Genomic DNA, 47,522 nt, shown 5'->3' on the forward strand with positions numbered 1-47,522 from the left:
ATAATTTCAGTTAAGTATGGATACAGACGATTACTATATAGGATTGTAGATAACAACTTTGCCAAATTCCTAACTTTCATAGGACTTTTATAGGTGAGTTCATATAAATTTGCTTCAGCGGTTAAAGATTTTGCGAGTAATTGCATATCTGCAATTAATCCTGCACAAGCTATTGCCAAGTTATTTGTAATTTTAAATACTTTTTTCCCCATTTTACTTAAAATGGTATATCCATAGGCTACTCTTTTCTCAGAAGCAAGTACAACACCGTCCTTACATACTAAGCCAACAGTAGTTGCACCTAAAGCCTCCATTATATACACCCTTTCTATGTTAAATGATTTCGTTAAATACTAGTAGACTTCAAAGTATATTAATTTATCCAAGATAATACAAACATAATATCAGGTATTGAGTAAATGACAAGAGAACTTATGAGCGACTTAAGGATAAAAGCGTTAATAGCGAAAATATCTATGCAAGGAGTACAAATTAGTCCTGAATTTTTAAATGTGTTATTGAAAAATAAAGATGAAGCATCGAAAATATTGGAAGAGATTTTAAAGAAGCTGTCAACAATGGAAAATAAACCCCTAATTATTACACCAGAATTCATCTCTGATTCATCAAAACAGTATGAGGAAGAGATTGACGTAAAAGACCTAGCTGAAGAAATAGAGGTGATCTTTGAACCCACGGAATATATCTTACAAACTCCTCTTTCAAAGGATTTTAGGAATTATTTTATGAGCAGATACATGAAACTTAGAAAAATTATGATTTCAGAAAGATATGATGCCAGGGGAGCAATAGATATACGAGATCTATCAAATAAGAAGATAATAGGAGCTACAGAAAATAAGGTTAAAATAATCTGTATAGTGAGCGATAAGAAGGTCAGTAAGAGTATGATAACATTCGATGCTGAAGATTTAACTGGGGAAGTAACAGTACTGGTTACTATGAAAAATTCAGACTTACTGCAAAAAGCACAGAACATTATTCCAAATGAAGTTATATGCGTGGAAGGTATACCAATTGGTGAAGGAAAAATTCTTGCAACAGATATATTGCAACCAGAAATCCCAAGGCAAATAAACAATGTTTGTGAAAAAAGAGGTGGCCCTGACATTTATGCTGTTTTAATCTCTGATCTGCATATTGGAAGTAGATTTTTCATGAGACATGCATTTAATAAATTTCTGTTATGGTTAAACGGTGTCTTCGGAGATGCGAAATTAAAAGGCTTTGCAAAGCGTACTAAATATGTAGTGATTGCAGGAGATATAGTAGATGGAATAGGGATCTATCCAGGACAAGAAAAAGAGTTAGCTATAAAAGATTTGAAAAGACAATACGAGGTTGCAGCTTACTACTTATCACAGATTCCACAACACGTAAAGATAATAATAGTACCTGGAAATCATGATGCAACGAGACAAGCATTACCATCGCCAACACTATACAAAGAATACGCAGCTCCTCTTTACAAACTAAGTAACGTGATAATTCTGGGCGACCCCGCATACATAAAATTGCATAAATCATTGTTTCTAATAACGCATGGGAAAAGTTTGGATGACATTATGGTTAACATCGCCAACTTAAAATACGAGACACCAGCAAAAGCCATGATAGAATTATTAAAGAGGAGACACATAGCCCCCGTATATGGTGGAAGAACACTAATAGCACCGGAAGAAGAGGATTTGATGGTTATAGAGAAAATTCCTAACGTATTTCATGCAGGACATATCCACACCTTTGAATACACAAATTACAAAGGAGTTACTGTTGTAAACTCTGGAACTTGGCAAGAACAAACAGAATATATGAAGAATATGGGAATTTATCCTAATAAAGCAAAAGCCGCCCTAATAAACTTAAATAATAATTCTGTTCAGGCTATAATTGACTTTGAGGAGGAATTGGAAAGTGAGGGAGACCAAGATATCTGATATAGGTGAAGAAAAGGTTATTGAAATCATATTTAGCATTATAGATAAAGAAACGAAAAAGATAACGCTACCATACGGAGATGATGCCGTTGCAATAAAACTTCCAGGGGGAAAAAACCTTGTTATAAATGTAGATATGCTAGTGGGGAAAACGGACATACCGCCTGGTATGAGTAATGTACAGATTGGGAAAAAAGTAGTTACAATGTGTGTAAGCGATTTAGCTGCAAAGGGTGCAAAACCTATAGGGTTTTTAACGTCAATAGGATTGAAGAGAGATATGAATGTAAAGGATTTAAGAGAAATTTATGAAGGGATAGACATTGCTGCAAGAAAGTATGGTATGAAAGTTCTGGGTGGAGATACGAATGAGGCAGATGATATAATAATCGATGGAATAGCTCTTGGAATAGCTAAGAAGGTCGTACCAAGAAGTGGAGCTAAAATTGGAGACATTATTGCAACAACCGGACTTTTCGGCAACACTGCTGCTGGATTAAAAATTTTACTGGAATCATTATCGGTGGAGGAGAAATTGAGAAGGAGGATATTAAGGGATGTTTATGAGCCACGAGCATATATCAAGGAGGGATGTATTCTGGCAAAAAGAGGTTTGGTTAACGCATCAATAGATAGCAGTGACGGTTTAGCTATTTCACTCCATGAAATTGCTAAAATGAGTAATGTTGGGATCGAAATAGATAATTTACCAATAACTGAAGAAGCAAGAATATTCGCTGAAAAAAACAGGATAGATCCATTTGACCTCGTTTTTTATGGTGGAGAAGAATATGCATTGATATTAACCATAAGCAAAGAGAATTGGGAAGAAGCCTTAAATGAAGTGAGAAAGGTTGGTGGAACATTAATTAAAATAGGTAAAGTGACTAATGAAAGCGGAAAGATAATATATAAACATGAAGAAGAAGAAAGAATAATTGAGAAAAAGGGATGGCAACATTTTATAACTTAAGGGTTATGTGAAATGCGTACAAATGATTTAAAGAGAGTAATTATATTGGATGGATATAATGATGAACCTGCTGGATTAGGTGTTCCTCCTTATCTTGATGTATACGCAAGATATGCTGCTGGAACCATATGGAAGTATAATAGTCAAGTAAATGTAAAGTATTATACCATTGATATGGTGCGTGGGAATTTTTCAGAGTACTTAAAAATAATGAATAAAGCAGATATGCTAATAGTTCTTGGAGGGATAAGTGTACCTGGAAATTATATTGGAGGTAAACCAATAACTGAAGAGGAAGTTCTGAAAATTGGTACTCTAGTGATGAAACCATTAAAAATTCTAGGAGGACCAATTGCTCGTTATGGTTTCTGCAAAGAGGGAGGGAAGAAAGCTAAGAAAATCGAGTATATAAAAGATCTTTATGATCTAGTGGTAAGTGGGGATATAGAAATCGTATTATCAGATTTACTAGTAAATGATTTGAAGAGCGATAAGGTAAATCCGGCTTCTAAGAGAAGAGATTATTCAATTGTAAGGGAAGTTTCCATAAGGGGGGCGAAAATAGTTCAAGATCATCCTAACTATGGATTAAACTTGATTTGTGAAATAGAAACATATAGAGGATGCCCAAGATATATTACTGGTGGTTGCTCCTTTTGCGTTGAACCGTTATGGGGGCATCCAATATTCAGAGCAGTTGAAGATGTATTAATGGAAATTGCATCTTTATACAATTATGGAGTGAGACATTTTAGAATTGGAAGACAACCAGATCTCTATTGTTACCTTTCAAGTGAAGTTGGAGAAAAGGAGTTCCCCCGCCCAAATCCAGAAGCGTTAAGAAGACTTTTTGAAGGAATAAGGAAAGTGGCACCAGATTTAGAGACATTACATATTGATAATGTAAATCCTGGAACTATAGTAAATTACCCTAATGAAAGTAGAGAAATAACAAAAATAATAGTAAAATATCACACCTCCGGCGACGTAGCTGCAATGGGAATAGAGTCAGCAGATCCAAAAGTCATAAAGGCAAATAATCTAAAAGTTGAACCAGAAGATGCATTAAAAGCGATAGAAATAATAAATGAAATTGGTGCTATCAGAGGAGAGAATGGTCTTCCTGAATTGTTGCCTGGAATAAATTTCGTTCATGGCTTAATCGCTGAAAGTGAAGAAACGTACAAGTTAAACTTCGAATTCATGAAAAATGTGCTGAATAAGGGATTGCTTGTAAGAAGGATAAACATAAGGCAATGCATTCCATTGCCTGGGACTAGAATGTGGGAAATTGGTGAAAGAATAATAAGGAAGCATAAAAGGTATTTTAGGATTTATAAAGAGAAAATGAGAAAGGAAGTCGACCGACCGATGCTCAAAAAAATAATTCCAAGATATAACGTCTTGAAAAAGGTATTTGTGGAAATAAGAAGTGGAAGGATGACGTATGGTAGACAAGTAGGTAGCTATCCACTGCTTGTAGCAATACCATTTGAATATCAGCTAAAAAAATTTACAGACATAATAGTTGTTGGTTATGGTTATAGGTCCATATTAGGGATACCCATACCAATAGAGATTAACACATGGAACAGGGGGCAGCTGAGCAAGATACCATTTTTCAGGGAGCCTTATGCGTCTAAAGTGATAACTCATAGACCCATAAGAAATATTGATGAATTGAAAGAAATTATTGGTGACATTAAGAAGTTGGATTATATAAGTAAATATATTAGTTTCCGTGAATAATTCAACAAATTTAAAAGAGTATAATTCAAAATAATATTGAGGGGGCCCGTAGCTCAGCATGGATAGAGCAGCGGCCTCCTAAGCCGTTGGTCGTGGGTTCAAATCCCACCGGGCCCGCCATTAATTAGAAAAAAATGCAAATGCATCCACTTTAAATAAAGTTAGTAAATGCTTTTCAAATTAAATGTAAGCATTTGAATAATGTCAGATTAAAGTATATTTCAATTGGATCTTGACATTATTTCTTTCATTTCTTCAAGGCATTTTGCCCCGTAACCACTACTAAAATGCTTCCTAGCAGGTTCTAATATTTCTATTAATTTGTTGGCTACGTATAGCTTTAAATCCAATGGATGTATTTCTCCATTTATATATGCATGTTCTAATTCTTCGTAATTTCCATATTTTTTACGCTCATTCGTCTTTTGATTTAAAATTTCTATGCATTCATCTTTTAAATGTCGCATAATCACGTATTTAACTAGTTCCATTATGGGGTTGTAAGACACTTCTTTTGGAGGACAAAATGCATTAAGTATTTTTCTTTTAATTTCACTTTCACTATCATGAATAAATATGGCACTGTCTGGTTTCGATTTTGACATTTTCAAATCAACTAATTTATCCTCCATTAACTCATAATTGTTAGATTTCATTGCATTCATTAATGCTAAATAATCCTCCTTTCTTACGTTTAACCCCATAAGTATATGGTGGTGTAGTGCTACTGGCTTATATCCAAAGGTTTCCTCTCCTATTTCAATAGCTATTATATGTGCTTTCCTTTGATCCATACCGCCATGTGCTAAATTTACATTTAATGAAAATATGTCTGCAACTTGCATTGCAGGATAAAGTAGATCAGAGAAATAAAGAGCTTCTTCCTTCTTTCTGCCCATAATTGATATTGATCTCCTCATTCTTGAAAGAGTGGTTTTCATAGCTATTTTTATGACATTTTCTAGGTAAGTTCTACCAATTTTCTCATAAAATTCGGATCCTAAAACAAAATTTGTTTTTTCAGGATCTCCACCAGAAATCAATATAGATGCTTTTAACGCCTCTTTAAAATATCCGCCAGCGACTTTCCGTATAATTTCAAGATTTCCACCCAACTTTCTATTAATCCAAGAATGGAAATCGGCTAGAAAAACCGTGGTTTTTATCCCAGCTTTCTGTAAATCTGCTACTTTTTGCATACAAAGTAAGCCAGTGCCCAGGTGAACATAGCCGGATATCTCGAGACCTATATAATGATTCAATGGAATGCCGAGCATTAAGTAATTGTTTAATCTTTCTTCAGTCAGTAATTCCTCGGTTGGGGGCAATTTTACGTAATGGAGCACCATTTCTACATCCATATGGGCACCTCATTTAAAGTATGTCTAGCATAAATAAAAATAAAAATTTGGTGGAAAAGAGGAGTACCACTTATGTATTATAATAATATTAAAAATTTTACTTTTATGATAGAGTTGATAAGTTTCATAAAGGATACAAGCCTTCTATCTAAGTCGCATGCTGCTTTATTGGCACGTATTAATAATGTTCTTGGACATATATAACTACTCTTTCTTATAACTATACTGGTAGGATCGCTTAGAATTAGATTTGGATCTCCGTAACCAATAACCTCGTCTTTGATACCATTACATTCTATAATCACTTTTACTGCAACATTGCTTCTTAGGCTTTTCTTGAATAATTCAGAAATGTCTTTGCAAGCTTTATTGGATTTTATACCTATTATGCAGTCGCCCCTTTTAGTTAATGTAGATTCTTTTGTGATCTCAAATGTAGATTTATGCGTTGCACGTATGTTCGGATGACCGTATGCTATCACTTCTTCAATAATTGCCATAATATAGCATTATGCTTAATATATTAAAGGACTATTTAATTTTTACAGATATGACTATCGTCTGAAATAATTTTATTAATGTAAAGAGAACTGTATAATTGTTGGTATGAAGAAGTCTTTCGATGAGGAAAGAAGGAAACTTATAGAAAAATTGATAAGTGAAGGGGTTTTGAAATCACAAAATGTTATAAGAGCAATGTTAACAGTACCAAGAGAGCTTTTTGTACCCCCAAAATATAGAGAGCTAGCATACATAGATGCTCCACTACCAACATTGGAGGGGCAAACAATATCAGCACCACATATGGTGGCAATAATTTGCGAATTGTTGATGCTTGATGTTGGAATGAAAGTGTTAGAGGTTGGTGGAGGTTCTGGTTATCATGCAGCTGTATGTGCTGAAATTGTTGCACCAAAAGATGTCCCACGCGAGAAGTGGGGACATGTATACACCATTGAAAGAATACCAGCTTTAGTTGAATTTGCAAAAACAAATCTGAAAGTATGTGGATATGATGATAGAGTTGATGTAATTTTGGGAGATGGTACCTTAGGGTATGAAGAAGCCGCACCATACGATAGAATATTTGTTACGGCAGCAGCACCTAGCATACCAAAACCGCTAATAGATCAATTAAAGGATGGAGGAAGGATAGTAATACCTATAGGTGGAAGTTTTTACCAAGAGTTAGTAGTTGGTTTAAAGAGGGGGAATGAACTTCTAACATTTAGTGCTGGTGGCTGCGTTTTTGTACCTTTGATTGGTAAATATGGCTGGAAAGAATATTAATTAAACCACTTCTTTAAAGTTGTTTGTTTTGTTTGTGTATCATAAACCTTAAGTATCCTATCAATTGCTTTCTCTACACGTTCCTTTGAAAAATCATAACATTCGCATAAAATTTCGATAACCTTATCTTTGTCAGGTCTCTTCCATTTTAAGACATAATTATTGGTAACTTGAGGATTTAAGAATAGCTCCTTTATTTTAAAAGGGTCAACTGGAAAAGTTGCTTTTTCTCCCAAAGATTTTAGAAGCGAAGAAAAGTCCTTATATTGCTTAACTAACTTCAATGCAGTTTTAGGGCCAATACCTTCAATGCCATCAGGATTATAATCCGTACCTATCAATATTCCGATCTCAATCAATTGATCTCTCGTTATATCTAGTTGTTTTAATAGCTTATCAAGATATATTATTTCAGGTTTAACTTCTACATAGACATCTTTTCTTGGGAGCTTCCTTCTCCCACTTATAGTTAAATTCCTCAAAAGACGCGGTGAACCGAAAAGCAATGAATCATAATCTTGACTTGCAGTAGCCCATGCGTCTCCCTTTTGAACCATAAATGCACTTTGAGCTTCACCCTCAGAGGGGGCTTGAACCCAAGGTACACCTAAAGCATCCAATAAAGATTTAGCTTCACTAACCATATCTTCATTTAATTGTGCAGTTTGCTGAGCGTACATCTTAGCTGCCTTCAGGTCACCTAATTTAATTGCTTCTTCGTATTTTTTAATAGCTTCTTCTTTTCTCTTTTTTCTCATTGAAATTTCCATTTCCTTTAATTCTGGAGGTTTCCCATCAAAAACGTAAACAACCTTAATCTGAGCTTCTAGAAGATTTACAGTTCTATAAAAAAGACCACTTAGATGACTGGTCACTCTACCTTTACTATCTTTTAATGGAGTGCCATCAGGCTGTCTTATTATCGCCAAAAATTGATATAAGGCATTATATCCATCAATTGCTATAACTTTATCTCTTAACGATGGCAAATCAGTTTCTTCTATAGCTTCCGTAGGTATTATATCTCTTAAATCAACGCCCATTTTAATCACACCGCGGTCAAACTTATCATCTTCTGACCTTTCCTGCCAGATGTGACATTTATTTTACCCCATATTTCAAGCTTTATGAGGGCTTTTATGAATAGGTTATATGAAACTTTGTCATACTCTTGTCTTATCTTTTCATAGAGTTCAGTTTCATCAAATGTCTTCTTAGGATTTTTAAGAAGAAGAGAAATTATTAGAGATTCTATAGGTTCAATGAGCCATAAAGAGTCTTTAGCTGATTTACTCATAGATCAACCCTTCTACGTAAAGGTTAATAATCGTGGTCTCGCTTGTATTTGCTTTGATTGCTCAATCCATTTACTGTAGTATTGTATCATATTTTCATTTATTGAAGGCTTTATCTTTTTCAATGCTTCAAGGAAGTGGGCTTTTTCAACTTTGTTAGCTTCAATATTTCTTCGTAATGCTATCATAGCAGCTTCTCTCACAACAGCCTCTAAATCGGAACCAGAGTAACCTTCCGTTATCTTTGCTAACTCATCTAGATCTACATCCTCAGCCAAAGGCATGTTCCTAGTATGAATTTTCAATATCTCCTTTCTAGCCTCTTGGTTTGGAGGAGGAACATATATTATTCTGTCGAACCGTCCAGGACGTAATAGAGCTGGATCTAATATATCTGGCCTATTGGTTGCCGCTAGCACTGTTACATTTTCCAATGTTACTAAGCCATCCATTTCTGTTAATAGTTGGCTTATGATTCTTTCAGTAACTCTTGAATCTCCGTAATCTAAACCTCTCATGGGGGCTATAGCATCTATTTCGTCGAAGAAGATCACTGATGGGGCAGCCATTCTAGCTTTCCTAAATATTTCTCGTACCGCCTTCTCAGATTCCCCAACCCACTTGCTTAACAGTTCAGGCCCTTTAACACTTATAAAATTAGCTTCACTTTCTGTAGCCACAGCCCTTGCAAATAGCGTTTTCCCACATCCAGGAGGCCCCACCAATAATATCCCTCTTGGAGCCCTTATGCCTAAGCGTTTAAATGCATCTGGATACTTAATTGGCCACTCTACAGCTTCCTTTAACTCTTGCTTTACATCTTCATAGTCACCAATATCAGTCCATCTTACATTAGGAGTTTCAACATAGACTTCCCTCATCGCACTAGGAGTTATCTCTTTAAAAGCTTCAAGAAAATCATTCATGGTCACTTGCAATTTCTCTAAAACGTCTTCAGGTATTCTTTCTTGTTGAAGATCTATTTGAGGCAAATATCTTCTGAGCGCTTTCATTGCAGCCTCCCTACAGAGTGCTGCAAGATCAGCGCCGACAAAACCATGAGTTATTTCAGCTAATTTCTTTAGATCTACATCCTCAGCCAAAGGCATGTTCCTAGTATGAATCTGTAATATCTCTAATCTACCTTCCTTGTTTGGAACACCAATTTCTATTTCTCTATCAAATCTTCCTGGACGCCTTAACGCAGGATCTATAGCGTTAGGCCTATTTGTTGCCCCAATAACTATTACATCGCCCCTTGCTTCCAAACCATCCATAAGTGCGAGCAATTGTGAAACAACCCTCTTTTCCACTTCACCAGTTACCTCCTCCCTCTTTGGAGCTATAGCATCTATTTCATCAAAGAAGATTATTGAAGGGGCATTTTGTTTAGCTTCCTCGAAAACTTCCCTCAACCTTTGCTCTGACTCTCCATAAAACTTACTCATAATTTCTGGGCCATTAACAGATATAAAATGGGCATTTGTTTCATTGGCTACAGCCTTTGCAAGTAATGTTTTCCCACATCCTGGAGGCCCATATAATAGAACCCCTTTTGGAGGATCTATTCCAAGTCTCTTGAATAATTCTGGGTGTTTAAGAGGTAATTCAACCATTTCTCTTATTTTTTGTATAGCATCATGCAGACCTCCTATGTCTTCATATGTCACCCTTGGAACTTTCACTTCTTCAGCGGGTTTTTCAAGTATTACTAAATTAGTATCTTCATTAACTACCACAACGCCATTCGGTCTAGTTAAAATAACTTTGAATGGTATTGCCTGGCCAAGTACTGGAATTAAAACAGTGTCCCCCTCCATTATTGGGTAATCGAGGAGCTTTCTTTTAACAAAATTTATGAAGCTTGAGTCTATAGTTATTGAAAATGATGATGGAGCTAATCTTACCATTGATGCAGGTTTCGCTTCCGCTTTCCTTATTGTAACTTTTTCACCAATACTTACCCCAGCGTTTCTACGTATCAAACCATCCATTCTTATGATGGTATCATCATCTTCATCATATGCAGGTAGCACGATGGCAGCTGTCTTCTTTTTACCTTCTATTTCAATTATGTCCCCAGCATTTAGATTCAATTCATTCATAATTTTTGGGCTTATTCTAACCTTTCCTCTACCAACGTCCCTTTGTTTAGCTTCAGCTACTCTCAATTGGATTTCTTTCTTATTCTTAGGACTAGTTCCCATAGGTATCCCTCTAAATTTCAACTAAAAATAGTACGTAAAAGCTTATAGATATTTTGTTTACTTCGCAAAGGGGCAACGCAATTTAGAGCGTTTTGTATCAGTTAAATTCTACTTACATATTCGACTTCTACTTGACTGACATTTGGTATCTTACTTATAGTATCCTCAAGTATGGTTGTTCCACCTTGAGTATCCTCAGGCATTACAACAGCTATTTTCAATACATAAAGTCCAAAAGCAACGGGTTCCTTGGAATAACTGCCAAAGGTTATTCCATGAGGTAATGATGATTTTATTTCATTTGCAAGGGAATCCAAGTCTATATCCACTGAAGATGGGTATACTTTCAATAAAACGTAAACTTTCCCCATAATTTCACCTCATCTTAGGGCCCTTCAAAACCGCAATTTGGACATTTGTAAGAAGTAGCTAGTTTTCTGCATCGTTTATCACGCCACAGCATATATCCACAGTTCGGGCAAGGAAAATTTACGCCCTTCTCAAGTGGTAATATCGGGTATTTACATGAAACACAGATGGGTAACTCCAAAGATCCGCTTTTAGACATAAATTATCACGTTACACAGATTTACAATGATCCAATAAAAATTTTACTACCTAACCTAAAAACAAATAATGCTGATTGAATACAAGTTAAATTTAAGTGTGGCAACATATTGGGGGTTATAACATGTTAAGCGATATAAAACAAGTTATCGTTGTTAGAACTGATTTAAACATGAGCGCTGGAAAAATAGCAGCGGAAGTAGCGCATGCTGCAGTTAGTGCATCTGAAATTGCAAGGAAAAATGCTTATGAATGGTGGAAAATGTGGATTGAAAGTGGTCAAAAGAAGATCGTACTAAAAATTGAGGGGGGAGATAGATTGATGGATCTTTATAAAAGAGCATGCGCTTTAAATTTACCAGCAGCTCTAATTTATGATGCTGGATATACGGAAGTCCCCCCAAATACTCTTACATGTCTAGGCATCGGACCAGCCCCCTCAAATTTAATCGACAAGATAACGGGGCAATTACCATTACTAAAATGAAGGATGTTGCGATATGTTTGATGTCACAAATAGTGAGATTGATCAAGAAATTGGTCTTAAATACTACGCTACCCCTAAAGATTTAAGCATAGAAAATGCGCGCATAAGGGATAGTGTTGATGAATTCATTATTCAAGAAGTTCTTAGAGGAGGGATAATATTACCAAAAGAGGATGTAAGCAACTTTACAATTCCACTATGTGGTGAAGGGGAATATTTAAGAATGATATTAGTAAAAAGAGGAGTTGACACTTTATATGTGATAAGCGAACTATCAAAGAAAATGAATATACCAATTTCTGACATACAGTTTTTAGGATTAAAAGATTCAAAAGGAGTAGCCATTCAAAGTATAAGCATGAAATGCAAAAATGGGGTTCATCTGAATAAAATTAACGAAACAATTAGCGGAATAAAAATTCTGCGTTGGTACAGATCATATGCACCACTAAGTTCTCATGAACTGTGGGGAAATAGGTTTGCAGCGATCATCAAAGTAGACGAAAGAATGGACGAAACGTCCCTTATTACAAAAATGGCAAAAATTCAAAAAATCTTTTCATTATCAAGTATTTTTTCATATTTTGGTTATCAAAGGTTCGGTATGAAACAACCATTTAACCATATTATTGGAAAAAAGATTTTAAATAGAAATTACGAGGAAGCGCTGCAAAAAATGTTTGAAAAAGGAAATTACAATACCTTTAATGGAAATAAGGAAAATTGGGAGGAAAAAGTAAGAAATGTCTTTTCAAGGAATATTGAAGTCATAAGGATTTTCCTACAATCTTATCAATCATTTTTATTTAACAAAATAATTAATAAAAGAATTGAAAAAGGAATTCCATTAGAAGAAGCTATAAATGGAGACATAGTAGGACCTACAGAAACCACACTATATAGAGAGGAAGATATAATTGAAGTAACAGAAAAAAACAGAAACAGAATAAATTACTTAATAAAGAGGGGGAACCTTTCGATATTATACCCTCTCCCAGGATATCTAACAGATGAAAGAAAGATTCCAAGAGGGGAAGCGTACGAACCAATAGCAAAAGTACTAGATGAAGAAAGAGTCACATATAAGGATTTCTTATTCAAAGAATTCCCAGAAATTTCTTTATCAGGATATTACAGACCATTAACATTTAGAGTATACAATTTTATGTGGCATTTAACAAAGGATGGTAATATTTATTGCAATTTTTTATTAAAGAAGGGGAATTATGCAACCATTGTTTTAAGGGAAATCGTTAAACCGAAGAATCCAAATAAAGTTGGATTTTAACATGAAACATGGTTATGGAATTAGTCTCCTTTTATCACGTGGAAACAATGTTACTTCACGTATGTCGTTAGCATTTACTATCATCATAAGCAATCTCTGAAGACCCATACCCCATCCAGCATGTGGAGGCATGCCATAATCATAATAAGTTAAAAATGGTTCAAATTTTTCAGGATTCAATCCGAGTTTATTGAGCCTCTCTATAAGTTGTTCCTTAACATGTATTCTTGTACCACCACTCGCTATTTCCAACCAAGACCAATTGAGATCGAAGGATTCGCTTAATTCAGGATCTTCTCTCTTTGGCTTTATATAAAATGGTTTAAGAGATAGAGGCCAGTCAATTATGAAGTATGGCCCGTTAATCTCATTTCCAATAAGCTTATTTCCAGATACTGGAATATCTTCACCTACCCGTATGTTAAGCCCTTTACTTTTCAATATCTCTATAGCTTCTTTGTAGGTGAGTACCTTGAATGGAGTTGTTGGCATTTTAAATTTAGGATTTAAAAGTTTTAACTCATTTTCATTGTTTATAACGACTTTTTCAAGCGCATAAATTATTAATTGCTCTAAAATATTCATGACATCTTCTCTTTCAGCAAATGCCATTTCTATATCTACGGATATAAATTCGTTTAAGTGATAAGAGGTGTCAAATTCTTCAGCTCTATAGAATTGTGCAATTTCATAAACCTTTTCAAAACTAGATGTAAGCGCCTCTTTATACAATTGTGGGCTTTGTGCAAGGAAAGCAATTCTACCAAAATAATTGACAGAAAAAAGCGCTGCGCCGCCCTCAGTTGCGGTGGCTAATATTTTTGGTGTGAAAACCTCCATAAAACCATGATTCTGCAAGTATTCTCGTATAGCATTTATTAAGGTATTTTTAATTTTGAAGATGCATATTCTCTCCTTCATTCGTAGATCTAACACCCGCATATCAAGTCTCTTTTCAAGGTTCGTGGGAACTTTCCCGGAAGTGTCTATTGGAAGTGGGGTTTTCGCTATGTTCAATATCTTTATGTCTGTAGGTATCACTTCAACTCCACTTTTTGCAATTCCACTTCTCTTAATAATCCCTTTTACACCAATAACAGATTCTCTTGTTAACTTTCGTATTTCACTTATTCTATCTTTATGAAAATCTCGTTTATTTACTGTTATCTGAATCTTTCCTTCTCTATCCTTTAAAATAATGAAAATTAGCCCACCTAAATCCCGAATATCATCAACCCATCCAAATATTGTGACAGATTCACCATCTTTATCTGCCGTAATTTGATTAGAAAAATGTGTTCTCCTCCAATCACCTAATTCGTCGAGTTTCATATCAGTATACCCCTTCAGTTTTGTTATTCTTCAATTATACGAATGTTCTCTTTAATAAATCTAGATAATATTTTTTCTGCAACATCCTTGGAAAACTTAAGTCGAGAAGTATCAGTTTTAGAAATTTTTACGTGATTTTCACAACTGCCATCTGGAAGCCATATGGTGTTAACGCTTTTTACCTTTACGGGAAATAATATTTGCTCTGCGAGTTGTCTAATGCTCATGGTTTTTTCTACTATTTTAACGTTCTTACCTAGTTTATGTTTCATTGTTAATGCAATCTTATTCCATGTGGTTTTTGGTATTTTACCTCCACTTCCTACAAGTAATATTATTGTGTCATCAGCATTTACAGCCTTATAAAAAGTGGAATTACGTAACTCTGGAAATCTATTTTCCAATTCAAGAAAAAGTTTGCTTATTTGAATATCAATGTCCTCTATTTCACCAGAATCTAATTTACTTTGACAACTTTTACATAAAATACCACTTCTCAAACATATTATACAGATGGGTAGATTCAAAGCCCATCCTCCACTTTTAAATACCTAGTTTAAAGAATACCGTTAAGAGAAATATATGTATTTTTGTTTTAATAAGGTTTCCAATAGCGAATACGTTAAGCAAAAATTAAAATATAGCAATATAAAATTATCAAGAAGACGTTTTACATTAATGTCGGTGATGGAAATGAAGATGGATAAGGGAAAAATGTTTCTTACTGAGAAACAATATTCACTTCTATTAAAATTATATGAAAATTCAATAGAAACAACCATAAGGAGTGTTAATAAGTCTCAAAGCGAACTTGCTAACGAACTTGGAATAACAAGACAAGCATTAAGTGTACATTTAAGAAAGTTAAAAGAGAAGAACCTTGTCAGAACGGGTAGAGGGTTTATAGATCTTACTGAAAAAGCACTTAACATTATTGAAGAAAAAGCTAATGAATCATTTGTAATAATTAAAGTTCAGCCACAAAAGAGAAACCAGGTATATGAACAAATAAGCAAAATATCTTGTTTGAAAAGAGCATATAGAGTGACTGGAGAAATTGATTTGATAGCTGTTGTAAATCAGTCGTCACTTGATGAATTCTTAAAAGAAATATCAAAAATAGATGGGATAACATTCACTTCAGCTCATGTAGTCATTACAAAATTAAAATGAGTACAACAAAGTTTTTATTTACCTTTAATAGTTAATTCTAGACTAGGTGCATTGCATGCCTATACAGGATCAAGAAGCCTTAAAAATTGCACAGCAAAAAAGGTTATTTTTCATGATATGCAGAGAATGTGGTGCTCGAAATCCACCTAATGCCACAAAATGTAGACGTTGCAAAAGGAAAAATTTAAGATGGAAGAAACGTGAACGATCAAAATAACATTAAGATATAAGAGAAGATAGCGGTTATTTAGAGGAGAGATACACCATTATTATTTAACATTCAAAAATTAAATAAATAAAAGGAAAAGAAGAATTTATAATTATGGGCGGGTCGTCTAGCTGGTTAGGATACCGCCCTCACACGGCGGTGGTCCTGGGTTCGAATCCCAGCCCGCCCATTTTGAATAAAGCGTAATTTAGATGAGTACAAGTACTACGTAACATTACTTATATTGATATTTCTTCTCCAACTTCTGGTATAATTATGTCTTCAGCTATTTTTTCATCTTGAAGTATTATCTTAAATTTTTCAAGTTTATTTTTCTCACCATGAACTAAGATGACCTTTTTTGCATTCGCCATTTTTATAGTATGTAGTAATTCCTTATTACCGCAATGTGATGAAAAATCAAACCATTTTATTCTCGCATTTACTTTCTCAGTTTTCCCACCGAAATTATATACACCATTTTTCATTAGCATAGCTCCAGGAGTGTCTTCAACTTGATAGGAGACTAAGAAAATTGCATTTTTATGATCTTTTGCTGTCTTTTTTACATAAAATCGCACATTTCCTCCCTTAAGCATACCTGCAGGGGCTATTATGATCCCAGGTTCTTTACAAGCTTTCCTTCGCTCTGACCAACTGTTTACCCATATCGCCCGTTTATGGGCCTCTAACAATAGAGAGTAATCTCTAAAGAAGTCAGGATTATTCAAGAAAATGCTACTAGCGTCCTTTGCCATTCCATCAATGTATATTTTTCCCTTTACGTTGTATTGATGTAGTACACAGAGTATTTCTTGGGCGCGTCCAACCGAGAAAGCTGGTATGACTACAGTACCACCATTGCTCACTATTTCATTAACAGAATAGACAAAATCACGCTCAACCTTTGTCCTATCCTCATGATCAATTGTTGCATATGTTCCTTCAATAATTATTGCATCCAAATAAGGGATGTCTATTTGTGCACCATGTAACATTTTTGTACTTATAACATTGAAGTCGCCAGTATATAGTATCTTTTTACCATCACCTTCTATGAAAAACATTGAACTTCCAGGTATGTGTCCTGCATTCAATAGTTGAATAGATAGATCTTTTAACCTAAAATGGTCATTTATACTTACAGGTTTTGCTGATTTAATCATATTGGTTAGTTCTAAAGATTCGTATGGTAAATAATATGATGATAATTTTATAAGATCTTTTATTAATAATTCACTTATTTCGACAGTAATTTTTGTTGTTATTAATCTTGGTTTTGTGGAAACATAGAAGATGGGTATTCCACCAGAATGATCTAAATGAGCATGAGTAAGTAGTATAGCATCCAACTCCTTGCTAGAAATAGATATGGGAAATTTTGGTTCATTTTTAGATAAAGAAATACCATAATCCATTAGTATATTGGAATTTGATGTAGTTAATTGTATTGCAGATCTTCCGATTTCTCCGGCTGCACCAAGTATATTTACTTTCATTTTTCACTTACCCATCGATAATACGACCTACGTAACTAAGATAAGAAACAAGAATATAATATTTACGCTTTTTAATAATTTAAATTAAAATATAATGTTATTCTTAATGTTCACAATTGGCTAATAGTTTTAATAATAGTGTCTGATGAAGGAAAACAATTAACGAACACTTTCAATTTAATGTTTTTGTTTTTCAAAAGTTTAACTATCTTCTTCATGGAAATTCTTGTAATCGTCGTCGTGTCAAAAAGCACCACTGCTTTATCATAGTTGCTTTTATTTAACACTATTTTTAATGCTGATATTACTGTCTCCTCCGACTCAACGCTTGTTTTAAGTGCTTTTTCATATTGAGAAAGAGGGTAAACGTTAATCAGCTCTAATGGGATTATTCCAAATGGAGGGCCATAAATGCATATGTGAATACCACTTATTAAAGGATTGTTATCGTTTGATAACGTTAGAAATCGCTTTAGTAAGGATAATGAATATTTACGTGATTTTTCACCTTTGTCTGGTATGAGTATTAATGTAGTCTTATCTGGGAATGATACATTTTTCTTTAACTTTATTAAATGCCTTGTAACTTCGGGTCTTATAAGTCCTTCTGAGGAGGTATAGAAAATACCTCGAGTTACACTTTTAATTACTGGATCATGTTTTTCGATAAGAAATTTATATTTTTTCAATTTGAGCAAAGCATTAAAAAGTCTTGGGTGAAATTTTGATTTTGCTTCTATGAGTTCCCATAGACGTCCTTCATAAATTGCTTGCTTTATTTGATTAATCTCATTACATATAACCCATAAATTGTGTTTAGCCAGTAATTTTTCACGTTCAAATTTGTTCATCTCCAGTAAATCATTAACTTCATATTTTTTACAAACATCGCAAAAACAAGGGAAATATCTGAGATTAGATAATTTAATAGTTCCATAAGATGTTATATAACGATCGTCTTTTGCAAAAAGAGCGTATGATGCTGAATCGAAGGTATCACATCCTAATGCCACTAGAAATGGTAGTAATATAGGATGACCAGCTCCGAATAGATGTAGAGGGCCATCTTTTGGCAAAGACATTTTTATGGTCATAATAATATCAACAAGATCTTCAAAAGCATAACTTTTCATATATTGTGTTGGCCCGCCTACACCATACATTTTAATTGAAGGTATTTGACTCATTTTTATTGCACATTCTTTAACCAAATCTAAGTACCTACCTCCTTGTATTGGTCCAATCCAAAGTATGTCGTCCTTTGTTTTCTTCTTTTCCAATATCATAGCATTATTTAAGGTAGCAAGAACTGTTCTTTCAGCTTCAATTTTTGTGTGAGTTCTTAATGTAGGGATATCTAAAATGACAGAAATGTCACTATTTAACTTTTCTTGAAAAACTATCGCTTCTTCAGAATTAAAAGATATATTGCCATAACTTAATATTTGATAAGCGCCAGAATCTGTCATTATTATCCCATCAAAATTTAATAGGAGATGAATGTCATTCATACGTATAATTCCCTTTTCCATTGCTTGCTTTATTAAGTATGAGTTTACCATTAATTGATTTATTTTAAAGTGTTCTTTGATAATTGTCGTATCAATGATATTTTTTACAGGGTCAATTACTGGAAAAAATGCGGGAGTATTTAATATTCCACTTTTTGTCTTTATTTTGCCGATTCTCCCCATTAAATCTCGATCTACGATTTCAAATGACATTTAAGTTTCACTTTTCTCCTTCTCTTGCACAAATTGTTCATATACCTTTTTTACTTTTTCCGCTATCAAACCACTTCCTTCAATAACCCCATCTTCAGTTACTCTCACTTTATCCATAACAATTATTACACCAGCATCTTCAAGCAATGTCACATTATTTGGAAATAGTTTTTCTAATCGTTGAGCCAATCCTCTCAGATCGAATGGTTCTTCCTCCCTTATTATTTCGGAAATAACTTCCCCCCTTATTAGTACTCTTGCGTAACTATTATTTTCTTCGTCTTTTGCGTTTGAAAGAATTATGTTTAATGAGCTTGGATCATACCCCACAAGTTTTCCACGAAATTTCTTACTATGAATCGTTCTCACACTTACATTTTTATCTAGCAAAGATGCAAGCTCTTTCAAATATCTTGCCATACTTGGAGTAACTGGGCCGCTCATCCAACAATTCCTCCAGAAATAAATCTAAAAAAACAGTGATTTATTTATTTTTGTTTTATACCTTATCAGATGATGTTTAAACTATTACAATAATAATTTCACTTTCATGAAACACTCACATACACAATACAATATAGTTAAAATGTATATTTAAAACAATTGATTATACAAATATTGATACAAAATATACAATATTGTAAGAAAAAATTTATTACGTTATAAATGATTATAATTTTGAACATTATGGAAAATGAAGAAAAAGTTATGAAATGTAAAGAGTGCGGTGGTAGGCTAATAGTTTCAGACTATGGAGAAGTAGTATGTTCAGAATGTGGTCTTGTCCATGAAAAAATATACCTTCAACCATTATTTGAAATAGAACCGCTATCTGACTTTTCTGCTGTTGAAAAACTTTATGTAAATCCTGATGGAAAACCTTTAAGAAAGGAAGATTTAGGTTCCACATTTATTCATATTAACGGGAAACTTAAAGATAATAGGGGAAAGGAAATAAATAAACAGCGTTTTTTCAGATTAAAAAGGGTAAACACCATTTATGTTAAAAAACACGATAGGAGTATTGATGCAGTTATGACTTTACTTAGAGTATGTTCACTGCTAAATATTCCAAAAAGTGTTTATGAGAGAGCAGGATACATTTGCAATAAGATATTGAGTGGTAAGAGAAGAGTGGGTACAACGTATCAATTAGCGGCAGCATCATTAATTATAGCATCTAGAGAGCATAAATATCCCTTAACTTTAAAAGATGTCATAAGAATTTTCCGCGAATTAGGACATAAGGTTTCAGCAAAATCTATAATGCGAATAACTTCCGAAATTTTAAATGAGCTTTCCATAAAAACTATAGCTATAGAGCCTAAGGATTATATGACTAGGATAATGAATATTTTAAAAAGTAATATAGAGATTAATAGAAGAGTCATTTATTTTACTGGCAGAAGAGTGGAAGAGTATTATAATCGTTTAATGAATTACTCTCTTTCAATATATGAAAGAATAGATGAAAAATTTAGAATTGGGAAAAACCCATATCTTTTGGCAGTATCTATTGTTTATATTGCAGATAAACTGGTGTGCAAGGAGTTAAACTGTCAACCTATTCTGTCCCAAAAATTAGTTTCTGAAGTTTTGGGTTCAACGCAATACACTCTTAGACAGCATATGAAATATTTGAATAAAGTGGTAAAAATTGAGGGAAATTATGACACTAATTAACTGCTAATTTATGACAAGCATTAAAATATAAAACCGACACTATTGATAAAGGGTTTGGAAGCACTATTTAAACCTCCGAGAGTAGTTTATGTACAGCGAAGAAGCGTTATAATTTCATTTTGTAGTGAATTGAGAATTGATGAGAATATCACATATGGCGACTTTTTCAGCAACCTAACGTTAATGTTGAGCTCATTAATGCCAATATATTACTATAACTTGAATCTAATAGATATAAAGAACATAAGCAGTTATTTAAGAAAAGATATTTCTAAATATGCGGAATTGTTGTCCAAAATACGTTTTTCAGAAAAAAGCACTCTAAATTCAATTTTCAAAACAAATTTGAAGGATAAATTTCAAATTTACCCAATCGCAGGAATATTCTTCAATCCACCACTCAACGATCATGAGGAAAAAATTGTAAAGAAAGAAATGGGAGAATTGCCAAAGGATATCAAGAGGTTAATAGAAAGACTTATACTTTATTCAAGTATTTTTAAGAAAATAACTAAAAAATGTGAATCAGAAAAGAAGGAAGACGCTTTATTGACTGAGAAAAAGGATGTAAACGGATATACCGTCAATATTTTTAATATCAATAAATATACAGATAAAGAAATGGCGAAAACTTATTATAATATTAAAATTAATTATTTAGACGTAAGGCTAATACCAGCCATATGGTGTTTAACAACATTTTTAGAACTCAATGTTCCAAAAAATGACGTAAAATTTGGTCCAGGATTTATTGAAGAATTGATGAAATATAGGGAAAATGTTGCAAGGAAAATATTAAGGGAATACTTCATCGAAATACCAGAAAATTTACATGAAAAATTATGTGTTATATCAAATCTAGCAGCTATGGGCATGTTTAAATTAGCACCTTTCTTCTTAGATGACAATATAGAGGAAATTTATATTGACGCCCCTAGAAAGAACATATATTTGGATCATAGTGAATGGGGAAGATGTGAAACAAGGATATCATTAGATGAAAGTGAAATAAGGTGTTTAGCAACATACGTAAAAGCCGAAAGTGGTTTACCATTAGATTATTCTTCACCTACGATAAAAACAGATTTAAATACTAAACTTTTTAAATTAAGAATAACTATTGATGCCCATCCCCTAATAGATACAGACTATGCACTTATTATTAGAAAATTTAGGAAAACACCTTTAACAATAATCGACTTGCTAAGAAATGGAACACTTACAGTAGATGCTCTTGCCTACCTTTTGATAGCTTTATTCCATAAACGTAATATTCTTGTTATTGGGGAACCATCCTCTGGAAAAACAACTTTGATAAATGCATTAGATATGGTTACACCATCGTATTGGAGGAGAATATCTGTGGAAGAAGTTGTTGAAAGTTTGAATTTAATAGATTATGGTAAACACGATGTTAAGTATAGGATAGACCCATTTGATCGTGACCAGTCCAGTAAGAGGAGATTTATGGAAACCATCAAGCTACTACATAGATCGCCAAATTACATATTTTTTGGAGAACTCTTAACGCCAGAACATGTTTCAATATTTCTCCAATCATTAGAGGCAGGGTTGCATGGCATCCAAACGACCCACGCCACTTCTCCTGAAGCATTAATAAGAAAGTGGATACTTCACTACAAGTTACCTATTCAATCAATAGAAAATTTGGATGTAATAGTGCATATGAAGAGGATATTGTCGTATAGTGAAAATAAAAGATTTGTATATAGGATAGTTGAACCTATTGTTGATGATAATGAAGGGGAATATAGAGTTGAGTTATCGAACTTATTCATTTATGATGGAAGCTTAAAATTAGTTAGAGATCTAAAAGACTCATGGGTATTTAAAAAAATAGTGAAAGAAGAACAGATACCTATTGAAGATCTTTGTGAAGAATATGTAGCATTCAAACAATTGATAAACCAACTTTTCACGATAGGCGGCGAAGCAACGAGTATAATTCGAGCATTTGATAAAATGATAAATTCAAGAATATGATTTTAGGGAGGGAAACCAATGTTTTTTAAGGTTTTTTCATCATTTCGATTACCATTTTTCAAAAAATTATTAAAAAAATGTGTTCCTCAACTATTCAGTGATTCTATTGATTTCTTGAAAAATAAATACGGAAAAATTGAGGTGACATCAGAAGATGTTTACGCAAACATAATAGTTTCTTTACTAATAATTTCGATAGTAGTACTGTTTTTAAGCATCAATTTTGTTAAGGACATCATGATCTCATTCATGATAACTTTATTTTCTGTCATTTGCATTTACATCTCAATATATTATGAAATCATCGGGGAATATGATCAAGACAATTTTTTGATACATATATACAAGTTCATGGTATTTAGGGATATTATGTTGATTTATAAATCCACAAACTCTATTTTCGAGGCTGTAAATTTTGTTGCTTCTGAAAGTTATCCAATAATTTCGGCTAATTTTGAAGTAATACTTAAAAACATTATTAATGGATTAGATCCAGAAGATTTTTCAAGTGAAGAAGCATATTTGAAGCCCATCACTCTGTTGCTAAACGAAATGTTGGTAAATGTGAAAAATGCTGATAAAAGTAAGGGCTACATGTCAACAAAAGATTTGTTGAATTTGTATGAAAAAGTTTTTTCCAAAATAGAAGCATATTGTTTATTTCTGTTATTTATTGGAATGCTACTCCCATTATCGTTGATGTTCACTATCCCATATCTTAGTAAATTTTCCCCGATAAATGTTGTAATACCACTATTCATTTTACTCCAGATTGTAAGCTTAACAGTAATGTCGAGAATTGTATCATCGAATATTTACATTACATTGGGAGGGAAAAATCATGAAAAATTATGATGTTACATTAATATTATTAATATCGTTAGCCATTATTTCTATTATATTTTTTGTAAAAAAGAAAAAGATTAGGAAGAAAGTTAATATTATGGAAAGTTTAAGTGAAAATATTAAACTTGAAAAATTCATTACATTATTTATAAATAATTTAAAGACTGATAGGAGTGCAGAGTGGTCACTACTATCTACTTTAAAAGAATATCCTGAAAATGATATTAGGCAATTAATACTACAAAACATTACAGTAGGATCCTCTATTGAAGAAATTTTTGAGAATTTGTCGAATGTTTTTTCTATGGAAGAAAGTAAACGAATGTTAAGAATGATTTCGAGACTGATTTCATACAACTTAAAATATTTCACAGATTTTATTTCTCCTGATATATTAGATTATGTAAGGGAGTCCATTCGATTGAAAAATCATGTAGAATCATTACTATTCAGAACGAGAATTAAGGTATTGGTGCTCTCATTTTCTCTATCAGCGGTTTTAGCATTTTTCTTAAAAATTTTACCATTTATTTTAACATTTATTATTAGTGGAAATACCACTTTAGTCAGTATAGATGCTTTATCATCGCTTATTTTCTATTCATTCCTTATAGCATTGCTGTACGACACATACATAGTTTCAAGGACTGTTTTTTATTCTCATAGTATTTTGTTGTCAATGCTTTCGGCGCTAACTTTTATTTTCCTATACATTTCCCTTCCAAACATATCTAGTATTTAAATACTATAGGAAATCTTCAAAATAGGGGGGTGAGGCACTTTCCAAAAGATAATAAAAGAAAAAGAGGTTCCCCATTATTAGAAGAAGGACTACTTATAGCACTAGCAGTGATAACTATGTCAGTGGTTTTTTCAATGGTATTAGGAATATTGGATGGTGTACAGAAAGTCATTCAGAATTTAGGATTTAACACTCAGAATTTTATGAATTCATTAAACGATTTATGGAATAAAATAGTTTCATTTCTAGGATTAGGTGGTTGAGAATTTTGATAGATATTCATTTAAAATGCCTTCTTTTTCCAACGTTTCGATCCAATTAATATGTTTTCGTTTACCATTATTAAGATTTGATAGTATCGCAAGTATTTCATTTACTATATCATCGATGCATTTATCAGTTACATCAATTTCTACAACTTTTTCGGGGCCATATTGTTCTATTGCATTAATAAGGCAAGTATCAAGCAATTCTGCCATTACATTCTCATAAACCTTCTTATCATCCCATCCTCTTTGTCTTAATACAGTTTCTAGCTTTTTGGGGTGCAACCTTAATACAAAGGCTTTAAGGACATATTGTGGAGGAATTATATCAGCATAATGTCCTTCTATGATTAATAGGGTTTTACTTTCATTTATTTTTTGGAGAAGTTTACTTATTAGGAGATTATTGTTTGGTATGAAAGAATTTCGTTCAGGATCAATGCTCTCAAATAAATTTTCATCTATTACAAATTTAGATAAATCTATATGATGCGCATTTAAAGTTTCACTGAGTTTTCGACTTATCGAGGTTTTTCCAGTACCTGGACATCCTCCAATAATTATTACTTTCCCTTTCATAACTGCTCAGCAGCTAGGAATAGGAAAATGAAAAATATAAATTTAACATTCTCTATGTTAAATTTCAATTGTGCCTAAGTTTACGAGTATAAGAGATGTTTTGAACAGAATATGTTGGCATCCTAGTGAAAATAGAGAATGTTATGAAGTCATTTTTATTCATAGAGGGGCCCCAGATGATTTAAAGAGTGTATCAGCAAAAGCAATAGTAAAAGTGAGACAACAAAGTTTCGAATACAAAGAAGATGAGGAAAAAATTGTTTATATTCCATTTCATCGGATTGTAGCAATAAGGAATATAAAAACAGGGAAGGTCGTCTGGAGAAGCAGAAAATATAAGATAAATAAGGTTTTAAAGTAATTTATGTGATTATGTTATGTACAATAGGGGTTTATACGTTGGAAGGTTTCAACCATTTCATAATGGACATTTAGAATGTATAAAATATATTTTGAGTAAATGCAAAGAGGTCATTATAGTTATTGGTAGCGCGCAGGCAAGCCATACATTAGATAACCCATTTACTGCAGGGGAGAGAATTGAAATGATGAGATTAGCTCTTCAAGAGGAAGGTATTGAACTTAATAAGTGCATTATAATACCAGTGGAGGACACTTTAAATAATAATCATTCAATATGGGTTTCAAAAGTGAAAAGCATGACCCCAAAATTTGATGTTGTTTTTTCAAATAGCCCTTTAACGAAGAAATTGTTTGAAGAGGAAGGATTTAAAGTTGAAGGAATTCCATACATTAATAGGGAATATTATTCTGGAACTAATATTAGAAAATTAATTATATGTGGAGGGGATTGGAAAAAGTATGTGCCAAGGGGTGTTTATGATTATATAAAATCAATGAAAGGAGAGGAGAGATTGAGAGACTTATCAACAAAGGATTATGGGTGTCAGAGCTTTTAACTTTCGTCATTTTCACAATTAGGCACTCAGCCAGCTCATCATCCACGAATTTAAGTTTAAGGAACACCTTTAATAATTTAACGTTCTAGCAAAGTCCTCCAGGTATTCACAATATCTTTAAATGAAGATTCATCTATTTTTTGTATTGCAAATCCAGCATGGACAAGTACATAATCATTCTCCTTTACGTCATCTTTAACTAAAGTTATTATTATCTCTCTTTGAACGCCACCAAAATCAGCTATCGCTTTATCATTATGGATAGCTAGTATTTTCGCAGGAACAGCCAAGCACATAGACGGATCTATAACTAGTATAACCAAAAAGTAATTAAGTATTTTTGCATTTTATTCCATTGGTTGAAAACATATGCCTATGAATAAGGGGGACTTCGTCCTAGTGAATTACACTGTGAAAGTAAAAGATACTGATGAAATTGTTGACACAACAATAGAGGATATTGCAAAAAAGGGAAATATATATCAAAAGGATAAAATATATGAACCTCTTCTTTTGATATTAGGTGAAGGCCAGCTATTTAAAAAAGTCGAAGAAGAAATCATGTTGATGCAACCTGGAGAGAAAAAGACTATTGAGTTGAAACCTGAAGATGCTTTTGGTCAAAGGGATCCAGCAAAGGTAAAGATAATTTCTGCAAAAGAGCTAACAAGTAGAGGCATAACACCTAAGCCAGGAATAAGAGTTGAAACAGATGAAGGGATTGCCATCGTTAGAAGTGTAGGTGGAGGTAGGGTGGTTATAGATTTAAATCATCCATTAGCAGGCAAAACTTTAGTTTACGAAGTTGATGTAGTCAAAAAAATAGAAGACCTTAAGGATAAAGTGTTATCGTTAATACATAGACGGATACCATCAATTGACATATCAAAGTTTACTGTAGAGATAAATGAGGAAAGAATTAGGATAATTATACCAGAAGATGCATATTTGCTTGAAGGGTTGCAATATATGAAGCGTGGTATAGTTAATGATGTACAGCGATTTATTAAAGATGTAAGCAAAGTTGAATTTATCGAGGTATATGAGGTTAAACAAAAAGAAACAACAACGTAAAATTATTTTTTCAATATTGGCAAGGATAGAACTTTGATAAGATCTCTACCTTTTTTACAATAAACGGGTTCCAACACTTTTTCGATTTTTATTTTATCGTTCTTAAACACTCCTAATGGCTTACAGTACATAATGTTTGCACAGGGGGTGGAGCAATCAATTGGAGTATATGTGATGGTAACCCCCTCAACTGCAAGTTTACGTTCCAAGAAGAGTTCTATTGACGCTAATTTAACTTCTACGATGGATACTTTTCCACTTAACAATTTGCAGAAATGTTCTTTGTTTCTAACGTTTACTACCTCATATACTCTTCCTCGTTCTAGCTTATTTATGCAAATTTTTTTAAGAATACACTCTGTACACTGCAAATTGTTCTTTTCAAAAATAAACTTATACCCCTTTTTTGCAACTTCGCTATTAACTACTGTTACTATGATGTCATTCTTTGATGATGCCGGTGGTGGATGCAATATTTTCAGCCTCTCTCCATCCTAAACTTTTCTCATTTAAAATAGTATATCTATCTTTACGTATTTCTTTAGCTTTAATAATGGCTTCTATTATTTCATTCTCTTCAACACCCAACTCTTTAGCATTAGTTGGAGCACCAATAATAGATAACGTTCGTTTTATGCGTTGCCAGTTTCCTCCATGCAAGTACATCATAATTATTGTACCAACACCGCATTGTTCTCCATGTAACGCTGGTTTTTTCGCTACAATATCAAGTGCATGACTGAAAAGATGTTCAGAGCCGCTACATGGTCTGCTACTTCCAGCAATGCACATCGCCACCCCACAACTTATTAATGCTTCAACGACTGTTCGGACGCTTTCTTCCTTTAATGCTCTAATCTTTTTTGCATGTTTTACTATAAGACTTGCAGACATAAGCGCAAGTGATGCAGCATACTCACCATAATACTCATTTACACGTTTCTTGGCTAGTCTCCAATCCCTTATGGCTGTAAATTTTGCTATAATATCTCCGCAACCACTTGCCAACAGCTTATATGGAGCTTTAATTATAATATTTGAATCAGCAATTACCGCCAATGGGGGATTCACCATAATTGAGGGTTTGTATTTACCGTTGAATGCTTTTATAGATGCTATTGGAGATGCTATACCATCATGGCTTGCAGCCGTGGGAATGCTTATATATGGAACTCCCACTTTAAGCGAAATTAATTTGGCTATATCAATAATTTTCCCTCCACCAACACCAAATATGCAACTAACATTGTTTGATGCTTTTATTCTTTCAGATATATTTTCAACATCATAAATTGGATTTTTTCCGTCTAGAACGTATAGCTCACTTTCCATGTTATTATCGTTCAGTATTTTATACACATGTTCTCCAGCTACTTCTTTAACGTGAGGACCTGTTAATATTATTAATTTCCCGCGCATTTTTAAGTCATTGCATATATTGTTTACATTATTTATTGCACCAGGACCCACAAGTATTGTTTGAGGCAAAGCAATTTTATGTATACTCAATCTATCACCTTAACATATATTTCATTATTTAATTTTAAGTTGAAGATAAATATATAGGCTGAGGGTAATTCTTAAATATTAGAGACATATTCTCTTTAGTTGTAGTTTTGCATCAATTAAATCTTTTTGGAGGGATGAAAATGTATGACAGCTATACAAACGTTGGATACTATATGAAGAACAATGGTAAAATAGTCGTAAGTGGAACTACTACGGTAGGGTTAGTTTGCATGGATGGTGTGATTTTAGGTTCCGACAGAAGAGCTACATCTGGATTTTTTGTTGCACATCCACATGTAAAAAAAATATACAAATTAGATAATCATATAGCGGCAACTATAGCTGGAGTCGTAGCGGATGCGCAAAATATAATGGGAATAGCTAGTGCAAACATAAAGTTATACAAGTACATTCACAATAGGCCAATAAGTGTAAAGGCAGCTGCAAACTTAATTTCGAACATACTGTTAAGTTCAAGGGTATATCCATATGTGGTACAATTACTAGTGGGGGGATATGATAGTAGTGGTCCTCATCTTTTTGCGTTAGACCCTTACGGAACAGTTACTGAGGAGAAATACACAGCAACAGGGTCTGGATCCCCAATGGCAATAAGTATATTAGAAGATTCATTCAAAAAGGGGATGCCAGTTAAAGATTCCGTAGAAATAGTTGCACGGGCAATTTCATCGGCAATGAAAAGAGATCCTGCAAGTGGCGGGGGTTATGATATTATCATTATAACAAGGGATGGGATGAGAGAAATTAGCAGTGAGGAATTAGCAGTATACAAATCAGTTTAAATAAGAGTTGATAAGCGGAATGAAGGATATTAATTTACGCATAAGGGAAGCTATAATAAAAAATATACTATTGGAGACAGGCGTAACAAGGATAGAATTTGAAGGACCTGAGATTATATTATATACAGCAAAGCAAGAGTTGTTGATAGAAGAAGAAGTATTGAAGAAGATAGCTAAGGAAATTAAGAAGAGAATAATTGTTAGAAGCGACCCAAGTATTAGGATGGATAAGCAAAAAGCAAGTGATTACATTCGCGAGGAAATAGAGGGAATATCAGATAAAGTGAAGGTGAAAAGCATATTCTTTGATGATACATTCGGTGAAGTATACGTAGTGGTTAAAGGTTTAAGTTATCTTTCCACAAAAAGTGAGGACCTTACTAAAAAAATTACAGTAACAACATCGTGGAGACCTAAGTTAATTAATGATACCCCCATGAAGTCAACAGTAAGTGAATTTGTTACGAAACTTAGACTTCAAGAAGGGGAGTTTCGGAGAAAGATATTGCGAGAGATAGGATCAAGAATTCATAGACCATTAATATTTCAATCAGGAGATATAAGGATGATTTGTTTGGGTGGATTTAGGGAAGTTGGACGTTCTGCTATTTTAATAGAAACAAGTGAAAGTTCAGTTTTACTTGATTGCGGAGTAAAGCCGGGCGCCACGCATCCGCTTCAAAGTTTCCCAAGACTAGATTTGCCTGAATTTTGCATTGAAAAGCTGGATGCAATAGTGATTTCGCACGCACATTTAGATCATTGTGGTTTCTTGCCCTATCTTTTCAAGTATGGTTATGATGGTCCAGTATACTGTACACCCCCTACCCTTGATTTGATGACGCTGCTTCAACTTGATTATTTACAAGTAGCAGGAAAGGAGGGGATTAAACCACCATACTCAATGCAAGATATACAGGAGACAATACTTCACACAATACCGATAGAATATGGTGAAGTTACGGATATAGCTCCAGATATACGTTTAACATTTTATAATGCAGGGCATGTTTTAGGTTCGGCTATTGTTCATTTACATATAGGTGAGGGAGAGCATAATATAGTTTATACAGGAGATTTTAAGTTTGGGAGAACAAAGCTCTTGGAACCAGCAAATTATGTTTTCCCGAGAGTAGAAACATTGATAATTGAAGGAACATATGGGGGCCCAACAGATATATTACCACAGAGGATAGAATCCGAAGCTAAGCTAGTGGAAGTGATATTAAAAACAATAAATAATAATGGTAAAGTGTTAATACCAGTACTTTCGGTCGGGAGAGCTCAAGAGATACTAGTCTTATTAAATGAAGCATTTGAAATGGGGTACATAAAGCCAGTACCAGTGTTCATTGAAGGAATGGTTCAAGAAGCTACAAGCATACACATGTTGCATCCGTATGGGTTATCAAGAAAGGTTCGGGATGATATTTTAATTAATGATAAAAATCCATTTTTAAATGAATATTTCCACGTATTACCTTCATCAACTGATAGGGAAGAAATAGTGAGTGGGGATCCATGTATAATAGTAGCTACCTCGGGTATGCTTACTGGCGGACCTGCACTTTCATATTTTAAGCTTCTTGCTCCAGATGAAAGAAATTCCATAGTATTTGTGTCATATCAGATTCCAGGGACATTGGGGAGAAGAGTTTTAAGTGGCGTTAAAGAAATACCAATAGTTTCTGAGGATGGTCGGAGCGAAGTCATAAAGGTCAATATGAACGTTTATTCTATAGAGGGATTTTCAGGTCATAGTGATAGACGGCAGTTATTGGGATTTATGAAGAGAATAACGCCAAAGCCGAATAAAGTACTGATTTGCCATGGTGAGGAAGAGAAGGTGATTAATTTGGCTGAAACGTTTTCTAATCTTTTTAAGGTGTATGCATATGCTCCAAATAATCTTGAGGTTATAAGGTTAAAATAGTGGTGTTCACTTACTGTATTCATTTGGAAAATATTGTTTTAATGTTTCCCATATTTTGTCATTTACATGATGTACGTTTTTCACAACTTTTCCACGCTTCATATTGCGTATAATTTCAGAGGAAAATATAGACTCCCCAATGGCAATGACTATATTATGAGTTTTTTCTACTATTTGAACTATGGAATTTTCTTTAAAATCGCCTATGACCTCAGTGATTCCAGGGGCCATTACGTCAGCACCATTGATTATATGTGGTATTGCTCCTTGATCCACGATGATTTTTGGTAGACATTCCCCTATTTTATTGAGTATGTTTATTGTAGGGTAAAGCTTATCATCACTCATTTGTAGTAATATTGGTTTATTGTTAAGTACGTACACGCCAATATCGTTTATGGAAAGATACTCAATTTTCGCATCACCATTTGCCATCATTATTTGCTCATATATTTTTGGATACACAGATTTTATTTTATTTAATAAAAGTTTAACATCCTTGTTTCTTAGGAAATATCTTTTTTTAACTTTTAGCATAGTTGCACTCATAAACAGTACTAGAGATCCGACCAATTAAATGTACCGCTATTTTTAAATTTAAATATCTAAAAAAGGATATTAAGTATATTGAGGGAGTATTATGTCCGAGACTGCGACAAGTGAAGTTTTGACCAAATCCTTGGGTGGAATGGTATACGTAAAGTTGAAAGGGGAAAAAGTGATTAGAGGATTACTTAGAAGCTTTGATCAACATTTAAATCTGGTTCTAGAAAATGCGGAAGAAGTTGAAGGGAATAATACGAAGACTCTTGGAACTTTGATAATTAGAGGGGATAATATAATTTTGATATCTCCAGTATCATTATAGGTGTTTTGTATGGTTAAGGGAACTACATCATTTGGTAGAGCAAATAGTAAAAAGACGCATATTGTGTGCAGAAGATGCGGACATCATTCATATAACATTAAGAAAAAGCGTTGTGCACATTGTGGTTTTGGCCGTTCAAGTAAAATGAGAAAGTATTCATGGAATTCAAAATAAATGTATACTCTGATAAATGGTGGACCGGGCGGGATTTGAACCCGCGACCTCCTGCGTGCAAGGCAGACGCTCTTCCAGACTGAGCTACCGGCCCATTCTACTAAATGTATAAGCATATGTTGATGAATATTAAATTTTTGATGCATACTATGGAGGCCGCCGGCGGGATTTGAACCCGCGACCTACAGGTCCACAGCCTGCCGCTCTTCCAGACTGAGCTACGGCGGCCAATTTGTTTACACTTAGCTACTTGTTTAATGTTTAATATGAGGTTTCCGATATATTTTATGTTTAGTATGTGATGTGAGGAAATTGCTTATTTTTAAATTTTATTGGTTTGTTCCATCACATTGTAGCGTAGGATTGCGGCAATGCCTCCGAATGACTTTCTCAGCTGTTCTCCCTCTTCGGTTTCGGTTGAAATTAATTCTATTTTAACATTGTTTGCTTCTGCTTTTTCAATTATTTCATCTAAAAGATTTTGTTTGTACTTTATATTCATTTGGGTGCCACATTTTGGGCATATTTCATTTAGCACTTTATTCTCATCTGTAATATTGATTATTTGCTCCTTTGAATAACCGCAGTTTGGGCATACCATTACTATTTTTTCCAAATCACTAAGGGCTGTTGATATAAGGATTTTTTCCACAAGATTCATGGATAATAGTTTTTCTACTTCGCCAAGTCCATATGTTATACGACTGTCGCCTTTTACCAGATTTGACAAAAATTCTTGCACAACGTTTTTCTCATGCATATATTTAATGTTTTGCAGTATATCTTTGCTTCTATTTATAAGCTCATATATTCCTTCTTCTCCTGTGTATCCAGTGTCTATTATACCTATAATTTTTGATTTTAGTGTATAATGGAGGTAATCCCCTTTTACGAAGTCCTCTTTCGTTTTTCCTGGGCCTCCTATAATCAGCCCCTTTATTTCCACATCTGAATGTAGAAAGAGTTTTTCTGCGTACTCTGCAATTCTTTTATAAAACTCATGAGCCATCTGCTCTATAACTCTCTCATATCTTCTCTGAGATTGCCCTCCAGCGTCATGTTTTCCAGGAACTCCAGAAGTGATGGTGTCAAGTATACGTAGTTGTCTACCCTTTAGAATTGCGAAGGTTGCTTCATTTCGATCCATTACGATTAGGCCGTAAAAATCTTTTTCGCTAAGGATCTCTTTGAGAGGATCTAAGTAGAATCTGCTGTCACATCGATATAGGTATATGTTGATTGGTTCTGGAGGTATAATTATGTGCACTTCCATCCTTTCGTTTCCAGGAACATCGGTGGATGTGTATCCACAAAATATAATTAGACCATTTTCTGGAACTGATTTAAACAGTTTTAATCTTTGCATACATGATGTTAGAGCATCTAGTACATGATGTCTAGTTCGTCTATCTTTTATGTTGCTAGCTTGGGAATATTCTTGCTTAAGAGCATTCATTACGTCAGATATTTGACGGCCAGGAGGGATATATAAACTAATAAGTTCAGTTCCTCTACCTTCTTTACTTTCCAATTCTTTGATGAGTTTTTGGAACTTGTATTCTTCAATTGAACTTTTCATATTAGGTTTGCTCAATTTAGTACACCAGCTGCCTATTTAAGTGATTCAAGATAGAGAGAATACTCCAAATCTTTATAAATTTTCTTATCTAAAAATTGATTTAATGAGTAAAAAAGTAGTTATAAGGCTTGGTGGGCACATATTATTCCGTCAAGGTATAATTGATGTTGGTAAGGTTAAAGAGATAACTGATGTAATTAAGAGTCTTAATGATAAGGGGGCAATTATAAGAATGGTGGTAGGTGGAGGAAGATATGCTAGGGATTACATAAATGCTGCTGAGGCTATTGGCGCTTCTGAATTTGAGAAAGATTATCTGGCAATAATGATTACGAGGGCAAATGCATTTTTATTTGTAATTGCACTTAAGGACTACGCGTATAAAAAAATTCCTCAAACGTTAGAGGAAATATTGAGCATAGATGGTTTAACGGATAAAATTATAGTTTGCGGAGGTCTCATGCCAGGTCAATCCACTGTAAGTGTTGCAACTACTATTGCAGAAGCTATAAAAGCGGATCTCATTATAAATGTAACTAACGTAGATGGAGTATATACATGTGACCCAAGAACACACCCAGAAGCAAAACTTCTTAAAAAAGTTACAACGAATAAATTAAGGGAAATACTGAGGGAACAAAAGGTAAAGGCAGGATATTATGAATTAGTGGATATTCATGCAATAAGCATTATTGAAAGATCCAGAATACCCTTAAGAATAATAAATGGAAGTGATGCAAACAATATCGCTAGAGCATACATGAATGAAGATATTGGTACACTTGTAATCCCTGGAAATACTGATACCATGATGAAAGAGTAAAATAAATATACTAGAAAACCAGTAAAAATATTTAGCCCACACTCAAAAAGGCGGCGTCAACTAGACGGGGGATGAAATCCCCTTGGATGAAAAGTTGGCCTCCAAGTGTGGGTAAAGTTATGTGGACCTAAATCTCATCAGTTTAGGTCTGAAGAGGGCCCAATCCCCCGTGAGTGCCCCCCACAAAATTAAGTTATGCGCGGCCGTACTAACCCCGGTTGATCCTGCCGGACCCGACTGCTATGGGGGTGGGACTAAGCCATGCGAGTCAGCACCCCAGGCAATGTTGGGGTGCGGCGGACGGCTCAGTAAAACGTGGCTAACCTACCCTAGGGATGGGGATAACCCCGGGAAACTGGGGATAATCCCCAATAGGAGAAGAGTGCTGGAATGCCTCTTCTCCGAAAGGATGCCAAGAACATGCCTCTTGGCATCGCCCTAGGATGGGGCCACGTCCCATCAGGTAGTTGGTGGGGTAACGGCCCACCAAGCCTATAACGGGTACGGGCCGTGAGAGCGGGAGCCCGGAGATGGGCACTGAGACAAGGGCCCAGGCCCTACGGGGCGCAGCAGGCGCGAAACCTACACAATGTGCGAAAGCACGATGTGGTCACCCCCAGTGCCACCCGCTGAGGGTGGCTTTTCTCCGGTGTAAAAAGCCGGAGGCAATAAGCGGGGGGCAAGTCTGGTGTCAGCCGCCGCGGTAATACCAGCTCCGCGAGTGGTCGGGGCGTTTATTGGGCCTAAAGCGTCCGTAGCCGGCCCGGTAAGTTTTCAGCTAAAGCCCAGGGCTCAACCCTGGGAAGGCTGAAAATACTGCCGGGCTAGGGGGCGGGAGAGGCTGAGGGTACTCCTGGGGTAGGGGCGAAATCCTATAATCCCAGGAGGACCACCAGTGGCGAAGGCGCTCAGCTGGAACGCGCCCGACGGTGAGGGACGAAAGCCGGGGGAGCGAAGGGGATTAGATACCCCCGTAGTCCCGGCCGTAAACGATGCGGGCTAGGTGTTAGGTGGACCTTGAGTCCACCTAGTGCCGCAGGGAAGCCGTTAAGCCCGCCGCCTGGGGAGTACGGCCGCAAGGCTGAAACTTAAAGGAATTGGCGGGGGAGCACCACAAGGGGTGAAGCCTGCGGTTTAATTGGAGTCAACCCCGAGAACCTTACCGGGGGCGACAGCAGGATGAAGGCCAGGCTGACGACCTTGCCGGACGAGCTGAGAGGAGGTGCATGGCCGTCGCCAGTTCGTGCCGTGAGGTGTCCGGTTAAGTCCGGCAACGAACAAGACCCCCACGTTTAGTTGCTACTTAGCCCTAGTAAGGGCTAAGGCACACTAAACGGACTGCCGCCGCTAAGGCGGAGGAAGGAGGGGGCCACGGCAGGTCCGTATGCCCCGAAACCCCCGGGCCACACGCGGGCTGCAATGGTGGGGACAATGGGTTCCGACCCCGAAAGGGGAAGGTAATCCCATAAACCCCACCTCAGTTGGGATCGAGGGCTGCAACTCGCCCTCGTGAACATGGAATCCCTAGTAACCGCGCGTCACCAACGCGCGGTGAATACGTCCCTGCTCCTTGCACACACCGCCCGTCGCTCCATCCGAGTCGGGCTTAGATGAGCTCTGGCTCGCAAAGGGTCAGGGCGAATCTAAGCTCGATGAGGAGGGAGAAGTCGTAACAAGGTGGCCGTAGGGGAACCTGCGGCCGGATCACCTCCTAAGTTATAAATGGGGGCCATGAGTGGGGATTGGGTCCATTAAATATGCAATCTGAAGGGGAACCCCTTCAGATGAAGGGCGAAGGGGGTTATACCCTTATGATCGCCATGCATAGTTGGGAACGTTAATTGGCATATTTTGCAAGTTATGCCACGGGTAAGCCACATGGTGGATGGCTTGGCTAGGGCGCCGAGGAAGGACGCGGCAAGCGGCGATATGCTCCGGGTAGGCGCATGCAGCCTTTGAACCGGAGATCTCCGAATGGGACTTCCTGACATGGGTTAAAAGCCCATGTCATTCGGGGATCCTTTTTGGATCCCCGAAGGGGAACCCCCCGAACGGAAACATCTTAGTAGGGGGAGGAAGAGAAATCAACAGAGATTCCCTGAGTAGGGGCGACCGAAAGGGGAAGAGCTCAAATCGAACCTGCTAGGGATAACCTAGCAGGGATGTAAGGTTAATGGGGCTCAGCATATTTCTCCCTACTGGGGGAAGTGGAAGTGGCCTGGAATGGCCCGCCGTAGAGGGTGACAGCCCCGTACACGTAACCCCAGGGGAGAAGCTGAGCCCAGAGTACCACGACCTGGTTTGGTCGTGGGAAGTTGGGAGGCACCAACTTCCAAAGCTAAATACGTCCCTAGACCGATAGCGAACTAGTACCGTGAGGGAAAGCTGAAAAGCACCCCGGAAGGGGGGTGAAAAGAGCCTGAAACCATGTGGCTACATAGGGTATAGCCCGAAAGAAATGAGTCTTCCCGAAGGAAAACCTGGCGACAGGTGAGTACGAGGGAAGATGATCAGGGTTATACCTTCCGTCTGGAAACACGGGCCAGGGAGTTCATGATTGTGGCGAGTTTAAGGGGGTAAACCCCGAAGGCGTAGGGAAACCGACTGCCCGCAGCCAGCATATTGCTGGCGAGGGGCGGGGTCTGAAAGGGCCCGAAGCCACAATCATGATACCAGAAACCGGGCGATCTAGGCCTGGGTAGGGTGAAGTCGGGGGAAACCCCGATGGAGGCCCGAAGGGGTGTTGACGTGCAACTCACTCCCATGACCTGGGCCTAGGGGCAAAAGACCAATCTAGCCCGGTGATAGCTGGTTCCCTCCGAAGCGGGTCCCAGCCCGGCCCACCCGGAGGCAGTTAATGGGGTAGAGCACTGATTGGGTGATCAGGGGTCGAAAGACCCCGTCACCCTTTCAAACTCCGAACCCATTAACGCCGTAGAAGGGTGGAGACGGGTTGCTCGGGGTAAGCCTGAGCGCCGAGAGGGGAACAACCCAGACCGAGGTTAAGGCCCCAAAGTGCCGATTAAGTGTCCCGAAGGGCGTCTCCGGCCTTAGACAGCGGGGAGATAGGCTTAGAAGCAGCCATTCTTTAAAGAGTGCGTAACAGCTCACCCGCCGAGGCCGGAGGCCCCGAAAATTAACGGGGCTTAAATCGGCCGCCGAGACCTCGGGGCACTCCCCCATTGGGGGAGTGATCCGGTAGGAGGGCGTCCTAGCTGGTCAGAAGCTAGGCCGTGAGGCCTAGTGGACCGGCTAGGATTGCAGATCCTGGCGGTAGTAACAGCAAAGCCGGGTGAGAATCCCGGCCGCCGAAAGGGCCAGGGTTCCTCGGCAATGCGTCGTCAGCCGAGGGTTAGCCGATCCTAAGGTGGGGCGTAACTCGCACCCACCGAAAGGGAAACCGGTTAATATTCCGGTGCCATGGGGGTACGTTTGCGGCAACGCAAGTCCAGTCCCCGACCCTTCAGGGTAGGCTGAGTGGGGCCGTCGCCCCATTCAAGCGCTGAAGTCCGGGGAGAACCGTAATGGTGAGAACCGGACGAAGGCGTGATGAGCTGCCTCTGGCAGTTCAGCCGATCCCTGGAGGCCATGAAAAGGGGACTGGAAAGGATCCCCCATGCTCGTACCTAGAACCGACACTGGTGTCTCTGGGTGAGAAGCCCAAGGCGTGTCGGGGTTAACCTGGGGCTAGGGAACTCGGCAAATTGGCCCCGTAACTTCGGGAGAAGGGGTGCCTGAAGTCTTCAGCTAAAGCTGGGGACTTCAGGTCGCAGTGACCAGGGGGGCCCGACTGTTTAATAAAAACATAGGTCCCCGCTAGCCCGTAAGGGTGTGTACGGGGGCTGAATCCTGGCCACTGGTGGTCCGTGAAGCCCGGGTCCAACCGGGTGAAGCGCCACCGAAGGCCGGGAGTAACTCTGACTCTCTTAAGGTAGCCAAATGCCTTGCCGGGTAAGTTCCGGCGTGCATGAATGGATCAACGAGGTCCCCACTGTCCCAGCCCAGGACCCGGTGAACCCACCTGGTGGTGCACAGTCCACCAACCCCCAGTGGGACGAGAAGACCCCGTGGAGCTTTACTGCAGCCTGCTGCTGAGGGATGGTTGTGGATGCATAGCGTAGGTGGGAGCCTATGAAGTAGCCCTTTCGGGGGTTATGGAGGCGCCAATGGAACACCACCCTTCCGCAACTATCCCCCTAACCCGACCGTTATGGTCGGGGACAACGGCAGGTGGGCAGTTCGGCTGGGGCGGCACGCCTGCGAAAAGGTAACACAGGCGCCCAAAGGTCGGCTCAAGCGGGTCAGAAACCCGCTGTAGAGGGCAAGGCCAAAAGCCGGCCTGACTGTACCCTTGAACGCAAGGGGTACAGGGGGGAAACCCGGGCCTAGCGAACGTTCGTGCCCCCCTTGGTGGGGGCCGGACATGACAGAAAAGTTACCCCGGGAGTAACCGGCTCGTCGCGGGCGAGAGCTCACATCGACCCCGCGGTTTGGTACCCAGACGTCGTCTCTTCCCATCCTGGGAGTGCAGCAGCTCCCAAGGGTGGGGCTGCTCGCCCATTAAAGGGGAACGTGAGATGGGTTTAGACCGTCGTGAGACAGGTCGGGCTCTATCTACTGGGGGTGCTGGCCGCCTGAGGGGAAGGTGCCCCTAGTACGAGAGGAACGGGGCGCCGTGGCCTCTGGTGTACCGGTTGTCTGACAAGGCAGCGCCGGGCAGCCACGCCACGGGGGATAACCGCTGAAAGCATCTAAGCGGGAAGCCCTCCCCGAAAATAGGCGGCCATTCTCCAGCGAGGGTATAGGCGACTATACCCTGCTGGAGACGAGGGTGGGGATAGAAGATCCCGTTGATGGGGTGGGGGTGTACGTGCCAAGACCGAAAGGTCGAGGCACTCAGCCCGCCACTCCCAATAACCCGAGGTGGCATAACTTGCAAAATATGCCAAACGATATTCCCAACTATGCATGGCAATGTGGGGGGTGAGTGGTGGAGCAGGCGCCGGGCAAGGAGTACACTCCTTGCCTGAGGAAGCCCACCCCCATTGTGGCACCGCAACCCCACTTATAGGGGTAGGATGAGAATCCTAGCGTGGCACAGAAACGACACCCCTTCCAGCTAGATGAAGATGATGTAGCATAGGCCTTGTAAAAGGCCGAGCAAGCTATTGATGAGGCTGGAAGATTGGTTGCAACGGCCAGCTTGCGGGGGTAAGGCCAAAAAGGAGCCTATGAGGGCCACATGAGGCTCGGGTAGGCCGCTTAGACGAATCCTGCTAAAACAAAAGGTGGGCTACCACCACACACCCCCTACTTAATTATGTAATGTCGATAGAACTCTTCTTCAATTCTTCTAATTTCAAATTCATCTCTTGCTTTCAGATAAGAATCTATTAACAATTTATTTAGGGAGAGGAAGGTTTCACCCCATTTAAAAAGAGATAACAATCTTACGGCAAGATTCAATTTCCCTATTATTATTAAAGCAGATGCAAATGCTTCAACGCTACTTAAAATATATGGTTTCGCATAATTAGTTGGATTGGCAGCAAAAAATAAAGGCAATCTTCTTCCCATATTAATGTTTTTAAATTTGTCCAAAATAGTAGTATCTTTCCACGAACAGTCTATGACAACTAAACCCCACTTTTCCACCATCGATTTATCAGTTACACTTAATACTTTATTTGATAAAGGGTTTAAAACTATAGAAGATTTATTTGCATACTTCAGAGATGGAATAAACTTGACAAAACCATGCTTTTTTAGTTTTATTGAAGTACATTTATGAGGATCGCATTCATGCAAATGCCAAACGTATAAAGGAGGTAGCTCATTAACCATTGAAGAAGACACCATCAAAATATAAGTTCATTTGCTAAAGCTTAAATTTTAGTTTCGTAATAAATTAAGAAGGAGAATATTATGAGTATGGCATTTGTACTTATAAATACTGAAATTGGTGCTGAAAGAGAAGTTGCAAAAGAAATTATACAAATTGAAGGAGTAGAAGAAGCGTATGTAATCTATGGTGTATATGACATTATTGCAAAGGTCAGAGCAGAAAATATAGATAAGCTAAAGGAAATAATAACACTAAAAATAAGGAAAATGAGTAAAGTACGATCGACGTTGACTATGATCGTTGTTGAGGCAGGAAAAAAATAAAATATTTAGCAAAACACCCTCCACTTTTTAATGTTATTTATGCACATAAAGATGCATATAGGAATCGATGATACAGATTCACTCAGTGGTGGATGTACAACATATGTAGGAGCATTAGTAATTGAAGAACTTTTAAAAAATGGAAAAGTCAAATTTCTAGATTACCCAAACTTGATAAGGTTAAACCCAAACATACCTTGGAAAACTAGAGGTAACGGAGCTATAGCATTGAGAATAGAGGTCACATATGATGAAGTAACAAAAATTGAAGAAGAGGTTATCAAAAAAGTTTTAGAAAATGCATATATAGATGAAAATACAGAACCGACAATAGCATTCTTAAAAGGAGAAGTACCAATTTTTTTAAAAGAATTTGCATATGAGAGTGTAAGAAGAGTAATAGATATAGATCAAGCAGTAAAAATTGCAGAAAGAAGTAATCTAAAATTGTTCACACTCAATGATAAGAAAAGGGGCATTATAGGAGCAATAAGCGCAATAGGGTTGACACTTGACGAGGGGGATTACACATTCGAACTCTTAGCTTATAGGAGGAAAGAGAATTATGGGAAAAAGAGGGAAATAGATGAAAAAAGCGTATATGAAATGGATAAATTAACATCCCCCTATACATTTAACAATATAGATTACGAGAAAAATAGAATATTAATTACTCCAAGAGGACCTGACCCAGTATTATTTGGAATAAGAGGAGAGAGCCCAGAAATCCTGCTAACTGCATTCCAAAAAATAAAAGTATATGAGCCTATAGAAAGATGGGTGATTTACAAAACAAACCAAGGCACAGATATGCACTACATGGATATAAAAAGAATCAAAGAATTAAAGTGCTATGACGCTGTAAAGCTACTAGGTAAAATCTCTAGCCCACCAAAAATAATAAAAGGAGGCCACTTAATACTAACCATAACAGATGAATGTAATGACACTATTGAATGCGCAATTTATGAACCTACCAAACGACTTAAAAAGATGGCTATGCAACTACAATGTGGAGATATAATAAAAGTCTACGGAGTTGTAAAAGAACATAACAATACTTTAACAATAAATGTGGAAAAACTGTATGTAAAAAAATTAGAAAAAATCGTTAGGAAAAGAAATCCAAAATGCCCCGTATGTGGAGCAACTATGAAAAGTGAAGGAAAAAACAAAGGATTCGAATGTGAGAAATGCAAATATAAGGCTGGTATAAATTTAAGGAAGGAAGAAGAAGTTGTTTTGAGAAACATCTACGAAGGAATTTATCTACCACCACCACGATCACATAGACATTTAACAAAACCATTAATAAGATATACGAATGAAAGAGTAAATAATTCGCAGCAAAAAATGATAAAAAATTGGTATTGGAGTGAAACCCTTCACGCTAACATTAACTAATAAATAAGGGGGAATAGAATAGTAAAACTTATTGCCCAGAAAAGCAACATTAGAAAAATAGATTAAAAGCGGGGTGGGCTAGCCAGGTTATGCCGCGGGGCTCATAACCCCGAGGTCGGTGGTTCAAATCCACCCCCCGCTACCAAGTACATATAATGCAAATCGTATTGAAGCTTCTCTAAAACGGAATTCTTACACTATACATAGTCGCAATGTAAGACTTCTTTCCATATTGTAGATGTAACCACTGGAATAGAATCATACAAATATACGATCTACACTTATACCTACAAGACTTTCGGTTAATACCTAAGAAAGCCAAATTACACGAGAACTTGATCGTGCATTTTTAATATGGAAAGATGAAAATTATGAATATATTTTGAAGCAAATTGATGACATACTTAGCTTTGATCGTAGCTTATTTTTCAGGACCTAGCTTTACAAAGTAAAATCTGAATCTACTTAAAGTGTAAAGCAGTCGAATACATGAATCGCAAACATAAGGTTCAGGTCCTGCTTTGAATACATGAGCAATCCTCCTCCTTTTTACACCACTGAAACCCCATACTTTATATAATTTTTGAGAGCATACCAAGAGCATTAACATGTTTACCCGGAATACTTACTCAGGTCTTTTTTGCTCTAAGAGCGGCCCCTCTTTTTCCACTGGAAATAAAAGTTGATATTCTTGAAAAAGTTGTAAATTTAATGTTTCGAATATTTTTGACTAAAATATCTAACATTCTTTATAAAAAGCATTATATATTAATTAAACCTTTTAACTAATAGAGTATTTATTCAACATATAAACCAAAAGTAATTAATCAGAGTATTTTCCAATAGAAATTAAGGGGTGCCCCCTTGTCGTATATTGACATTGAAAGAGCACAAAAACTGGCACAATTCGTTCCATTAAATGAAAGAGTAAAATTACTCAACTTAGTTATCGATGCTTGTGGTGGTAATATTTCAAAGGCCGCAAAAGAAATTGGAATAACCCGTGCCCAAATATATCGGTATGTAGGAAGAACTGAAAGAAAGGACCTGCCATCTGATGAAATATTTGCAAGGATAATAGTAGCTGCATACCGCCTTAGACCGTTACAAACGCAAGAATTCTTTAGATTCATATTAAAGCAGGTTAGGGATCTCTTTTCAAGAATTTGATGTCCTAATTTTTAGTTGGTGTTGATTATGAGGTTTGTTGATGTGCATTGCCATATCATGGATGAGTGTTTTGATAATGATCGTGAAGAAGTCCTCATGAGAGCGAAGAAATCCAATGTTATTGCCATAATATCTTGTGCTTTTTCAAAAGATGAAGCGATGAAAACTATAAAATTGATGAATTCCCATAAGAATTTCCTCTTCTTGACATGCGGCTGGGATTCCACAAATTTTGACATTAATACTTTGACAGAATATCAATCTTTTATAGTCAACAATCTTGATGTAATCATAGGTATAGGTGAAGTAGGTCTAGATTATTACTATATACGTGATTCTTCATTGAGAAATAAGCAAAAAGAAATTTTTATTTCATGGATAGCCTTTGCTAAGAAGGTTAATTTACCCATCATAGTTCATTCAAGAAATGCGGGAGATGATGCTATAGAGCTCCTTATAAGTGAAAATGTAAAAAGGGTAATTTTACATGCATTTGATGGTAAAATAAGTTGGGCTAAAAAAGCTGTAGAAAATGGTTTCTTCTTTTCTATTCCTCCATCAATAGTAAGGTCCTCACAAAAACAGCAACTAGTTAAAAATATTCCATTAGAATCTATTATGCTAGAAAGCGATGCGCCTGTCCTCTCACCTTATGCCAACCAGAGAAACGAACCTGCCAATTTAATTTACTCAGCAAAAATGATTTCCGAGTTAAAAAATATAAACATCGAATTAGTTTCTGAGATCACTACACAGAACGCTCTTTCTTTCTTTAACATACTTCTTTGATGGTTTATGGTTCCATATGGAATCATAGACCATGATAAAATTCATGATGGCGATTCACCATTCGCTTCAATTTTCTCATTAGATTCATAGTTCCATATGGATACATTTACTTATCAAAAAGGCTTTAATGTAGTAGTTTATGTTCTATACATGATGAACTATGATTGTAATGTTCACAGATGTTTCAATTTCAATATATAAATTTTTCTATCATAAGCATCATGAAATAAAATGCTCATAATGAAGTTAATGTTAACTGACATCATCACCAAAAATATTTTTTGATTTTATAGATCTAGGTTACAACATTTGCTTTAACCAAATCAGTTTGTTAATAGTTCACTGTTTAGTCAAAGTTATTTGCTATCCACTTTACCTAGGATTTAATGGTGATATCTTCCTTAAATTTTATCAATTTTTATCCTAATATGCTCTCCATCTTTTTGAATATTTCTAATAATTGGATGTCAACAGTCGAACCCCATAATTTCCAATGGAATTTTGAAAAAAAGGGAAAAAATACTATTTAAACTCTATTTGGTTTTCTGAAATAATTTAATACCGATTTTTTGGCAGAAAAACTTTATTTTTCAAAAAGCGTGATTATATTTATCTTTTAATTATATTCATACTGACGCAAACACTGATTACAGAAAAGTAACTTTTATATTTCCCTTACTTTCCATATATTAATGTTTCTTCATTTCTATTAGCTCAGCATGTTTGGAGGTGTATAACATTGGTGCATGGTTCAAGGAAGGGAGGGAAATGGTTATTGCAGTATACGTCTCCTGACGGTAATAAAATCACGATCTCTATTGAAGGATCCTTCGATGTTGAGAAAATAAAGCAATTGGTTGAATTGATTGAGTTGACAGGGCTTCCTAGTGATAATTATTCTCAAAATGAAATCACAGATGTTAACATATCACATAAAAGGAATAGTATCAAAGAGTCGCTGATAATATTGCTGGAGAAAGAGTTTAAAGATCGTTGGTTTACTACGAAGGATGTTGTTGACGCATACTATAGGTATTATGGGGAACGATTACCTTTGAATACTGTTTCATCTTACTTATCAAGATTAAATCGCTCAGGGATTTTATCATGTAAAGGGTCTAGAATAAACCGTATGTACCGTATTTCTCTTGAAGCATCAAATTCTATGTGATTATGTGATTTAAAGTCACTATTTCACATCATTATCTACTATAATATACTGTTTTATTTTATCAGGGACTATATACTTGTATGGCCAGCTTTTTTCATCCCTTATCAATATGCCTTCATCTGCAAGTTTTTTCAAAAGTCTACTTACATGCTCCCTGGTTTTTCCTATACGTCTAGCTAGTGCTGTTCCACCTCTGATATCGGGGTTTTTTGCAAGTATGCTTATTATTTGTTTTTCGGTTTCGGTTAAAGTATTTATTTTATTTATTATTTCTTCACCGGTTTTCTCTTCTTTTGTAGGCGTCGCTATTTTCTTCTCCTTTATTTCTTCGACGGTTTCCCTTGATTTTTCAATGATCGGTTTTTCACTATAACTCTTTGGGCGTATGGATATAGCAGGTCCTCTACTCCTTTCCTCATAAGCACCAATGTAATCACGTAACATATCCTCTATTCTGCGCATCCTACTAATTATAATGTTTAAATTTTCTTCCAAGTTCTCAAGTCTCTCTTCTAGCATCCTTATCCTTGAAAATTTTCTGTTAATTAATTCTAAATAGGCTATAATTTCCTTGTAGGATTCTTCAATACTGTTTGTACTTTCTCTTTTTTGGTGTTCTTCACTCATATTTACATCTATATGATTTTTATATCACTTCTTATTTAAAGCTCTTTTGGATGAAACGTTACATTCATCACAATATATCCTATTCTACTTCAATATTCTGGGTAACTAAAAATAACTATTATGTGAATTTTTATTGGATTCCCCCTATCAATCATCATCTACCAGTATCTCCCTCTAATTTAATTAACATAAATTTATGGTCTTCAGATATGATCGTCACATGAATGTGATACAACATATGTGACTGTCACTTATTTGTGGTATATTTACTGCTGATCATATATAACATCTTGAACTTTACCACAACATCCACTATGTTATACCGTTTAAAATACTACTCAATAACTCTAAAAAACATGCTTGGAGATTAGTATGTTAATCATGCGTTGACATCTTCAATTACCCTGGCACTCTTTTCTGCTGTATTCTTAACTTTCATAATTTAACATCCTTTTAATACTTTTAATATTAAATGCTGGTACAGCCTCGTAGATATTAATAGAAAGTCTTGTAGGTATAAAGCGTATCTTAATTTAACTTTTGATATTATTAAAAATTTTATTCTAAAACTTCAAAACATTTACTTTACTAAAGTTAGAGAATGATAACAACTTTCCTTCACGTTTTCAATGATCTTTCTTTTATAACAGTGTTTCACTATTTATGGTCCTCTATTCTATAATGATTTTTATATTGTGATCTGGAACCACCCCAGATATGAATTGGTGTAATAACTGATCAATAATGTATGCCTGATTCAAGTTAAATCTTATAATAAAAATTTTGATTTTAATGCATTCATTCTCAACTTCTCTCTTCTAAGCCACTTTTTAAACATTATTTTGTATAGTAAATATGAAGAATGACGATCTAAGTCTCCCTTGGCTGAAGTTTTTAGTAATGATGTTGCTATACTTAACTTCATAATGATATGCATAGCCAAACTTTGCTTAATTATGCATTCTTGGAAATTTCAGGGGGTATGTGTGTATGCATGTACATTTCTGAAGTACTTGGTTAAAATTTAATGAAATCTTCAGGAATTCCTAATTAATTCATAAGTCAAGCTCAATAAGATTTTTATTTAAATGTCTAGGATGAGTATTTGATCATGTCGAAGAACTTTCTTGGCTCAACTATTAAAATATACTTAGAAAATAACTCCAGGGTTTATGTCAGTAATATGCCTATTAAGAAGGCTTCTAGATACTGTTTCCAAATTAAGGTTGAAATATTAAAATTGATATGATGATTTTTTAGTTTACTTAGACGCAACTAA

At 36.2% G+C, this 47,522-nt stretch carries 47 protein-coding genes, 5 tRNA genes, 2 rRNA genes and 1 other RNA gene (1 of these 55 cut by a window edge); 32 read left to right on the forward strand and 23 right to left on the reverse strand.

The window, feature by feature from the left end; translation table 11 throughout:
* A protein-coding gene (psmB, locus tag MRT15_RS01095) for an archaeal proteasome endopeptidase complex subunit beta (RefSeq protein WP_304327098.1) crosses the window boundary here: on the reverse strand, positions 1-314 show its 5' portion. The gene continues 283 nt to the left of window position 1, outside the view; only the first 314 of its 597 coding nucleotides appear in the window; its start codon is at positions 312-314; its stop codon lies off the left edge, out of view.
* 105 nt (positions 315-419) lie between these two features.
* Here psmB (MRT15_RS01095) and MRT15_RS01100 point away from each other — a divergent pair, with 105 nt between their 5' ends.
* The 4 genes from MRT15_RS01100 (at position 420) to MRT15_RS01115 (ending at position 4,800) form a co-directional block, all read left to right on the forward strand.
* Complete coding sequence (locus tag MRT15_RS01100) at positions 420-1,958, forward strand: DNA-directed DNA polymerase II small subunit (protein WP_304327100.1); 1,539 nt, start codon at positions 420-422, stop codon at positions 1,956-1,958.
* Positions 1,936-2,931: a thiamine-phosphate kinase gene (gene thiL / locus MRT15_RS01105; RefSeq protein ID WP_304327102.1), complete on the forward strand. Its 996-nt coding sequence runs from the start codon at positions 1,936-1,938 to the stop codon at positions 2,929-2,931. The genes MRT15_RS01100 and thiL overlap by 23 nt, the downstream gene beginning before the upstream one ends.
* A gap of 12 nt (positions 2,932-2,943) precedes the next feature.
* A complete protein-coding gene (locus MRT15_RS01110; protein WP_304327104.1) occupies positions 2,944-4,680 on the forward strand; it encodes a radical SAM protein in 1,737 nt (578 codons plus the stop codon).
* A gap of 42 nt (positions 4,681-4,722) precedes the next feature.
* Positions 4,723-4,800 (forward strand) — tRNA-Arg (locus MRT15_RS01115).
* A gap of 101 nt (positions 4,801-4,901) precedes the next feature.
* Here the strand turns inward: MRT15_RS01115 and MRT15_RS01120 are convergent.
* Both MRT15_RS01120 and MRT15_RS01125 read right to left on the reverse strand, forming a co-directional pair.
* Positions 4,902-6,041, reverse strand: coding sequence for a tyrosine--tRNA ligase (locus tag MRT15_RS01120; RefSeq protein WP_304327106.1), 1,140 nt, complete (start codon positions 6,039-6,041; stop codon positions 4,902-4,904).
* Positions 6,042-6,118: 77 nt separating this feature from the next.
* Positions 6,119-6,541, reverse strand: a complete 423-nt coding sequence (locus tag MRT15_RS01125) for a DUF371 domain-containing protein (protein ID WP_304327108.1) — start codon at positions 6,539-6,541, stop codon at positions 6,119-6,121.
* 106 nt (positions 6,542-6,647) lie between these two features.
* Between MRT15_RS01125 and MRT15_RS01130 the strand changes: the two genes are divergently transcribed.
* Positions 6,648-7,331, forward strand: coding sequence for a protein-L-isoaspartate O-methyltransferase (locus tag MRT15_RS01130; RefSeq protein WP_304327110.1), 684 nt, complete (start codon positions 6,648-6,650; stop codon positions 7,329-7,331).
* Here MRT15_RS01130 and fen read toward each other — a convergent pair.
* The 5 genes from fen to MRT15_RS12500 all read right to left on the reverse strand — a co-directional run bounded on the left by fen (position 7,328) and on the right by MRT15_RS12500 (position 11,401).
* Complete coding sequence (gene fen / locus MRT15_RS01135; protein WP_304327112.1) at positions 7,328-8,374, reverse strand: flap endonuclease-1; 1,047 nt, start codon at positions 8,372-8,374, stop codon at positions 7,328-7,330. The genes MRT15_RS01130 and fen overlap by 4 nt on opposite strands.
* 5 nt (positions 8,375-8,379) lie before the next feature.
* Positions 8,380-8,628: a hypothetical protein gene (locus MRT15_RS01140; protein WP_304327114.1), complete on the reverse strand. Its 249-nt coding sequence runs from the start codon at positions 8,626-8,628 to the stop codon at positions 8,380-8,382.
* Between the two features lie 12 nt (positions 8,629-8,640).
* Entirely contained in the window at positions 8,641-10,833 is a 2,193-nt protein-coding gene (locus MRT15_RS01145) for a CDC48 family AAA ATPase (RefSeq protein ID WP_304327116.1), read from the reverse strand.
* A gap of 101 nt (positions 10,834-10,934) precedes the next feature.
* The gene (locus tag MRT15_RS01150) at positions 10,935-11,204 is read right to left on the reverse strand and encodes an elongation factor 1-beta (protein WP_304327118.1); all 270 of its coding nucleotides are present in this window, start codon (positions 11,202-11,204) and stop codon (positions 10,935-10,937) included.
* Between the two features lie 14 nt (positions 11,205-11,218).
* Entirely contained in the window at positions 11,219-11,401 is a 183-nt protein-coding gene (locus tag MRT15_RS12500; protein ID WP_369684925.1) for a zinc finger domain-containing protein, read from the reverse strand.
* A 123-nt stretch (positions 11,402-11,524) separates the two neighbouring features.
* Here MRT15_RS12500 and pth2 point away from each other — a divergent pair, with 123 nt between their 5' ends.
* On the forward strand, positions 11,525-11,887 hold the full coding sequence (gene pth2, locus MRT15_RS01155) for a peptidyl-tRNA hydrolase Pth2 (protein ID WP_304327120.1): 363 nt from the start codon (positions 11,525-11,527) through the stop codon (positions 11,885-11,887).
* A gap of 13 nt (positions 11,888-11,900) precedes the next feature.
* Positions 11,901-13,175 (forward strand): tRNA pseudouridine(13) synthase TruD, encoded by a 1,275-nt coding sequence (gene truD / locus MRT15_RS01160; protein WP_304327121.1) that lies wholly within the window; start codon positions 11,901-11,903, stop codon positions 13,173-13,175.
* Positions 13,176-13,187: 12 nt separating this feature from the next.
* On the opposite strand, the gene aspS is transcribed toward truD, so the two are convergent.
* Both aspS and MRT15_RS01170 read right to left on the reverse strand, forming a co-directional pair.
* On the reverse strand, positions 13,188-14,507 hold the full coding sequence (gene aspS / locus MRT15_RS01165; RefSeq protein ID WP_304327122.1) for an aspartate--tRNA(Asn) ligase: 1,320 nt from the start codon (positions 14,505-14,507) through the stop codon (positions 13,188-13,190).
* A gap of 23 nt (positions 14,508-14,530) precedes the next feature.
* Positions 14,531-15,034: a hypothetical protein gene (locus MRT15_RS01170; RefSeq protein ID WP_304327124.1), complete on the reverse strand. Its 504-nt coding sequence runs from the start codon at positions 15,032-15,034 to the stop codon at positions 14,531-14,533.
* Positions 15,035-15,206: 172 nt separating this feature from the next.
* Here MRT15_RS01170 and MRT15_RS01175 point away from each other — a divergent pair, with 172 nt between their 5' ends.
* The 3 genes from MRT15_RS01175 to MRT15_RS01180 all read left to right on the forward strand — a co-directional run bounded on the left by MRT15_RS01175 (position 15,207) and on the right by MRT15_RS01180 (position 16,078).
* Positions 15,207-15,680 carry an Lrp/AsnC family transcriptional regulator gene (locus tag MRT15_RS01175; RefSeq protein WP_369684932.1) on the forward strand — a complete coding sequence of 158 codons (474 nt, stop codon included), beginning with the start codon at positions 15,207-15,209 and terminating at the stop codon, positions 15,678-15,680.
* A gap of 55 nt (positions 15,681-15,735) precedes the next feature.
* Positions 15,736-15,897 (forward strand): 50S ribosomal protein L40e, encoded by a 162-nt coding sequence (locus MRT15_RS12505; RefSeq protein WP_369684926.1) that lies wholly within the window; start codon positions 15,736-15,738, stop codon positions 15,895-15,897.
* Positions 15,898-16,004: 107 nt separating this feature from the next.
* Positions 16,005-16,078 (forward strand) — tRNA-Val (locus MRT15_RS01180).
* Positions 16,079-16,127: 49 nt separating this feature from the next.
* Here MRT15_RS01180 and MRT15_RS01185 read toward each other — a convergent pair.
* From MRT15_RS01185 to MRT15_RS01195, 3 genes are all read right to left on the reverse strand, one after another.
* Positions 16,128-17,387 (reverse strand): MBL fold metallo-hydrolase, encoded by a 1,260-nt coding sequence (locus tag MRT15_RS01185; RefSeq protein ID WP_304327127.1) that lies wholly within the window; start codon positions 17,385-17,387, stop codon positions 16,128-16,130.
* 110 nt (positions 17,388-17,497) lie between these two features.
* Complete coding sequence (tgtA, locus tag MRT15_RS01190; RefSeq protein ID WP_304327129.1) at positions 17,498-19,111, reverse strand: tRNA guanosine(15) transglycosylase TgtA; 1,614 nt, start codon at positions 19,109-19,111, stop codon at positions 17,498-17,500.
* Positions 19,112-19,519, reverse strand: a complete 408-nt coding sequence (locus MRT15_RS01195; RefSeq protein WP_304327131.1) for an Lsm family RNA-binding protein — start codon at positions 19,517-19,519, stop codon at positions 19,112-19,114.
* 279 nt (positions 19,520-19,798) lie between these two features.
* Between MRT15_RS01195 and MRT15_RS01200 the strand changes: the two genes are divergently transcribed.
* From MRT15_RS01200 to MRT15_RS01220, 5 genes are all read left to right on the forward strand, one after another.
* Entirely contained in the window at positions 19,799-20,794 is a 996-nt protein-coding gene (locus MRT15_RS01200; protein WP_304327133.1) for a transcription initiation factor IIB family protein, read from the forward strand.
* A 129-nt stretch (positions 20,795-20,923) separates the two neighbouring features.
* Positions 20,924-22,798 carry an ATPase, T2SS/T4P/T4SS family gene (locus MRT15_RS01205; RefSeq protein WP_304327135.1) on the forward strand — a complete coding sequence of 625 codons (1,875 nt, stop codon included), beginning with the start codon at positions 20,924-20,926 and terminating at the stop codon, positions 22,796-22,798.
* Positions 22,799-22,816: 18 nt separating this feature from the next.
* Entirely contained in the window at positions 22,817-23,653 is an 837-nt protein-coding gene (locus MRT15_RS01210) for a hypothetical protein (protein WP_304327138.1), read from the forward strand.
* Positions 23,640-24,386 (forward strand): hypothetical protein, encoded by a 747-nt coding sequence (locus MRT15_RS01215; RefSeq protein ID WP_304327140.1) that lies wholly within the window; start codon positions 23,640-23,642, stop codon positions 24,384-24,386. The genes MRT15_RS01210 and MRT15_RS01215 overlap by 14 nt, the downstream gene beginning before the upstream one ends.
* A 29-nt stretch (positions 24,387-24,415) precedes the next feature.
* Entirely contained in the window at positions 24,416-24,649 is a 234-nt protein-coding gene (locus tag MRT15_RS01220) for a hypothetical protein (protein ID WP_304327142.1), read from the forward strand.
* Here MRT15_RS01220 and MRT15_RS01225 read toward each other — a convergent pair.
* Positions 24,638-25,231: an adenylate kinase family protein gene (locus MRT15_RS01225; RefSeq protein ID WP_304327144.1), complete on the reverse strand. Its 594-nt coding sequence runs from the start codon at positions 25,229-25,231 to the stop codon at positions 24,638-24,640. The genes MRT15_RS01220 and MRT15_RS01225 overlap by 12 nt on opposite strands.
* Before the next feature lie 70 nt (positions 25,232-25,301).
* Between MRT15_RS01225 and MRT15_RS01230 the strand changes: the two genes are divergently transcribed.
* Positions 25,302-25,592 (forward strand): RNA repair domain-containing protein, encoded by a 291-nt coding sequence (locus MRT15_RS01230; protein WP_304327146.1) that lies wholly within the window; start codon positions 25,302-25,304, stop codon positions 25,590-25,592.
* Positions 25,593-25,608: 16 nt separating this feature from the next.
* Entirely contained in the window at positions 25,609-26,151 is a 543-nt protein-coding gene (locus tag MRT15_RS01235) for a nicotinamide-nucleotide adenylyltransferase (RefSeq protein WP_304327148.1), read from the forward strand.
* 77 nt (positions 26,152-26,228) lie between these two features.
* On the opposite strand, the gene MRT15_RS01240 is transcribed toward MRT15_RS01235, so the two are convergent.
* The gene (locus MRT15_RS01240; protein WP_369684927.1) at positions 26,229-26,447 is read right to left on the reverse strand and encodes a HypC/HybG/HupF family hydrogenase formation chaperone; all 219 of its coding nucleotides are present in this window, start codon (positions 26,445-26,447) and stop codon (positions 26,229-26,231) included.
* Positions 26,448-26,520: 73 nt separating this feature from the next.
* Here MRT15_RS01240 and MRT15_RS01245 point away from each other — a divergent pair, with 73 nt between their 5' ends.
* Positions 26,521-27,225: a peptidylprolyl isomerase gene (locus MRT15_RS01245; RefSeq protein WP_304327153.1), complete on the forward strand. Its 705-nt coding sequence runs from the start codon at positions 26,521-26,523 to the stop codon at positions 27,223-27,225.
* A 2-nt stretch (positions 27,226-27,227) separates the two neighbouring features.
* Here MRT15_RS01245 and MRT15_RS01250 read toward each other — a convergent pair whose 3' ends face one another.
* Both MRT15_RS01250 and MRT15_RS01255 read right to left on the reverse strand, forming a co-directional pair.
* Positions 27,228-27,698, reverse strand: a complete 471-nt coding sequence (locus MRT15_RS01250; RefSeq protein ID WP_304327154.1) for a UPF0179 family protein — start codon at positions 27,696-27,698, stop codon at positions 27,228-27,230.
* Positions 27,667-28,734, reverse strand: coding sequence for an NAD(P)-dependent glycerol-1-phosphate dehydrogenase (locus MRT15_RS01255; protein ID WP_369684928.1), 1,068 nt, complete (start codon positions 28,732-28,734; stop codon positions 27,667-27,669). The genes MRT15_RS01250 and MRT15_RS01255 overlap by 32 nt, the downstream gene beginning before the upstream one ends.
* Positions 28,735-28,874: 140 nt before the next feature.
* Between MRT15_RS01255 and psmB (MRT15_RS01260) the strand changes: the two genes are divergently transcribed.
* Both psmB (MRT15_RS01260) and MRT15_RS01265 read left to right on the forward strand, forming a co-directional pair.
* Positions 28,875-29,537, forward strand: coding sequence for an archaeal proteasome endopeptidase complex subunit beta (psmB, locus tag MRT15_RS01260; RefSeq protein WP_304327158.1), 663 nt, complete (start codon positions 28,875-28,877; stop codon positions 29,535-29,537).
* 19 nt (positions 29,538-29,556) lie between these two features.
* Entirely contained in the window at positions 29,557-31,470 is a 1,914-nt protein-coding gene (locus MRT15_RS01265) for a beta-CASP ribonuclease aCPSF1 (protein ID WP_304327159.1), read from the forward strand.
* Positions 31,471-31,476: 6 nt separating this feature from the next.
* Here MRT15_RS01265 and MRT15_RS01270 read toward each other — a convergent pair whose 3' ends face one another.
* Positions 31,477-32,007 (reverse strand): DUF1947 domain-containing protein, encoded by a 531-nt coding sequence (locus tag MRT15_RS01270; RefSeq protein ID WP_304327161.1) that lies wholly within the window; start codon positions 32,005-32,007, stop codon positions 31,477-31,479.
* Positions 32,008-32,110: 103 nt separating this feature from the next.
* Between MRT15_RS01270 and MRT15_RS01275 the strand changes: the two genes are divergently transcribed.
* Together MRT15_RS01275 and MRT15_RS12510 are read left to right on the forward strand one after the other, a co-directional pair.
* Positions 32,111-32,338 (forward strand): LSm family protein, encoded by a 228-nt coding sequence (locus MRT15_RS01275; protein WP_304327163.1) that lies wholly within the window; start codon positions 32,111-32,113, stop codon positions 32,336-32,338.
* A 9-nt stretch (positions 32,339-32,347) separates the two neighbouring features.
* The gene (locus MRT15_RS12510) at positions 32,348-32,512 is read left to right on the forward strand and encodes a 50S ribosomal protein L37e (protein WP_369684929.1); all 165 of its coding nucleotides are present in this window, start codon (positions 32,348-32,350) and stop codon (positions 32,510-32,512) included.
* Positions 32,513-32,529: 17 nt separating this feature from the next.
* Here the strand turns inward: MRT15_RS12510 and MRT15_RS01280 are convergent.
* From MRT15_RS01280 to prf1, 3 genes are all read right to left on the reverse strand, one after another.
* A tRNA-Ala gene (locus tag MRT15_RS01280) sits at positions 32,530-32,606 on the reverse strand.
* A 60-nt stretch (positions 32,607-32,666) separates the two neighbouring features.
* A tRNA-His gene (locus MRT15_RS01285) sits at positions 32,667-32,740 on the reverse strand.
* A 94-nt stretch (positions 32,741-32,834) separates the two neighbouring features.
* On the reverse strand, positions 32,835-34,106 hold the full coding sequence (prf1, locus tag MRT15_RS01290; RefSeq protein ID WP_304327165.1) for a peptide chain release factor aRF-1: 1,272 nt from the start codon (positions 34,104-34,106) through the stop codon (positions 32,835-32,837).
* 25 nt (positions 34,107-34,131) lie between these two features.
* Here prf1 and pyrH point away from each other — a divergent pair, with 25 nt between their 5' ends.
* The 4 genes from pyrH to rnpB all read left to right on the forward strand — a co-directional run bounded on the left by pyrH (position 34,132) and on the right by rnpB (position 40,221).
* Complete coding sequence (pyrH, locus tag MRT15_RS01295; protein ID WP_304327167.1) at positions 34,132-34,914, forward strand: UMP kinase; 783 nt, start codon at positions 34,132-34,134, stop codon at positions 34,912-34,914.
* A gap of 211 nt (positions 34,915-35,125) precedes the next feature.
* Positions 35,126-36,627: ribosomal RNA gene (locus MRT15_RS01300) — 16S ribosomal RNA — on the forward strand.
* A gap of 143 nt (positions 36,628-36,770) precedes the next feature.
* Positions 36,771-39,848 (forward strand): 23S ribosomal RNA (locus tag MRT15_RS01305).
* Together the 16S and 23S rRNA genes form the textbook arrangement of a ribosomal RNA operon.
* 49 nt (positions 39,849-39,897) lie before the next feature.
* An RNA gene (gene rnpB / locus MRT15_RS01310) (RNase P RNA component) lies at positions 39,898-40,221 on the forward strand.
* Positions 40,222-40,224: 3 nt separating this feature from the next.
* Here rnpB and MRT15_RS01315 read toward each other — a convergent pair.
* Positions 40,225-40,758, reverse strand: a complete 534-nt coding sequence (locus MRT15_RS01315) for a DUF367 family protein (RefSeq protein ID WP_304327169.1) — start codon at positions 40,756-40,758, stop codon at positions 40,225-40,227.
* An 81-nt stretch (positions 40,759-40,839) separates the two neighbouring features.
* On the opposite strand from MRT15_RS01315, the gene MRT15_RS01320 reads away from it, so the two are divergent.
* The 6 genes from MRT15_RS01320 to MRT15_RS01345 all read left to right on the forward strand — a co-directional run bounded on the left by MRT15_RS01320 (position 40,840) and on the right by MRT15_RS01345 (position 45,616).
* Complete coding sequence (locus MRT15_RS01320) at positions 40,840-41,082, forward strand: Lrp/AsnC ligand binding domain-containing protein (protein ID WP_304327171.1); 243 nt, start codon at positions 40,840-40,842, stop codon at positions 41,080-41,082.
* A gap of 39 nt (positions 41,083-41,121) precedes the next feature.
* Positions 41,122-42,486 (forward strand): tRNA(Ile)(2)-agmatinylcytidine synthase, encoded by a 1,365-nt coding sequence (locus MRT15_RS01325; RefSeq protein ID WP_304327173.1) that lies wholly within the window; start codon positions 41,122-41,124, stop codon positions 42,484-42,486.
* Positions 42,487-42,553: 67 nt separating this feature from the next.
* Positions 42,554-42,631 (forward strand) — tRNA-Met (locus tag MRT15_RS01330).
* 719 nt (positions 42,632-43,350) lie between these two features.
* Positions 43,351-43,656 (forward strand): helix-turn-helix domain-containing protein, encoded by a 306-nt coding sequence (locus MRT15_RS01335; protein ID WP_304327175.1) that lies wholly within the window; start codon positions 43,351-43,353, stop codon positions 43,654-43,656.
* Positions 43,657-43,683: 27 nt separating this feature from the next.
* Positions 43,684-44,445 carry a TatD family hydrolase gene (locus MRT15_RS01340; RefSeq protein WP_304327178.1) on the forward strand — a complete coding sequence of 254 codons (762 nt, stop codon included), beginning with the start codon at positions 43,684-43,686 and terminating at the stop codon, positions 44,443-44,445.
* A 739-nt stretch (positions 44,446-45,184) separates the two neighbouring features.
* Entirely contained in the window at positions 45,185-45,616 is a 432-nt protein-coding gene (locus MRT15_RS01345; protein WP_304327181.1) for a hypothetical protein, read from the forward strand.
* Between the two features lie 18 nt (positions 45,617-45,634).
* Here the strand turns inward: MRT15_RS01345 and MRT15_RS01350 are convergent, their stop codons facing one another.
* The gene (locus MRT15_RS01350; protein WP_304327182.1) at positions 45,635-46,243 is read right to left on the reverse strand and encodes a helix-turn-helix domain-containing protein; all 609 of its coding nucleotides are present in this window, start codon (positions 46,241-46,243) and stop codon (positions 45,635-45,637) included.
* Between the last annotated feature and the right edge of the window lie 1,279 nt (positions 46,244-47,522).

It is taken from the genome of Candidatus Culexarchaeum yellowstonense, assembly GCF_024707025.1.
In the GTDB taxonomy this organism is placed as follows: Archaea; Thermoproteota; Methanomethylicia; order Culexarchaeales; family Culexarchaeaceae; genus Culexarchaeum.

Bases quoted from the DNA above. Each gene is read 5' to 3' on its own strand.
- MRT15_RS01235 (WP_304327148.1), top strand. From the start codon at position 25,609: ATGTACAATAGGGGTTTATACGTTGGAAGGTTTCAACCATTTCATAAT.
- MRT15_RS01245 (WP_304327153.1), top strand. From the start codon at position 26,521: ATGCCTATGAATAAGGGGGACTTCGTCCTAGTGAATTACACTGTGAAA.
- MRT15_RS12505 (WP_369684926.1), top strand. From the start codon at position 15,736: ATGCCTATACAGGATCAAGAAGCCTTAAAAATTGCACAGCAAAAAAGG.
- aspS (WP_304327122.1), bottom strand. From the start codon at position 14,507: ATGAAACTCGACGAATTAGGTGATTGGAGGAGAACACATTTTTCTAAT.
- tgtA (WP_304327129.1), bottom strand. From the start codon at position 19,111: ATGTCATTTGAAATCGTAGATCGAGATTTAATGGGGAGAATCGGCAAA.
- MRT15_RS01270 (WP_304327161.1), bottom strand. From the start codon at position 32,007: ATGCTAAAAGTTAAAAAAAGATATTTCCTAAGAAACAAGGATGTTAAA.
- fen (WP_304327112.1), bottom strand. From the start codon at position 8,374: ATGGGCGTTGATTTAAGAGATATAATACCTACGGAAGCTATAGAAGAA.
- MRT15_RS01150 (WP_304327118.1), bottom strand. From the start codon at position 11,204: ATGGGGAAAGTTTACGTTTTATTGAAAGTATACCCATCTTCAGTGGAT.
- MRT15_RS01185 (WP_304327127.1), bottom strand. From the start codon at position 17,387: ATGAAAGTAAATATACTTGGTGCAGCCGGAGAAATCGGAAGATCTGCA.
- MRT15_RS01175 (WP_369684932.1), top strand. From the start codon at position 15,207: ATGGATAAGGGAAAAATGTTTCTTACTGAGAAACAATATTCACTTCTA.
- MRT15_RS01215 (WP_304327140.1), top strand. From the start codon at position 23,640: ATGAAAAATTATGATGTTACATTAATATTATTAATATCGTTAGCCATT.
- MRT15_RS01110 (WP_304327104.1), top strand. From the start codon at position 2,944: ATGCGTACAAATGATTTAAAGAGAGTAATTATATTGGATGGATATAAT.
- MRT15_RS01325 (WP_304327173.1), top strand. From the start codon at position 41,122: ATGCACATAAAGATGCATATAGGAATCGATGATACAGATTCACTCAGT.
- MRT15_RS01210 (WP_304327138.1), top strand. From the start codon at position 22,817: ATGTTTTTTAAGGTTTTTTCATCATTTCGATTACCATTTTTCAAAAAA.
- psmB (WP_304327158.1), top strand. From the start codon at position 28,875: ATGTATGACAGCTATACAAACGTTGGATACTATATGAAGAACAATGGT.
- MRT15_RS12510 (WP_369684929.1), top strand. From the start codon at position 32,348: ATGGTTAAGGGAACTACATCATTTGGTAGAGCAAATAGTAAAAAGACG.
- MRT15_RS01140 (WP_304327114.1), bottom strand. From the start codon at position 8,628: ATGAGTAAATCAGCTAAAGACTCTTTATGGCTCATTGAACCTATAGAA.
- pth2 (WP_304327120.1), top strand. From the start codon at position 11,525: ATGTTAAGCGATATAAAACAAGTTATCGTTGTTAGAACTGATTTAAAC.
- MRT15_RS01120 (WP_304327106.1), bottom strand. From the start codon at position 6,041: ATGGATGTAGAAATGGTGCTCCATTACGTAAAATTGCCCCCAACCGAG.
- MRT15_RS01125 (WP_304327108.1), bottom strand. From the start codon at position 6,541: ATGGCAATTATTGAAGAAGTGATAGCATACGGTCATCCGAACATACGT.
- MRT15_RS01315 (WP_304327169.1), bottom strand. From the start codon at position 40,758: ATGGTTAATGAGCTACCTCCTTTATACGTTTGGCATTTGCATGAATGC.
- MRT15_RS01265 (WP_304327159.1), top strand. From the start codon at position 29,557: ATGAAGGATATTAATTTACGCATAAGGGAAGCTATAATAAAAAATATA.
- MRT15_RS01225 (WP_304327144.1), bottom strand. From the start codon at position 25,231: ATGAAAGGGAAAGTAATAATTATTGGAGGATGTCCAGGTACTGGAAAA.
- MRT15_RS01240 (WP_369684927.1), bottom strand. From the start codon at position 26,447: ATGTGCTTGGCTGTTCCTGCGAAAATACTAGCTATCCATAATGATAAA.
- MRT15_RS01145 (WP_304327116.1), bottom strand. From the start codon at position 10,833: ATGGGAACTAGTCCTAAGAATAAGAAAGAAATCCAATTGAGAGTAGCT.
- MRT15_RS01100 (WP_304327100.1), top strand. From the start codon at position 420: ATGACAAGAGAACTTATGAGCGACTTAAGGATAAAAGCGTTAATAGCG.
- MRT15_RS01350 (WP_304327182.1), bottom strand. From the start codon at position 46,243: ATGAGTGAAGAACACCAAAAAAGAGAAAGTACAAACAGTATTGAAGAA.
- MRT15_RS01340 (WP_304327178.1), top strand. From the start codon at position 43,684: ATGAGGTTTGTTGATGTGCATTGCCATATCATGGATGAGTGTTTTGAT.
- MRT15_RS12500 (WP_369684925.1), bottom strand. From the start codon at position 11,401: ATGTCTAAAAGCGGATCTTTGGAGTTACCCATCTGTGTTTCATGTAAA.
- MRT15_RS01130 (WP_304327110.1), top strand. From the start codon at position 6,648: ATGAAGAAGTCTTTCGATGAGGAAAGAAGGAAACTTATAGAAAAATTG.
- truD (WP_304327121.1), top strand. From the start codon at position 11,901: ATGTTTGATGTCACAAATAGTGAGATTGATCAAGAAATTGGTCTTAAA.
- MRT15_RS01320 (WP_304327171.1), top strand. From the start codon at position 40,840: ATGAGTATGGCATTTGTACTTATAAATACTGAAATTGGTGCTGAAAGA.
- MRT15_RS01275 (WP_304327163.1), top strand. From the start codon at position 32,111: ATGTCCGAGACTGCGACAAGTGAAGTTTTGACCAAATCCTTGGGTGGA.
- MRT15_RS01200 (WP_304327133.1), top strand. From the start codon at position 19,799: ATGGAAAATGAAGAAAAAGTTATGAAATGTAAAGAGTGCGGTGGTAGG.